Source organism: Neorhizobium sp. R1-B, assembly GCF_004368875.1.
In the GTDB taxonomy this organism is placed as follows: Bacteria; Pseudomonadota; Alphaproteobacteria; order Rhizobiales; family Rhizobiaceae; genus Neorhizobium; species Neorhizobium huautlense.
The window spans coordinates 1-53,432 of record NZ_SOEM01000002.1 but is presented as its reverse complement, the minus strand read 5'-3'; the positions used below and the strand labels follow the sequence as shown (position 1 = coordinate 53,432).

The window sequence follows — 53,432 nt, the reverse complement described above, 5'->3', positions numbered from 1 at the left end:
CGGCTGGCATTCGAGGGGCGCTACGAGCTTGCGGTGGCCATGGTGCTGCTTGCCGCCTTCCTTGATGGTATCGACGGGCGTATTGCGCGGCTCCTGAAGGCCACATCGAAATTCGGGGTGCAGATGGATTCGCTTGCCGACATCATCAATTTCGGCGTCGCGCCGGCGCTCGTTTCCTATGCCTTCCTGCTGCACAATGCCAAGTCGATCGGCTGGATCGCGGGACTGCTCTATGCGATCGCCGCCGGCCTGCGTCTTGCCCGTTTCAACGTTATGGCCGACCGTGATATCAAGGCGCCCTGGCAGTCGGAATTCTTCGTCGGCGTGCCGGCGCCGATGGGCGCCATGCTGGTGCTGCTGCCGGTCTATCTCGGTTTCCTGGGTTTGGGCTCCTCCCCCCTCTTCGTATATGGGAGCGTCGCCTATACGATCCTGATCGGCTATCTGCTCGTCTCCCGCCTGCCGGTCTGGTCCGGCAAATCGAGCCGCATCCGGCGGGACCTCATGCTGCCGATCCTGCTCGCCGTGGTGCTCTATGTGGCTCTGCTGATGAGCTATACCTGGGAGGTGCTGTCGATCACGGTTATCGCCTATCTCTGCGTCCTGCCCTTTAGCGCGCGAGCCTGGCACCGCCGCTACGGCACGATCACCATCGAGGACGACAGCGCCAACGTCTGACAGGCCCCGCACTTGGTAAGTTGCAGCTTTCACGCAACAGTTTCCCGCAAGATGCAGGTTTTATGAAAAGCTGGCGAGTGTGCCGGCTTATTCAGCCACGATTCTGCCCGCTTTAATGCGGAGAGGCGCGATCGCAAATGCAAAAACAAAAGATTCGCGTGTGAGAGGAGACAGCCATGAGCAGCGAAAAACCAGTCAAGAAGACCGACACCAAGCAGGATATCAACCCGCCTTACCGCCCGCTGGCGCTCAAGGCCGTGGTTGCCGCAGCCCTGATGCTGAAGCGCAAGCCGAAGCTCACACCGGCCGGCTGATCGCCTATTTGCCGCCGAGGAAGCTCAAAACGAGCCCCAGCGCGAGCAGGCCCATCACCACGCCGATGACGACATCCAGAACCCGCCAGGCGGCGGGTCTTGCAAAGAGCGGCGCCAGGAAGCGCGCGCCGTAACCCAGCCCGAAGAACCAGGCGAACGAGGCGACCGCCGCACCGGCGCCGTAGGCGATCCGTTCGAAGCCTTCGAAGGCTGCAGACAGGCTGCCGAGCAGCACGACCGTATCCAGATAGACATGCGGATTGAGGAAGGTGAAGGCAAGGCAGGTCATCACCGCCGCCTTCAGGCCGAGACTTTCGGGAGCGCCGGCGACCATGGCACCCGGCTTTGCCGCGCGCCTGAAGGCCATGAAGGAATAGGTGCCGAGGAAGGCCGCGCCGCCGAGCGTCACCACCGAAATCAAAACCGGCGATTGCGAAACAATGGTGCCGAGACCGGCGACGCCGGCGGCGATCAGCAATGCATCGGACAGCGCGCAGATCAGGCAGAGGATGAAGACGTGGCTGCGGATCAACCCCTGGCGCAGGATGAAGGCGTTCTGGGCACCGATCGCGACGATCAGCGAGCCCCCGAGGGCGAAACCGGAAAAGCCGGCAGAAAGCAGGTTCATGGGAATATCTCGCCTGGAAAAAGAGGAAGGGTCAGAAGAGCGACATTTGATCGGTGTCTGGCTTTTTGCCTTTCGGCGGCTTCTCTTCCGGGACGGCGACGGCCACCGGCTTCTGCAGGTCCGGCCCCATATTCGAGACCTTGTTGACGAGATCGGAGACCGGCAGCGCCTCGAAAAAGTCCTCCTGCGCCGGCCGCATCAGGTCTTCCACGTGGCGCGGCTCCTGCGTCTTGCAATCAAGCCAGCGTTCGAAATCTTCCGGCTGGATCACCACGGGCATGCGATCGTGGAGGTCGCGGATCGCCGCATTCGCCGTGGTGGTCATGATCGCGGCGGTATCCACTTCCGAACCGTCCGCCGAGGACCAGGTTTCCATCAAGCCGGCAAAAGCCACGACGCCGCCGTGCTTGGGACGGATCCAATAGGCCTGCGGCTTGACGCCGCTCTCCTTCGGCGGCCGGCGCCATTCGTAGAAGCCCGTCGCCGGTATGAGAACGCGCCGATGGCGCATGGCCGCACGGAAGGAGGCCTTGCCGATTGCCGTTTCCGCCCGCGCGTTGATCAGCAGCGGAAAATCCTTCGGGTCCTTCAGCCAGCCGGGAATCAATCCCCAGCGGGCGAGCAACGCACGTCGTGTCGGCAGATTGCTGCCTGGCTCGCGGCGTTCCGATTCGATCACCACGAGGATCGGCTGCGTCGGAGCAATGTTGTAGCGCGCCGGGAAATCCTCGAGATCCACCAGACTGAAAAATTCCGAGATATCCCTGGGGGTCGCCGTCAGGGCGTAGCGTCCGCACATGCGCCTGTCATGGCATCGGCCTCAAAATGCGTCAAGCGGCGCGGCCATCAAGCACTGCGCGGCCCGAAGAAGATGATGGCGCCGCCGGCAAGGCAGACGGCGACACCGAGCGCATCCCACCGATCCGGCACCCGGGCCTCCACCATCCACAGCCATAGGATCGAGGCGAGGATATAGATGCTGCCGTAGGCGGCATAGGCGCGTCCCGCTGCATCGCTCGGCACCAGCGCCAGCGCCCAGGCAAAAAGGACAAGCGAAAGCATGCGGGGCGCCAGCCACCAGACGGACTTCTCCAATCGCCACCAGGCCCAGAAGGCGAAGCAGCCGGCGATCTCGGCAAGGGCGGCGAAGGAGTAGAGCGCGTAGGTTTTCATGAGGATGGCAGGATTGAAGATTTGTAGCTTATACGCTACATTGCCACGTGATCGAAATCCGGGAAACCAAAATCTACTCGACTTGGTTTGCCCGGTTGCGGGACGAGCGCGCGAAAGCCCGTATCAATACCCGCATCTATCGTTTGTCGCTGGGGAACCCCGGCGATGTGAAGGCGGTCGGTTCTGGCATCAGCGAGATGCGAATCGACTACGGACCTGGTTACAGAATCTATTTCACGCGGCGCGGGCAGAAATTGGTCATCCTTCTGTGTGGCGGCGATAAATCCAGCCAGACTGACGATATCCTGTCGGCGAAGGCACTGGCGGCGGACCTGGAGGACTGACTATGGCAGTCGAGACCAAGAAGTGGGATATTGTCGAGCATCTGAACAGCGACGAACGGATAGCGCTTTTTCTGGAAGCCGTGTTCGAGGATGGCGACCCAGCCGTCATCGCGGCAGCAATCGGCGATGTGGCGCGTGCCCGGGGAATGAGCCAGGTCGCCAAGGATGCCGGTTTGTCACGCGAAAATCTCTATCGAGCGCTCAGCGAAGGCGGAAATCCTGAGTTCGCGACTATCGTAAAAGTTGTCCGTGCGATCGGATACGATCTGACGATCGTCCCCCATGACGCGGCCGCCCGCTAGAAGAAGATCCATGCCCTCCTCTCCGCAAGCCGCATCCTCCGCCATTCTCGAACGGGGTGGGCGGTTCCTGCTGATCCGCCGGATGAACCCGCCGTCGGCCGATCTCTTCGCCTTTCCGGGTGGACGCGCCGAGCCGGGGGAGACGCCGGATGAGACTGCGTTACGGGAGTTTTTCGAAGAGACGGGCGTCACGGCTCGCAATCCCGTCCTTTTCGCGACCTATGACCTGATGAGCGAAAAGGAAGGCGGCAGTCATTTCTTTCTCTCGGTCTTCCGTGTCGAGGCGGATGCCGATACGGAAGTCGTCGCAGCCGACGATGCCGCGGATCCAGGCTGGTATACCATCGAGGAAATCCGCTCCCTTCCTGTGCCGCCGAGCGTGCTCGAATGCGCCGAAAGGCTGGCGGTAGAGATCAAGGCCCGCTATTAGATTTTTAATATGCCGCGCCGGATCCCGTTCATGAGTTCTATTTCGCGACTTGTCCTGATCACGCTTGTGGCGGCCGCCGCGGCGACGCCGCTCGCTGCCCAGACGACGAAACAGCCAACGGCGAAACAGCCGCCTGCCGCAGCCGTGCCGCCGCCGGCCGCAGAAGAAAAGCCGGCGCCCTATGAGGTGCAGCTGACACGCCTTGCCGAAGTTCTCGGCTCCATCCAGTATCTGCGGACGCTGTGCGGCGTACCTGCCTCCGACTGGCGCGCATCCATGCAGCAGCTGTTGGATACCGACACGGCGAACGAACCCAAACGGCGCGAGAAACTGACAGCCGCCTTCAACCGCGGTTATCGGTCCTTTGCCGCGGTGCACACCTCCTGTACAGATGCGGCCAGGACGGCGGAGGAACGATACCGTAACGAAGGCGCAACACTTGCCACAGAAATTGCGACACGCTTCGGAAATTAGAGGATTATTTACCTCTTTTCGCAGGAGGCCGTGTCGTTTTGATAAAAGACTGATAAAGTTTTTAACGGGCTAGTAATCAAACGGGCACCGAGGACATCAGAATGCAGACAGGCCGCAACGACATCGACGACATGATTGTGCATGAGAAGATGCAGGCTGCCTTGGAATATCAGAGCGAGGCCTGGGCCGACGGCCGGGCGGATGGCATCGAACCGGAAATCATCGCCGACGCGGCCCTGGTGCTTGCCATGCGGGAGACCATCCGCATCCATGGCGAGCTGGGTGCCGAAGCCATGCTCGAATCGCTGAAGACCCGCATGCTCGCTGGCGAATTTTCTCCCGAGCGAATGGTTCAATAGATAGCCGAGGTTTCCATGCGTCCTGCAGAGGAAACGACCATTTCCCCTCTTCTCATCCGCCTTTGCGCGGCAACGGTGCTTGCGGGTGCGCTGAGCCTGGCTACCGGCGGCAGTGCATTGGCACTTTCCGTACTCTCCCCCGATCAGGACGAACGCGCGCCGACACGGCAAAGCGAAGAGAAGCAAATTCTCCAGGCCTTGGATGGCACGACATTGCCGCCGCCGGGTCCGGCCATCGACCGGCCACAGACGGGCGCCGAGGACGCGCCCGCGACAACACCCGACACGAAAGCGGCCGAAACGCCGGCCAACAACGGCGACCAGTCGGCCGAGATCATCATCGACATGTCGAAGCTGCCGCAGCCGGTCAAGCATATGCGCGAGCAGCTCGTCGAAGCCGCAGCCTCTGGCGATATCGCCAGGCTTCGCCCGCTGATCGGCACCGGCGACAAACAGACGCAGGTGATGAACGGCGAAAGCGACGATCCCATCGAGACGCTCAAGAGCTTTTCCGGCGATCCCGACGGGCAGGAAATCCTTGCCATCATTCTCGACATCCTGTCGACAGGGCCAGCCCGTTTCGATGCGGGCACGCCGGACGAGGCTTATGTCTGGCCCTATTTTACCGGCAAGGCGCTCGGCTCCTTGACGCCGCCCGAGCGCGTCGATCTCCTGCGCATCGTCACCGCCGGCGACCTCGCAGGCATGGAGGAAAACGGCAACTACAACTTCTTCCGTATCGGCATCAGTCCCGACGGCAAATGGAAGTTCTTCTCCGGAGGGGATTGAGAGAACGACAAGTCTTGTCGCCGCCTGCGGGAAGACTTAATTCTCCTTTTTCCTGACAACCGGATTGCCTGCCATGTCCGCCGCCTTTCTTCCGACGCGAAGCCTGATCCGCCTTTCCGGGCGCGACGCCCAGGAATTCCTGCAGGGGCTTATCACCACAGATATCGAGGGATTGCCGGCTGGCGAGGCGCGGCCCGGTGCGCTGCTGACACCGCAGGGCAAGATCCTGTTCGATTTCCTCGTATGGCGCGAAAGCCACGATTTACTCATCGAGACCGAAGCTTCGCAGCGTGAAGCCCTGATGCGGCGGCTGACCATGTACAAGCTGCGCGCTGCGGTCGATCTCACCGCCGAATCGACGGAGGGCGTAACGGTCTTCTGGGGCGACGAGGCGGAAAAAGGCGCGGTGAAGGATGCGGCCTTCGCCAAGGCAGGCATTGTGCTCTCCCGCGTCCCCGGCAGGCAGGCGGAGGGGCCGGAGGAGACCTATCACGCGCTGCGGGCCGACGTCGGCGTGGCGCTTTCCGGTCACGACTATCCGTTGCAGGACGCTTTTCCGCACGATGTCCTGCTCGACAAGACGGACGGGCTCTCCTTCCGCAAGGGCTGTTATGTCGGCCAGGAAGTGGTTTCCCGCATGCAGCACCGCGGTACCGCGAGGCGGCGGCTGGCGCTGGTTTCCGGTGATGCCGCCCTGCCGGCCTCCGGCATCGAGATCATCGCGGGCGGCAAGACCGTCGGCGCACTCGGCTCGGTCGCCGGCAACAAGGGGCTTGCCGTCGTGCGCATCGATCGTGTCGGCGATGCACTGGCGCGCGGCCTGCCTTTCATCGTCGGCGATGTGCCGGTGAAGCTCACACTGCCGGAATGGACTGGGCTTTCATTCCCCGTCGAGGCGCAAGAGGCCGAGCCGTGACCGCAGCCACGATTTCTGCCGGGACCGATGCGCCGGGCGCCCGCGCCTGGCAACGCATGCTCTCGGGACGGCGGCTCGATCTGCTCGACCCCTCGCCTCTCGATGTCGAGATCTCCGATATCGCCCACGGCCTTGCCCGCGTCGCCCGATGGAACGGCCAGACGCGTGGCGACCATGCCTTTTCGGTCGCCCAGCATTGTCTCGTTGTGGAGGAGATTTTTCGGCGTTGCAACACATCCTGTAGTGCCGATGCGCTGCAGATGACGCTGCTGCACGATGCGCCGGAATATGTCATCGGCGACATGATCTCGCCGTTCAAATCGGTCGTCGGCGGCGGCTACAAGGCTGTCGAACAGCGGCTGGAGGCGGCGATCCACCTGCGCTTCGGCCTGCCGCCGCATGCATCCCGTGACCTGAAGGCGCTGATCAAGAAGGCCGACACGATCGCCGCCTTCTTCGAGGCAACCGAACTCGCCGGCTTTTCCGTCGCCGAAGCGCGGAAATTCTTCGGCCAGCCGCGCGGCATCACCCGCGACATGCTGCCGATCGCCCCGATGCCTGCGCTCGAAGCACAGCGGCGCTTCCTCGACCGCTTTCATGACATCGAGGCCGCACGCGGCCACGGCAAGCAGGCGACCGAGACGACCAAGAGGGAACCATGACCTCAATCGTCGTCTGTCCGCTCGCAAACATTGCCGAGATGGCCGTCAGGCACCGGGCCGGGGCGATGGTGAGCCTCATCGCCGAACGCCAGGATTTCCACCGGCCGGGAGTGATCGCCGCCGAGCGCCACCTGAAGCTCGCCATGAACGACATCGGTTTTGCCGGTACCGGGGACCTCATCGCACCCAGCGAGACGCATGTCGAACGCCTGATTGCCTTCGTGCGGGACTGGGACCAATCGGCGCCGATCCTCATCCACTGTTGGATGGGCGTCTCCCGTTCCCCCGCGGCGGCCGTCATAACGGCATTGGCGCTCCATCCGGAAGAAGACGATTTCGAACTTGCCGGCCGGCTGCGAAAAGTGGCACCGCATGCCACGCCGAATTCGCGGCTGATCGAGATCGGCGACCACATGCTCGGCCGCAACGGGCGTCTGATCGCGGCGGTCAAAGGCATCGGCCGCGGGGCCGAAACGGATGGCCGGGCATCCTTCGTATTGCCTCTCCAGGTCACTTTAGACCTTAAAAACTAAGTTGTTTCAATCACCTATTGGTACAATTAAACGACCGTCTTTTTTGCCTTGACCTCCCGGCCTGCTGCGCCAATTACGGGCCATCCAGAGAAAGGAGCGGTCGACCGGATGGAACAGACATCGGATTTCGTTGTGGCGACAAGAGCGGCACTCGCTCAACTGAGCGCTCTGGCGGTGCAGTATTCCTTCGCCGTGATCGGCGCGGTCGTGCTTCTCATACTTGGCTGGATCGCCGCGCGGATGCTCAGCAACTGGGCTCACAGCGGGCTGTCACGCATACACGGCATCGACGCCACCCTTGCCCAGTTCTTTTCCAATATCGTCCGCTACGTGGTCCTGATCCTGGTCATTGTCATGGTGCTCGGGCAGTTCGGCGTCCAGACCGCCTCGATCCTCGCAGCGCTCGGTGCGATCGGCCTTGCGGTCGGGTTGGCGCTTCAGGGAACGCTTCAGAATATCGCCGCCGGCATCATGCTGCTTGTGCTTCGTCCCTTCCGCGTCGGCGAGACGATCGAGACCAGCAGCGTGACCGGCACGGTCGTTGAGGTCGGCCTCTTTGCGACCGAGCTGAAGACAGCGGACGGGATCTATCGTCTCGCACCAAATTCGACCCTCTGGAACGTGCCGATCACCAACTATAGCCGGCGCAGAACCCGCCGCAACGAGATTTCGGTGCATATCGGCGCAGACGAGGACATCGGCGCGGCACAGGCACGGCTTCTCCACATTGCCCGCGACGACAAGCGGGTGCTGGATGATCCCGCCCCGGCCGCCTTCGTTGCGGAATTCGACGCCGGCGGCACGAAAGTCACACTTCGATACTGGACAAAAAGCAGCGATTGGTGGAATGCCAGCCGCGACTTGTCGAAGGCGATCAAGCTCGCCTTCGACAAGCGACCGGAAAAGATTCCAGACCCTCAGGCAAATTCGCGCGGCACTGCCGGTGCGAGCGGACCTCCGGCTCCTTACGGTGCGGACGAACCGGCGACAGCGCGGTCCTGAAGGAAAGGATGCACCAGGTCTGGCCTTACGAGGAGGCCGGGCCTGGTGCGCAAAATCTTCGAAAGATAAATTTTCGAACCTTGGCTCCAGCCTCAAACGGCGTTGACGCTGTAATCCTCCGTGCCCTGCCAGACGATGTCCCAGGAGGCGCCGGGGCGGACGTTGCGGATCGCGGTCGGCTCGAATGCCACAAGGCAACGCCCGCCCTGATGGCGCACCGATGGATAGATCAGGCCGTCATAGCCCTCCCGCCGCAGTTTTTCAGCCAGCGCCTGCCCTTCCGGATAACCGAGAGCCGGATCGGGGTTAAGGGCCGGGTGTGACGCCTCGTCGGTGATGTCGGGAAATTCGCCGATGAAATCGGCCAGAAGTTCGACATAGCGCGCCGTCTCCTCAAATATCCCGATGAAACGCAATTCCCTTGTCTTATGGTAGGCAACTTCCGCAATCGAGGTCATCACGTCCCAGCTGCAATACCAGGCGCCGCGGCTTTCGGCGTTGAAACGGTTGCCGCCCTTGCGCGTATAGGTGAAGGCGGCATTGATGTGGCTGTTGCCATAGACCTGCAGGTCGTGCCTGCGGCGTTTCCAGGCGAGTTCGCGGCGATCAAGATGCAGGTTCAGACCCCGCTCGGCAATCAGGCGGGCGCTCGTCAGGCCCTCGATCTCGGCAAGGATTTCCAGCTCCTCGTCGCTATCGACGAGCCCGCGCAGGCTGGGCGGCTTGTGATAGGTTGCCGGGATCAGCCGAACCAGCCCCCGGTCCTTCAACGCCGTGATAATCACGCGCCGCCACGCAGCGCGTCGAGATAGTTGCGCACCCTCAGAAACTGCGGCAACCCCTCCTCGATCAGCGTATCGACCGGACGGGCGCCCTCAAACAGTGGGCCGTTGTTCGGCAGCGTCATCCACCGAGTGGCGACCGGCTCGCTGAAATAGAGCTTAAGGGCCTTATAGATGCCGATGACCGCGCTGAGCCGCAGCATCTGGTCCTTGGTCAGCCCGCCAGCATAACCGGGCTTCCTCGCGCGCTTCCAGGTGCTCTCCGACATATCGGCCAAACCCGCCGCTTCGCTGAGGGATACCCCCCACTCGCTCATCACATTGCCGAAAGCCTTCAGGGCCACGGCTGCCAGTTGCTCAGCGTCATGCTTTTTCGGCGCGACTTCCACGGGAGACTTATTCCTAATTGCCACCACACCAAAATAGTCCAAATGAACCAAATGTAAAGGTCACATGGACAAGAGCGGAAGCACGACAGAGGATCGAAGTTTTGGAAAGCCGCTTACTGGGCCATAGTGGAGCGATGCGCCCAACCGGTCATGCGCCGCTCGATCCATGCCATGAAGGCGTACATGGCGATGCCCTCCACGGCCAGCATCAGCAGGCCGGCGAAGACCAGCGGCACGTTGAACTGGCTCTGCGCGGAACTCATCATATTGCCGAGCCCGTAGTTGGAGGCCACCGTTTCCGAGACGACGGAGCCTACGAAGGCAAGCGTGATCGCAATCTTCAGCGAGCCGAAGAAATAGGGCATGGAGCGCGGGATGCCGACCTTCAGCATGATGTCCATCTTCTTCGCGCCGAGCGCGCGCAGCACGTCCTCGGTTTCCGGCTCGATGGTCGCAAGCCCGGTCGCAACGTTGACGACGATCGGAAAGAAGGAAATCAGGAAGGCCGTGAGGACCGCCGGGATAGTACCGATGCCGAACCAGATGACGAGGATCGGCACCAGAGCCACCTTGGGGATGGCGTTGAAGCCGATCATCAGCGGATAGAGCCCGGCATAGATCGTCTTCGACCAGCCGATGAAAAGGCCGATGCCAAGCCCCGCCACGACCGCGATCGCGAAACCCAGCGTCGTCGTGTAGAGGGTCTGCAGCGAGTTTTTCCAGATCGGCGACCAGTATTGCAGGATCGCCTGGAAGACACGGGAGGGGGCCGGCAGGATGGTCGGCGGCATTTCGAGCGCGATGACCAGCAGTTCCCAGAGGACGAACAAGCCGAGCGTATAAAGCCAGGGCGCCAATGTAACCCAGCTCATTCGGGCCGAAAGCGGCCTTGCCTGCGTTACCGGGGTGGTGTTGTCGGTCACGGCGCTCATCTCACGTCCCTCATGCCGCCACCCTCGCCTTGGCGATCTCGCCGTGCAGTTCATGCACCATGTCGTTGAAGCCCTTTTCATACATGACTTCGAGGTCGCGCGGACGGGCGAAGGGCACGACATGCTCCTTCAATATCCTGCCGGGACGCGCGCTCATGACGAAGATTCGGTCGGCCAGGAAGGTCGCTTCGCGCAGGTCATGCGTGACGAGGACGATGGTGACGCCCTGCGCTGCATGCAGATCGCGGATGACGCACCAGAGCTCCTCGCGGGTGAAGGCATCGAGCGCGCCGAAGGGCTCGTCGAGCATCAGGAGTTCCGGCTCGTGGATGAGGGCGCGGCAGAGATTCGCCCGCTGCTGCATGCCGCCGGAAAGCTGCCAGGGAAATTTCGAGCCGAAGCCCTTCAGGCCGACAGTTTCGAGCAGGTGTTCGGCCTTTTCCACATATTCCGCCTTATGCCTGCGCAGCCGGTGACGGTGCCTTTCGACGATCTCCAGCGGCAGGAGGATATTGTCGAGCGTCGTGCGCCAGGGCAGCATGGTCGGATTCTGGAAAGCCATGCCGACGATCGATACCGGCTCCGTGACCTGTTTGCCGGCAACGATCACGCCGCCGCCTTGCGGGATATGCAAGCCGGTGACGAGCTTCATCAGCGTCGACTTTCCGCAGCCGGACGGGCCAACGACCGCAGCAAACTCACCCTTGCCGACCTTCATGTTGAGCCCGGAGACGGCGAGCGTCCCGTTGGGGCCGCCATAACGCATGTCGACGTTTTCGATAGAAACCAAGGGGGAAACGAGGTGCGCCAATGGCGTGTCTCCGCGATCATTCATAATTCCAGACGAGAGAGAACCCGGGTTTGAGCCGGGTTCTCCATCGATGATCAAGGAAGCATTCGCTCTTCCTTGGGGGGCAGGAAGCTTGCGTCGAACACTTGGTCAGCCTTCACATTGCCCTTGAGGCCCATGGAGACCTTCAGCGTTTCGATCGAGGCGGTGAGCCTTGCCGGATCGATGCCGCCGAAACCGTTGGCGACAACATAAGGGGTCTTGATGTTCATGGAATTCGCCATGTTGAGGCGCTGCAGCTCAATATCCTTGTTCAGCGTCTCGTTGCGCTTCAGGACGGCTGCGACGCCCTCTTCGGGTTTGGCGACCGCGTCGGCAAAACCCTTGGCCAGAGCCTTCACGAAGCCTTTCACGGCCGCCGGGTTCTTCGCGGCGAAATCGGCATTGACCGTAATGCCGTTGCCGTAAAGGTTGAGACCGTTTTCCGCCATCAGGATGGTGGCGATATCCTCGTCCTTGATACCCTGCGCCTTCAGGTTCAGAATGACCGAGAAGGCGAAGCCGAAGACGGCATCGACCTTGCCCTGGGCGAGCATCGGCTCACGGACCGGAAAACCGATCGATTCGATGGTGATCTTGCTGTCGTCGATCTTGGCGACCTGCTTGAAAGCCTTCCACTGGGCAAAGGCGCCATCCGGCGGCGGAGCGCCGAGCTTCTTGCCTTCGAGCGACTTCGGATCGTTGGTGACCCCGAGCGACTTGCGGCCGACGACCGCAAAGGTCGGACGCTCGTAGACCATCATGACCATCTTGATCTTCTGCGACGGGTCCTCATCGAGGAATTTGATCAGCGAATTGATGTCGCCGAAACCGATCTGATAGGCGCCGGTGGCGACGCGCGGGATCGCCTCGACCGAACCGTTACCCGTGTCGATGGTGACATCGAGACCTTCGGCCTTGAAGTAGCCCTTGTCCTGGGCGAGCAGGAAGCCGGCAGCGGGACCCTCGAACTTCCAGTCCAGCGTAACTTTGATGGGCGTATCCGCCCGGGCCGGCGCCGCGGACGCGACAAAGCCTGCGGCAAAGGCCACAGCCGCGGCGGCCGAAAGTTTGGAAAGCAGTCTGCGCGAGATCATGAAAGGTCGTCCCCTCGAGGTTTCTTGTTTGATAACCGCATCCAAACCTTTCTTCTCCTGTCGCGCAAGCTGAAATTGCACATAAAGTTATCATATTTTAGTAGCGATTATATTTTGTGCAGACGATGATTTTGCCGGCAACATCCTGCCCCCGTTTTCGGCACAGGGGGCGAGGACCCGTGAAGCAAGGGACGACTGAAATCGGCGTAGAAGATCTGGAAAGGTTAATGCTTTCCGCGGCTTCGTCATTCGATTTGACGAAAACGGCGGCTCTTCCCTTTCCTCACCCGGCAATTGTATAAAGCCTGGAACAATTCCTCCGTCCGTGAGCCCCGCCGATGACCGAAATCCTGCTGCTGTTTCTCGTCATCCTGGTGTTTGGCCTGCATCGGCGAACATCCAACCGCATCGCCGGGCTCGAAAAGGAGCTGGAGGCGGTCAAGGCCGATCTCCTGGCGCGGCAGGCGCTTCCGCTCCGGGAGGCCGCGACTGCGGCTTCGGCCGAAGCCGCAACCGAGACGGTCGCTGAGGAGCCGGCATCGGCTGCCGAACTCGCGGCGCGCGAAACTGCCGAGGATGCAGCAACCGCCGAAGAGCTGGCGGCGGCATCCGTAAGCACCGAAGAAAGCGAGCCCGGCACCGGACAGGAAGAGCTTACACCCGGCCCCGCCCCTCAACCCACCGCCAAGCCGAAAACCAAAGAAAATCTCGAGAGTTATCTCGGCGCCCGCTGGCCGGTCTGGGTGGGCGGCGTGGCGCTCGCCTTCGGCGGCATTTTCCTGGTGCGCTACTCGATCGAGGCCGGCCTGCTCGGCCCTGCTGCGCGGCTCACCCTCGCCTGCCTGTTCGGCCTTTTCCTGATGGCGGCGGGCGAGGTTGTGCGCCGACGCGCCCTGCCGCAAGCTTCCGAGCGGTTCAGCAATGCGATGATCCCCGGGGCGCTGACGGCTGCCGGCGCGGTGACGCTGCTCGGTGCAATCTTCGCAGCCTATGCCGTCTATGAGTTCATCGGGCCGACCAGCGCCTTCATCCTACTGGCACTCGTCTCCTTCACGACGATCGCGCTGTCGCTGCTGCACGGACAGGCGCTCGCCGGACTCGGACTGCTCGCCTCGCTGATCACGCCGGCACTGGTGGCAAGCGAGGAACCGAGCGCCAATGCACTGTTCCTCTTCCTCGGCCTGACCTGGTTTGCGGTCAATGCCGCCTCGCGCTTCCGGCGCTGGACGATCGTGCCGACGCTTGCCAATATCGGCATCGGGCTCTGGGCCATCGCCTATGCGGTGGGGTCCGACGTATTCGACGCTATGCCGCCGGCATTGGCGCTGATCGTAATGATCGCCGGCACGGGCTTCTTCTGGCCCGGGCCGCGCTATGGGCTGGACCGGCCAGCGAAGTCCGGCTGGAGCGGGCTTCTTGGGCGCCCGCCCCTGCAGATCACGCTGTCCGTCTCGATCATGGCCGTCCTGCCGGCGCTTGCCATGCTACTTGCGGATTTTCCGACCGGCATCGACCCCCTGTTTGCCTCTGCCGCGGTGATCGCGGCGCTGGCGGCACTCGGCGCGAGCCGCACCTATGCGGTCTGGCCGGCCCTGATCTCCGCCGCGGGTGCGGTATTGGCCATAACACTGACCGCGCTCCTTTTGCTCGATTACATTCCGCCGCCGCCGACTGAAGGCCAGCCGGTGGCGGTTTTGACCTACACGCATGAGATCATCATCAGCCTCAGTCTCGGCGCCATCGTCACCTTTCTCGGTTTTGCCTTTCTCAGGCGTTTGCGTAGTGCCGAACCGGAATTCTCGATCCTCTGGAGCGTCCTGATGCCGGCCGTGCCGGTAACGCTTGCGACAATCAGCTTCCTCAACTTCGGCAATCTCGGACGCGACTGGACGCATGGGGTCTACGGGCTGGCGCTCGGCCTCGTGCTGCTTGCCGGCGCGGACTGGCTGTTCCGCAGGAGCGAAAAGACGACCGAGGAGCGCACCGATCTACCTATCGACTGGCCTGCAAATCTTCTCGTCGCGGGTTCCTTCGCAGGTTTTGCGCTTGCGCTGCATGCGGTGACCAACGGCATCGTCACCACGATCCTGCTTTCGGTCCTCGGCTTCGCCTATGTGCTGGCGATGCGGTTCCGCTCTTGGCCGGCACTGCCCTGGATGATGGCCGCCGCCACGCTGATCGTCTTCGGCCGCATTGCCTGGGAACCGACGCTGATCGGCGTCAACAGCCTCGGCAAGACGCCCTTCCTCAATGCGCTCCTTCCCGGCTACGGCATTCCGACGCTGCTTGCGATCGCGACTGCCTGGCTCCTGAGAGGTTCCGCGGATTTCCGCATCCGCAACGTCATGCAGGCGCTTGCCTCGCTCGCGGTTCTGATGACGGTCGCCGTTCTCGTACGTCATGCGATGAACGGCGGCGTGCTGGACGACCGGGTGCCGACGCTTGGCGAACAGTCGATCTACACGCTCGTCACCGTTGGTTTCTCCGGCGTGCTTCTGACCCTCGATCTCAGATCGCCGAGCCCGGTCTTCCGCTGGGGTTCCATGATTGCCGGGGTGATCGCGACGCTCAACGTGCTGTCGCTGCATCTCTTCGCGCTGAACCCCTTTTTCAGCGGCGAAAGCACCGGTGCCTGGCCCTTCTTCAACCTGCTGCTGATCGGCTATCTTCTGCCGGCGCTCGCCTATGGCCTGGTCGCCTGGTATGCGCGCGGGCGGCGACCGCAGCCCTATGTCGTCATGCTGGCGCTCGCCGGCGCGGTGCTCGGCTTCCTCTGGGCGACGCTTTCGGTGCGCCGTTTCTGGCAGGGAGAGAACATCGCCGACTGGAAGGGTTTTCTGCAGGGAGAGACCTATACCTATTCGGTGGTCTGGCTGCTGATCGGCGTGGCGCTGCTGGCGGTGGGATCTCGGCTGGACGCCAAGAGCCTGCGGCTTGCTTCCGCCGGCCTCGTGCTGGTCGCGGTCGTGAAAGTGTTCCTGATCGACATGTCGAATCTCGAAGGCATCTTGCGGGCCGTCTCGTTCATCGGGCTCGGTGCGGTGCTGATCGGCATCGGGCTTTTCTACCAGCGCATTCTGGTGAAAAAGAACGGTGAACCCGAGCTGACCGATTCGCAGGAACCCGCATCGTGACCGTTTCGCTTGCCGCAGCCTTCTCGCCCTACGAGGAGCTTGCCCAAACCCTGATCCCGCATGCGACCGAAGGCGACGACGGCAGCCACGACATCGCCCATATCCTGCGCGTCTTCCGCAATGCCTTGCGTATCCACGAGAAAGAAGGCGGCGACGGGCGAGTGCTCGCGGCCGCCGTGCTGCTCCACGATTGCGTGGCGGTCGAGAAGAATTCGCCCCTGAGATCGCAGGCTTCGCGGCTGGCGGCGGAGAAAGCCGCCGGCATTCTTGCCGGCCTTGGATGGGTGGAAGAGGATATCGCCGCCGTCGCGCATGCCATCACCACCCACAGCTTTTCGGCAAACATTGCGCCGGAAACGCTGGAGGCGAAGATATTGCAGGATGCCGACCGAATGGATGCGATCGGCATGGTGGGTGCAGCGCGCTGCTTCTATATCGCCGGCCGCATGGGATCCGGCCTCTACGATCCCGCCGATCCGCTCGGCAAGGAGCGGCCTCTGGACGACAAGGCCTTTGCCATCGACCATTTCGGAATAAAGCTGTTCAAGCTGGCGGATGGGTTCCAGACCGCGACCGGCCGGGTGCTCGCGAAGGAACGGCATGAGAGGCTGAAATCGGTACTCGACCTCTTCGTCGACGAAATCTGAGGATATCATCATGCGCGTCAGCCAACTCAACTACTATCCGCTGAAAAGCGGCTGCGGCATTGCGCTTACCGAAGCGGAGATCGCGGCGGAAGGCATTCCCGGCGACCGGCGGATGATGGTGACGGATCCTTCCGGCCATTTCATCACGCAGCGCGAACTGCAGGCGCTGGCGCAGCTTCAGGTGACGCCGCAAGACGGCGGCTTCCGCCTGGCGGTCGACGGCAAGGGCGAGATCGGTGTCAGCCACCCCCCGGCCGGCCGTCGCATGGACGTCGCCGTGTGGAAGTCGATCGTCAGTGCGGCGGTGGCTGACGATGCGGTCAACGAGACGATTTCGGGCTGGCTCGGCCGCGACATCCGGCTGGTCTTCTTCGACGATCACGCGAAGCGTACCGCAAGCGCCGAATGGGCGGGGCCGAATACGCCCGTCACTTTCGCGGACGGTTATCAGGTGCTCGTCACCACGGCCGGCTCGCTCGCGGCACTCAATGCCGACATGGAAAAACATGGCGAAGGCGCGGTCGGCATGGAGCGTTTCCGGCCGAATATCGTGCTCGACCATGACGAGGCCTTCGAGGAAGACAATTGGGAAGGCATCGAGATTTCCGGCATCCGCTTCGATTTCGTCAAACCCTGCGCCCGCTGCATCATGACCACGCAGGACCAGAAGACCGGCTCCCGCGAGGCGCCGAGCCCGATGGCCGCTATGGGCCGCATCCGCATGTCTGCCGATCGCCGTGTGCCCGGTCCGCTCTTCGGCTGGAATGCCGTGCCGCGCGGCATCGGGCGCATCAAGGTCGGCGACGTGGCGACGGTAACGGCGGAGCGGGACGCCTGGGCGATCAAGCGGCGGGCGTGACGCCGCCGGGTCCGCTACCTTTATGACTGAACGTTCGGTTGCGCCTGCATGGTCGCAAGATCAATCGGCATCGAGATATGCTCGTGGGCGATCAGCCATTGGCCCGCTATCTTGCGGAAACCGGATGTCACGCGGACCCAGTAATCCGCCTTGTCTCCGCCTGTCCGCATGCTCCTGACGTGGCTCAGGCTGTGGCAGAAGCCCACATCGCCATTCGCTGCGATGCGCAAGTCGTGGATGTCGTAATCGATCGATCCTTCAACCGAAGCGAACCAGGCCTCGAAGTTCTTTCGATAGGCATCTGCGCTCTGGACCTGCGCCGGTGGTCTGATGTCGAAGACAACGGTGTCTGCCGCGTAATACGCCATCAGGGCGCCAATGTCCTTGGCGCGCAACGCTCGCGCCAGACCGTCCACGCGCCGGCGAATTTCTTCTTCTTCAACGGTTGGGCTTGCAGCTGTCGACATGACACTCTCCTGCAGATGGGAGCCATTCGGCCTCCCGGCTTTTGCAAAAGTCCGCCCGCGGCAAATCTACCACGGGCGGACTCTGGCACCAACCGGCCAATCCGGGCCTGTTCAGAGGATGTATCGCAATTGTATAGCCGGCGTCCCGGAGGCAGCCTATTCCGCCGGGTTTAATGCGGCAGATGGCGGAGCCACCTGGCGCGCGGGGTTGCTGAGGCGGCCGTAACCGAGGAGCATGGTGGCGAGTGCGGTGAGGCCGCCGGCGACTGCTACCCAGAAGCCGTTCGAGGCACCATAGGCATCGACGGTCCAGCCGGCGAGCGAGGAGCCAATCGCAAAGCCGATGCCGACGCCGGTCATGGCATAGGTGATGCCTTCGGTGAGCTGTGACGAAGGCACGATGCGCTCGATCAGGCTCATGCCGGTGATGAAGGTCGGCGAGATCGCCGCACCGGCCAGGAAGATCACCAGCGTCAGCGTCCAGAGATTGCCGACAAAAGGCATGGGCAAGGTGGTGACGGCGGCGATCAGGCTGGCGAAGATCAGGCGGCGGGCGAGCGGCGTCTTGAATTTGATGGCGCCGATGATGAGGCCGACGACAAACGAACCGGCGGCATAGGCCGAGAGGATATAACTTGCGGCACCCTTATTGCCCATGGCTTCGGCGAAGGCGACGACCGCGACCTCGGCCGTACCGAAGATCGTGCCCATGCCGGCAAAGACCGTGACCACGAACCACATGGAGAGGAGCCGCATGACCGAGCCGCTGCCGGTGTCGCGTTGCGGATCGACCTTCGGCTCGGTCGATTTCTGTGCGACAAAGAGGGCCGTGCCAATGGCGAGGAAGGCGGCAGAGGCGAGAACGCCCGCTTCCGGAAAGAGGGAAACGCTGAGGCCGATACCGACCACCGGACCGAAGATATAGACCACCTCGTCGAGCACGGATTCGAACGCGAAGGCGGTATGGAGTTCGGGCTGGTCGCGGTAGATCTCGGTCCAGCGGGCTCTTACGATCGCCATCATGCTCGGCATCATGCCGGCCAACAGAGCGAAGGCGAACAACGTCCAGTTCGGCCAGCGTTGCCAGGCCGCAGCGGCAAGGCCGACAAGTGCAAGAAAGGTGATGGCCGTCGTCGGCACGAGCACGGCGGACTGACCTTTGGCATCTATCCAGCGGGAGACCTGGGGAGAGATGAAAGCATTGGCGAGCGCGAACGTCGCCGACACCGCCCCCGCGATCCAATATTCGCCATGGGTCTGCGACAGCATCGCGACGGCGCCGATCGTCGTCATCGGCAGCGGCAGGCGGGCGATGAAACCGGCGGCGGAGAAAGCTTTCGTCCCCGGCCTCCGGAATATTTCACCATAGGGATTGGGCATGACGGGCTCCTTGAGTTATCGTGGGATGACCTTTACATACGCCGCGTATGAGAGTTAGATAGACACATACGTCACGCATGTCAATTAACATACGTGACGTATGCGAATAATTTCTGGAGTTCCGATGGCCCACAAGCCGCGCAAGGAAATGATCGCCGAAACACGGGCCAAGCTGATCGCCGCAGCGCGCCATGCCTTTGCCACGCAAGGTTATGCGGAAGCGTCGATGGACGATTTCACAGGCCAAGCGGGCCTGACACGCGGCGCACTCTACCACCATTTCGGCGACAAGAAGGGCCTGCTGCAGGCGGTCATCGCCGAAATCGACGCGGAAATGTCCGACCGGCTCTGCGCGATTTCCAGCAGAGCAAAGACCGCCTGGCAGGGGTTCGTCGATGAAAACATCGCCTATATCGAGATGGCGCTGGAGCCCGAGATCCGCCGCATCATGCTGCTCGACGGGCCGGCGGTGCTGGGCGACCCCTCGAACTGGCCGAACCAGAACGCCTGTCTCCGCTCCATGACGGCAAGCGTCCAGAAACTCATCGACGAAGGCACGATCAGGGACGTGGATGCGGAGGCGACCGCACGGCTCGTCAATGGCGCGACGCTCAGCGCCGCACTCTGGATTGCCGGAGCGGAGGATCCCGAGGCCGCCTCGAAGAGGGCCACGGAGGCGTTTCTCGTGATGGTATCCGGGCTGCTGAAGGAAACGGTTCCGGCTTAGGTACGGCCGTCTGGAGCTTGGGCTTGCATAAGGGCATGGCCCACCACTTCGAAGACGCGCGGGTCGAGCATCTGCGAAACGTTGAAGCGCATGAAGCCGGTCGCTGCCTGTGACAGGCTGAAAGCGTTTCCGGGCGCCAGGACCACGTTCCTTTCCAGGGCTGCCCGCGCAACGCGTGCGGCATCCAGATCGTCCGGCAGCCGGCACCAGAGAAACATGCCGGCCTGCGGCTCGATCCAGGGCGTGATGCCGAGCCCCTTCAGTCTTGCCGAAACCTCGGCCATCGCCTGCGACAGACGCGTCCGCAGAGCTTCGACGTGTTTGCGGTAATTGCCGTCGCTCAATACGTTGAGGACCAGTTCCGCCGTCAGCCTCCCGCCGCCGAAGGTGGTGGCGATCTTGAGGTCCGTCAGGCCCTCGATCCATTCAGGCTTTGCGGCGACAAAACCGCAGCGCGCCGAGGCGGACAGGGTTTTCGAAAAACTGCCGATATGAATGACCCGGTCAAGCCCGTCGAAGGCGGCCAGACGCGGCGCCGCGGCATGCTCGAAATCGGCAAAGATGTCGTCCTCGATGACGGTAAGATCGAACTGATCCGCAAGCTTCAGGACGCGATGGGCCGCCACCGGCGAAAGCACGGCGCCGGTCGGATTGTGAACGGCGGAATTGGTGATGTAGAGACGCGGCCGATGCTCGGCGCAGATTTCGGCGAACACCTGGAGATCGGGGCCGGAGGCCGTGTAAGGGACGCCGACGATCTTCGCGCGGTGGGCCCGCAGCAAGGCATGAAAGTTGAAATAGCAGGGATCGTCGACCAGCACGGTATCGCCGGGCTCGATAAGAAAACGGCACAGGAGATCGATCGCCTGGGTTCCCGATTCGGTCAGCATGATTTGATCAGGAGACGCTTCGATCCCCCGTTCGGCCATGCGACGCGAGATCAACTGGCGAAGCGGCGGCAAGCCCAGCGGCGAGCCGTAGTCGGCCAGCGAGGGACCTTCGCTGCGGGACAGTGCTCGCAAGGCCCGGCGGATGCTTTCCTCCGGAAGCCAGGAAGGCGGCAACCAGCCGCAGCCCGGCTTCAACCCACCCTCGCCTGCGTCAAGGGATTGCCGGGAGACCCAGAACGGATCGACGGCGCGGTCGAGCCTGGGACCAACCTCCGAGAGCGAGAATGGCGCAGCCTGATTTGCGACATAGAAGCCCGACCCCGGCCTCGACAGGATCGCCCCTTCGGCGACGAGGCGTTCATAAGCGTCGACCACCGTCGAGGTGGAAACCCTGAGTGTGCCCGCCAGCCCGCGAACTGAGGGCAGCTTGGCGCCCGGCGTCAGGCTGCGGCCGGCGATGCGCTGCCTGATCGTCGTCATGACCATCGACACCCGGGTGCCATCCGCTGCCTCGCCGTTCATCCGTACTGGATCCTTTACCATAACAGTTTTTCCAAACCGTATCAGACTGTGGCTGGTGAAGCCATTCGCCTTCATCGATAAGGACTGCGAAAATGATGGAGTGCTTCATGGACCGTACAGCAGCCGGATGGATCAACGGGTTTATCGGTGTGGTCATCTTCAGCGGCTCGCTGCCCGCCACCCGCGTTGCAGTGATGCAGTTCGATCCGGTCTTCCTGACGGTCGCGCGGGCCGCAATCGCCGGAATATTGGCGGTCGGGCTGCTCATGCTGTTTCGGGAGAAGCGGCCTGTACGGAGCGACGTGGTACCCCTGGCGGTCGTTGCCCTCGGCGTCGTGGTCGGGTTTCCGCTGCTGACGGCTCTTGCGCTGCAGCACGTGACCTCGGCGCATTCGATCGTCTTCGTCGGCCTGCTGCCGCTCGCAACGGCCATCTTCGGTGTCATCCGGGGCGGCGAGAGACCTAAGCCCGCCTTCTGGCTGTTTTCGATTCTCGGAAGCGGGCTGGTGGCCGGGTTCGCGCTGGCGCAGGGGCTGACGGCGTCGCCCGTCGGCGACGCATTGATGCTTGCCGCCATCATTGCCTGCGGCCTCGGTTATGCCGAAGGGGCGAGACTTTCCCGCAGGCTCGGCGGGTGGCAGGTGATTTCCTGGGCGCTCGTCCTGTCGCTGCCGCCGATGATCGTTGCAGCGGTCGCCACCATGCCTGACACCTTTTCCGGCATCGAAGCGCCCGCATTGGCGGGCCTTGCCTATGTTTCGCTGTTCAGCATGCTGATCGGCTTCGTTTTCTGGTATCGCGGCCTCGCGCTCGGCGGCATCGCCTCAGTCGGCCAGTTGCAGCTCCTGCAGCCGTTCCTCGGGCTGGCACTCGCGGCGACCCTTCTGCACGAATCCGTCAGTTGGATGATGTTCGCTGTGACGCTCGCCGTGATCCTCTGCGTCGCCGGTGCGCGCAAGTTCGCCCGGTAGGCACGACAGCTGCGGCCTTGGCTGGCTAGCCTGGCTTCCATCCCGCCCAGCGCATGGCAGGTATTCGCAAAAGCAGGTTGCCTGACATCTTGGCGAACGGCGAAAACGGACTAGCTATTCCCTTTCCCTGCCCTGCCCGGCTCATCCTGCCGGTGCGACCGCCCGATTAGAAGTAGACCTCCCGCATGACACCTCGGTCCATCGGCCTTCTCTGCGCTCTTTCGGCCGTGACCATCTTTTCCATGCAGGACGGCATTTCGAAACATCTCGGCACCGCCTATCCGCCGATTTTCGTGACAATGATCCGCTATTGGGCCTTTGCAGGCTTCGCGCTGTTCCTCGCGGGCCGCTCGCCCGTGGGATTGAAAGGCGTCGTCACCGCCAACCGGCCCTGGCTGCAGATCGCCCGCGGCGTGCTGCTTGTCACGCAGATCGTGGTGTCGATCTTCTCCTTTGCGCGGGTCGGGCTTGCGCCTACCCATACGATTTTCGCAGCCACGCCGCTGGTCGTCGCCTGCCTTTCGGTGCCGTTTCTCGGAGAACGGGTCGGCTGGCGGCGCTGGGCGGCGATCGGCATCGGCTTCATCGGCATCCTGTTGATCATCAACCCGCTGCAGGCGACATTCGACACCAAGATCATCATCCCGATCGTCGGCACGCTGATGTTTGCGGTCTATTCGATCATGACACGGCTCGCGAGCCGCACGGACACGCCAGACACTGCCTTCTTCTACACCGGCGTGGCCGGTGCGCTGGCGATTACGTTCGTAGGCCCGTTCTACTGGACGCAAATCACGCTTGCCGACTGGTTCTGGATGATCGCCCTCTGTATCACCGGCATGAGCGGGCATTATCTCCTGATCCGCGCCTATGACCTGCTCGATGCCGTCGTCGTACAGCCGATGTCCTATATCCAGACCGTAATCGTCTGCCTGATGGGCGTCTTCCTTTTCGGCGAGGTGATGACGGTCAACATGATCGCCGGCTGCACGATCGTGATTGCCGCCGGCATCTTCACCATCTGGCGGGAAGCCCGGCTTGCGCGTGCGGCACCCGCAGCAATCGATCCGCCCGGAACACCGTGACCCTCATCAAATGCGGTGATGGATCGATTTAGCAAAAGTTGTTTTTCGAATGCCGCCGGCAGGGGTATGATTTGCCCCTCATTGCAGGAGGACCCTATGAGCCAATCCGCGACCCAAACCGTGCGCTCGCCGATGCCCTGGCTGATCATCACCGCCGGCGCGCTGATCGCGATGCTGACCTTCGGGCCACGCTCGGCCATGGGTTTCTTCCAGCTTCCGATGCTGCAGGATACCGGTTGGGACCGCTCCACCTTTGGTCTGGCGATGGCGATCCAGAACCTCTTCTGGGGTCTCAGCCAGCCCTTTTTTGGGGCGCTTGCCGACAAATACGGCACGGGGCGCGTGCTTGCCATGTCCGGCGTACTCTATGCCGCCGGCCTCATTCTCATGGCCAATGCGAGCGCGCCGATCTGGCTGCATATCGGCGGCGGTGTGCTGGTCGGCATGGCGATCGGCGCCGGTTCCTTCAGCGTCATCCTGTCGGCCTTTGCCCGCAACGTGACCCCCGAGCAGCGATCGATGGCGTTCGGCATCGGCACGGCAGCCGGATCGGCCGGCATGTTCCTGTTTGCGCCGCTAAGCCAGGCGCTGATCAGCAATTTCGGCTGGTCCGATAGCCTGGTCTATATGTCGGTCATGATGCTGATCGTGCCGCTGCTCGCCTTCCCGCTGCGGGGCAATGCAAGCTCGGGAAGCCAGTCCCACAGTCAGTTCCAGCAGTCGGTGAGCGCGGCCCTGAAGGAAGCCTTCGGCCATCAGAGCTACCTGCTGCTTACCGCCGGCTTTTTCGTCTGCGGCTTCCAGGTTGCCTTCATCACCGCGCATTTTCCGGCCTATCTCGGGGATATTGGCATCGACGCGCGTTATGCGGTGATCGCCATGGCGCTGATCGGCTTTTTCAACATCATCGGCTCGCTCGGCGCCGGCTTCATCGGCCAGCGTTATTCGAAGCCCTATTTCCTCGCTTACATCTATATCGGCCGCTCGATCGCAGTGACCGCGTTCCTGCTTCTGCCGCAGACGCCGACGACCGTCATCGTCTTTGCAATCGTCATGGGACTGCTGTGGCTTTCCACCGTGCCGCCCACCAACGGGCTTGTCGCCATCATGTTCGGCACACGCCATCTCGGGCTTCTCGGCGGCATCGTTTTCCTGTCGCACCAGGTGGGCTCGTTCCTCGGCGTGTGGATGGGCGGTTATCTCTACGACCGCTTCGGCTCCTATGACCCCGTCTGGTGGCTGGGCGTCGGGCTCGGCATCTTCGCTGCGGTCGTCCACTGGCCGATCCAGGAAAAGGCGGTCGACCGATCGATGCCGGCTGCCCAGCCGGCCGAATAACACAGCTCAGCCGGCCTGCCGTTCCGCTGCCTGAGACAAGGCTTTCAACGCCGCCTGCACAAAACCGTCGCGGGCGGCGTTTTCCGTCAGACCTCGGGGCTCGTAGACATGCCGGTGCAGGAAAAAGGCGGTAAGGCGGAAGGCCGCCGCCATGCTTTCCCGGTCGGCTGCATTCGCTGCGCCCTCGCCCAGAAAGCCGGGCAGAGCCAACATGCGGTCGGCATAGGGAGCGCCTGCTGCGCGGGAGACGGCACGGCCGGTTTTCGGCGAGACATAGACGAGATCCTCGGTAATCCCGGTCGCGGCGCATTCGGTGAGGTCGAGGCCGAAGCCGAGATCGTTCAGGACTGCCAGTTCAAAGCGCACGAAGAGTTCGCCGGCGTCGGCCGGGTCGTCCAGCGCGTCGAGAATGACGTCCAGCGCCTCGAAGAGATGAGGGTGCGGATCACGCTCGGGCAACAGCCGGAGCAACGCGCCCATGGCCTGCACGCCATAAACGGCGGTCGCCGTCTCCATCAGTTTCGCGGCCCTCAGCCGCACCGGCTCCAGCTTGAATTCGCCGAGATGTTCATCGAGACGCGCCCGCCAGACGGCCTCTACCCGATTTCCCGGCTGCAGGACTGGCTGCATGGCGCGCGAGCGGCCGGAACGGACGAGCCCCATATGCCGCCCGCGCTCGCGCGTCATCAATTCGGCGATGACGCTCGTCTCGCCGTGGCGCTTGACGCCAATGATGATGCCTTCGTCCTGCCACTGCATGTGCTGCTTTAACATCCTTCCAATGTGATTCAGTTCTACCCGATAAGTGCTTCAGACTGAATCGGTTTCTGGAATTTACGCTCTTCCGGGAAGTTGTAGCCTGTCCCGTCTTGCCTGGAACAAATCGGGCTCCATTTGGATTCCTGTGCGAAATTTCCACTTCAGATCACAAAGCCCGGGAGCCCTTATGAAAAACGTTCTTCTTGTCGCACTGGCCGCCCTGCCGGCTGCCGCTCTCCTTGCCTCCCCCGCCGCCGCCCAATCGCCGCAGCTGGAACAGGCTTGCGTGATGGTCGCCAAGAATTTCCTTCTGGTGCCGAACGTCAAGACCGGCATCGTGCAATCCTACCCGGAACTCGATCCACCGGGCGCAAGGCTTACCTATTCCACACGGGAAGATGCCAAGCCGACCGATTTCAACAACGAGATCGAGTGTGAATTCGACAAGCCGCAGCCGCCGTTCAATCTCCTGCGCTTTTGCATTTCAGACACATGTTATGGCCCGAACGAGCAGGAGCAGGAGAACCGCCGACGTTACCAGGAGGTCAAAGTGCTGATGGATCGGCAGCAGAAGAAGTGAGCGCCCTCAGAACTCTTTTTTGCCGCCGATCACATTCAGCGCGGATGAGAGATAGCGCGCTGCGAGCGTATGGCGGCGTCTCGTGGCGATGCCAAGGGCGGCCCGGCAATGGCTTTCCAACGGGTCACCCACCGTTGGATCGAGGGACGACTGGACGGTGACCGTGCCGCTGTAGATCGACGGAACACCCTCCACATCCCGCAGGCAGCGGCCGTTCGCCGCCACCGAGATCTTGCGACCGTCGGGGTGAGTGAGGCCATACTTCGCCTGGTAAGGCAGGCCGGTGATGATTGCATCGTGGATCGCCTTGGCGACCCGCTGCTTGTCACCCTCGTCGATATACCGGATGACCAGCTCGATCGGCGCGCCTTCCACGAGGTCGCTGTAGGGAACACCGAATATATCAGCGATGATTTCATCGCCGTACACTCTGTTCTCCGGGACGCTCCAACTATAAAAACCGATGGGACAGGTAGCGTCCATCTCGGCATTGCCGTTGAAGAATCCAATGTCAGCCATTCACGGACCTCTCGTTGTTTACGACAGGGTGACGCGCGGTCCGGGCTTTAGCAATAACTTTTTATAATCGTTCCAGGAATGCGGCGGAAAATCCGCTCAATTTTTGGGGAAATCCAGCCCCATCTCGCGGAAACGCTCCGGATCGTCGCCCCAGTTTTCCCTGACCTTGACGAACAGGAAGAGGTGGACGGGCTGCTCGAGGATCTCCGAAATCTCCTTGCGGGAGGCGGTGGAGATCGCCTTGATAGCCTCGCCGTTCTTGCCGAGAGCGATCTTCTTCTGGCTGTCGCGCTCCACATAGATGACCTGTTCGATACGGACCGAACCGTCCTTTCGCTCCTCCCATTTCTCGGTCTCGACGTGGGACGCATAGGGAAGCTCCTGATGCAGGCGCAGGAACAGTTTTTCGCGGGTGATTTCGGCGGCGAGCTGGCGCATCGGCAGATCAGAGATCTGGTCTTCCGGATAATACCAGGGACCTTCCGGCAACGTTTCGGCGAGATAATCCATAAGGTCGTCGCAACCGGAACCGGTGGTGGCAGACACCATGAACGTGCGCTCGAAAGCGACCGCCTCGTTGGCGGTAGCAGCGAGTTTCAAAAGATCCTCGTGGCGGACCCGGTCGATCTTATTCAAAACCAGGATCTTCGGCTGATGGACCTCCTTCAAGCCTTCCAGGATCGCCTCGGCATCACCGCGGATGCCGCGCTCGCTGTCGATCAGCAGGAGGATGAGGTCGGCGTCCTTCGCCCCGCCCCAGGCGGACGTCACCATGGCGCGGTCGAGCCGGCGGCGCGGCTTGAAGATGCCGGGCGTATCCATGAAAACGATCTGGGCATTGTTGTGGATGGCGATGCCGCGCACGATGGCGCGCGTCGTCTGCACCTTGTGGCTGACGATCGACACCTTGGCGCCGACGAGCCGGTTCAGCAGCGTCGATTTGCCGGCATTGGTCGCGCCGATCAGCGCTACGAAGCCTGAATGGGTCGCGCCGACTTCTTCTTCGTCAGCGGGGATGTTGTCGTTTTCGGTCATCTTGTCCAATCATTCTCCGGCGGGCTTCTGCCACACGCCTTCACGTTCGAGCATCCTGGTCGCAGCGACCTGTTCGGCAGCGCGTTTTGAGCGGTCTACGCCCGTTTCCGGCGCCACTCCCGGCACCTCCACCGTGACGGTGAAGCGCGGATCGTGGTCCGGGCCGGATCGGTCGTCGATGCGATAGGAAGGCGTCAGGCCGAATTTGGCATGCGCCCATTCCTGCAACTCGGTCTTGGCGTCGCGCCGCGCACCGTCGGCGCGGGCGGCGCGGCTTTCCCAATACCGGAGGATGAAGCCGCGCGCGGCTTCCAGCCCCCCATCGAGATAGAGCGCGGCAATCAGGCTTTCCACCACATCGGCGCGAACATTCATCATTCGCTTGCCGGTGAGCTTCTTCACATCGGCGCCGGTGCGGATGAAACGGTGCAGTTCCAGTTCATCGGCAACATGCGCGCAGCTTTCGGCGCTGACAAGCTGATTGAGCCGCACCGAAAGCTCGCCTTCGGTCGCCGACCGGAAGGTCTTGAACAGGAGGTCTGCGACGCAGAGGCCAAGCACCCGATCGCCCAGGAACTCCAGCCGCTCGTAATTCGCGCCCTTGGCCGAACCAGTGCTCGCATGGGTGAACGCCCGGTCCAGCCATTGCTTGTCGGCGAATTCGTGGCCAATCAGTTTTTCCAGCTGGCCGCGATCCTCCGCCGAAAGCGCCTTGGCCTTCATCAGTGGACGACCTTAAAGAGGCGATCCCAGCGCATGTTCGTCGGCCATTTCCAGACTTCCCGGAACGAGGTGTCGTTACCGAGCGAGAAGAAGATGATGCTAGCGCGGCCGACCAGATTTTCGGCAGGCACCATGCCGACATCGAAGCGGCTGTCGAGGGAATTGTCACGGTTGTCGCCCATGAAGAAATAGTGCCCTTCGGGAACTGTGAATTCCTGGGTGTTATCGCCGCGCGAGACCGGCGAATGATCAAGCGTGTCGTAGGTGACGCCGGTATCGAGGGTTTCGCGGAAGACCGGCACATCGGTGCCCGGATCGAGGCTGTAGTCGGAGGTGAAGGTACCGTCACCCTGTTTAGGCACCGGCTTGCCGTTGATCAGAAGCACGCCGTCGGTAACCTGCACCTTGTCGCCCGGCAAGCCGATCAGACGCTTGATGTAATCCACATCCGGATGGCTCGGGAGGCGGAAGACGATAACATCGCCACGCTCAGGCTCGCTGAACTCGAAAATGCGGCCCGAAAACAGGTTCGGCGAGAACGGCAGCGAGTATTTCGAATAGCCGTAGGCGAATTTGTTGACAAAGATATAGTCGCCCACGAGCAAGGTCGGCATCATCGAGCCGGAGGGAATGGTGAAGGGCTGAAAGAGGACGGTGCGGATCACCATCGCCAGCAGCAACGCCTGGATAATGACCTTGATATTTTCCCAAAGGCTGTTCTGCGGCTTGGTCTGGGCTTTTTCGGACACGTTCAAAGTTCTTTCTCTTTCCAGCAAAGTGCCGCTTTCTAACCCCTTCACGGAGCGGCGGCAATGGCTGATGGGCAACGGGGCGGACGATCAGCGGGCGAGAGGCCTCGCCTCGATGACCACGAAGGCCTGGGCATAAGGGTATTCGTCGGTGATGGTGATGTGGATGAGGGGTTCATGGTCCGCCGGCATCATCTCGGCGAGGCGCTCCGATGCGCCGCCGGTGAGCACCATGGTCGGCTTGCCCCCCGGAAGATTGACGACGCCCATGTCTCTCCAGAACACACCCTGGGCCATGCCGGTGCCGAGCGCCTTGGAGCAGGCCTCCTTGGCGGCGAAACGCTTGGCATAGGATGCAGCCCGGTTCTGACGGCGATCGGATTTCGCCCGCTCGATTTCGGTAAAACAGCGGTGGGTGAAACGCTCGCCGAACCGCTCGATCGATTTTTCGACGCGGCGGATGTCAATCAGGTCGCTGCCCATGCCGATGATCATGAAATTCTTCCTTCGTGCGCTCGGTCGCGTTTACAATGACTTGAGCGTTCCGGCCCGCGCCGTCAAGCGTTGCCTACGCCGGTCGCGGAAGCTGCGCACAGCCCAATAGGTCACGACATAGAAGAAAAGCCCCGAAAGCACCCCCGGCGGCAGCGATCCTATCAACATCGGCTCCAGGATCGGGCGCCAGAGCTGCGACAGGTCGAGGCGGTGGAAAAGCGCGCCGAGATCGAGGTGGTCATGGCCGGCAGCTTCGTTGCCGAGCATGACTTCCCCAATCTTCCAGGTGAGCGGCCAGATGATGGGACAGGTAATCGGATTGGCGAATGTCGTACCAAGCGCCGCGGCGATGACGCTTCCACCGAGCAGATAGGCGATCGGGATCGCAAGGAGCATGTGAAGGCCGAGAAACGGCGTCCATGCGCTCACCACGCCGATCGCAAGGCCGGCGGCGACCGCGTGCGGCGACCCCCCGATCCGCATCACCTTCAGGCGATAATAATCGAGGCTGCGGCGAAAACCCCTCGGCGGCAGAACGGCGCGGAGCAGTCTGTCACGAAATCCGAGCGGGGTGCGGCGGCGGAATGGCATCGGGCATTATCATCGTTCGGCGGCACGGGGCTAAAGCCTTCATGCCGCGGCAATCTTCGGAACAATCAACGGCCATAGCCGAAGCCGAAGATGATGGCGAAAGTTGGCCGCCCGTGATCGGGCATTGCTGCCGGAGCGATCTGAACGCCGGGCGCATCGTCTGCGGATGCGCCAATCTGCAAACCGCGCGGCAGTTCCGCGCGGAGGACGGGCAGGCTCTTAGAAGCCGGACTTGCGGAACATGCCGCGGTCGACCTGGCGCATCCGGTATTCGAGATCGATCCGGTCGCGGGCTTCGTTCAGATAGGCGACTTCGCGGTCCTGGGTGGTGGGGACGCGGAAGGCGCGGGCGAATTTGCGTACTGAGTCAAACATGATTGTTTCTTCTTTCTCTCTCATATTGCACTGCAACAATATAAGATGCGCGCTCACGTATTACCAACGCGACGAACGCCGGCCAGCCTTGCGCTGGGAGCATGGCGAAATGCTAGATCGGGTTGAAAAATGGGCAACAGAAATGAGGCCGTGCATTGGATATTCGACATCTCCCCTAAAAGTAGCGCCCACTCCCAATATAAGCGTCGTTGCGCTATACTGATCGGGCGGGGTCCAAAAGGAGGTGGGACTCAGGTGTTGACAATCGTTCTTGGATCAATCCTGTTCGTTGCCGGGCTGCTGTATCTGTTTCGCGGTGCCCTGGATCGCCGCCGGCTCAGCGAGCCGCACCGTTCCGGTCAGGCCGACGCGAAGCCGACCCTGGAACCCCGGCGCCAAGGCATCGGCTTCCTGAGCCTCAGCAGAAACTGGCCGGGCGTGGCCATGATGGCAGTCGGAGCCATTCTGCTGATTTCCGGAGCCTATGCCTGATTGTCGGCCTTAGCCGCGAATTTTAGTCATACACCCGCTTCAAGTTTGCGACGCAGTCGAGTTCCTTCAGCTGCAAGAGAAGCTGGTTGAGCTGACGCAGGTCCCAGACTTCGACCTCCATGCTGATCTCGGAAAAATCGGCGGCGCGGTTGCTACCCATTGCCAGCGTACGGATATTGACATCGAGACGGGCGATCGTCTGGGTGACCGTCGCGAGTGTACCGGGTTCGTTCAGCGTGTTGACCTCGATCTTGGCGGAAAACCGCGATTTGTTCGCCTCGTCCAGGTCCCAGCGGACATCGATCCAGCGCTCCGGCTGGTCATCGAATCGCTGCAGGGCCGAAGCCTGGATCGGGTAGATGGTGATCGCCTTGTCCGTTTCCATGATGCCGACGATGCGGTCGCCAGGCACCGCGCCGCTCGGCGCAAAGCGGACTTCCATATTGCCGGACAGACCGCGGATCGGCAGCGGATCCAGTCCGGCCTCGATCTCCTCCGGCGCCACGGCCCTCTGGTTCGGCAATTTGAAAATCATGCCGGAGGCGCTGCGCATGTTGAACCAGCCGTCATCGGCAGGCTTCACGGTAACGCGCTCATCCTTGTAGTCTGGGAAGACCGCGCGCAGCACGTCGAGCGAGGAGAGTTCGCCGCGTCCGACGGCGGCGATCGCATCCTCCACATCCTTATGCGCCAGCCGGTGGAGCGCCGGCTTCAATGCCTCGCGGGAAAAGACCTTGCCGGTGCGCTCGAAGGTGCGCTCCAGGATACGGTGCCCAAGACCCGCATATTGCTTGCGGATGGCCATACGGGTGGCGCGGCGGATGGCCGAGCGTGCCTTGCCGGTGACGACGATCTCTTCCCAGGCGGCCGGCGGCACCTGCACGCCCGAGCGAATGATCTCCACCTCGTCGCCGTTGTTGAGGCGGGTCACGAGCGGCATGATCCGGCCGTTGATCTTTGCGCCGACCGTGGTGTCGCCGATATTGGTATGCACCGCATAGGCAAAATCGATCGGGGTGGCACCGCGCGGCAGGGCGATCAGTTTTCCCTTGGGGGTAAAACAGAAGACCTGGTCCTGGAAAAGTTCGAGCTTGGTATGCTCCAGGAATTCCTCGGGACTGTCGCCTTCGGCAAGCGATTCGATCGTGTGGCGCAGCCAGGAATAGGCGTTGGATTCTCGCGGAAGGAGTTCTCCGCCCTTTCCATCCTTATAGAGGGCGTGGGCAGCAATGCCGTATTCGGCAATTTCCTGCATGAGCTGCGTGCGGATCTGCAGCTCGATGCGCTGGCGGGAGGGACCGACGATCGTGGTGTGGATGGAGCGGTAGTCGTTCTGCTTCGGATTGGAGATGTAATCCTTGAAGCGGCCCGGCACGACGCGCCACCGGGTGTGGACGATGCCGAGCGCGCGGTAACAGGACGGGATATTGTCGACGATGATGCGGAAGCCGTAGACGTCGGAAAGCTGCTCGAAGGAGAGCGACTTCGACTGCATCTTGCGGAACACCGAATAGGGCTTCTTCTGCCGCCCTTTGACATAGGTGTTGGTGAGCCCGTTGGCGATCAGCAGCTCGCGCAGCTCATCCTCGATCTTCTTGATCAGGCCTTCATTGCGCGCCTCAAGATCCGAGAGCCGCTTGGTGACCGTCTCGTAGGCCTCGGGATTCATATATCGGAAGGACAGATCCTCCAGCTCGTCGCGCATGTCCTGCATACCCATGCGGCCGGCAAGCGGCGCATAGATATCCATCGTCTCTTCGGAGATGCGCGCCTTCTGCTCCGCCTTCATATGGTCCAGCGTGCGCATGTTGTGCAGCCGGTCGGCGAGCTTGACCAGAAGGACGCGCACGTCGTCGGAGATGGCGAGCAGCAGCTTGCGGAGATTTTCCGCCTGTTTCGCCTTCTTCGATACCAGGTCGAGCCGCTTCAGCTTGGTGAGCCCTTCGACCAGCCGCCCGATGTCCTCGCCGAACAATTCGTCGATCTCGGCGCGGGTGGCGGTGGTATCCTCGATGGTATCGTGCAGGAGCGCGACGGCGATGGTCGACTCGTCGAGATGCATGTCGGTCAGGATGGCGGCGACTTCAAGCGGATGGGAGATATAAGGATCGCCGCTGGCGCGTTTCTGCTGGCCATGCTTCTGCATGGCATAAACATAGGCCTTGTTAAGGAGAGCTTCGTTGGCGTCGGGTTTATACTTCTGAACCCGCTCCACGAGCTCGTATTGCCGCATCATCCTGAAAAGAGTCCCTGATCCTCAAGTGGCCGACCGGCCCTGCCGAAAAGAAAATGGCGCGCCAACCGTCCGGTCAGCGCAGCCATCTTAAAACATTCAGACAGATTAGGGCGAGAGAATGAACGAAAACTTGCTAAGCGAGTGTTTCGCTTAGTAATCGTCGCTCTTTTCCGGCGGCACCAGGCCTTCGATGCCGGCAAGGAGCTCCTCTTCCGACATCTGGTCGAAAGTAACGGTTTCCGGAGCGTCCTCGTCCTCGTCGCGGTCGGATGCGACTGCAACCCCGCCGGCGGCGATCAGCGAAGCCGGATCGGGCTCCGGCTCGTCCACTTCGACGTGCTTCTGCAACGAATGGATGAGGTCTTCCTTGAGGTCGTCGGGGGAAAGCGTCTCGTCGGCGATTTCCCGAAGGGCGACAACCGGATTCTTGTCATTGTCGCGGTCGATCGTGATCGCAGCGCCCTGGGAAATCTGGCGGGCGCGGTGGCTCGCGAGCAGAACCAGCTCGAAACGGTTATCGACTTTGTCAATGCAATCTTCTACTGTGACACGGGCCATTGCCTGTCCTTTGGGTCATGGATTTTCGGAATTGATACGCCCGATACAGCCATTGCACGGCAAATTCAAGTTTTTCCTGACCACGCACTAGTTTCCTTCACCGATGACTCCTGGGGGCGACGGCCTGATTCAACCGCAAGCTGCTTGGATTATTGCGAATCGTGCCATAAATGACAGTTATATGAATAGTTCTTAATGTAGTGGATTATTCGGGAGGTTTGGTACACAAATATTGACCAAAGCTCTGCCTGCCAAGCAGGTTTATAAAAAAAGGGGATGGAGACAATATGTTTGACCCAAGGGAGAAGATTGCTCTCTTTATCGACGGCGCCAATCTCTACGCTGCCTCGAAAAGCCTCGGCTTCGATATAGACTATCGGAAACTTTTGAAGGCTTTCCAGAAGCGCGGCTATCTCCTCCGGGCCTATTATTACACCGCCCTCATCGAAGACCAGGAATATTCCTCGATCCGACCGCTGATCGACTGGCTCGACTACAACGGCTACAAGGTTATCACCAAGCCTGCGAAGGAATTTACCGATTCCATGGGGCGCCGGAAGGTCAAGGGCAATATGGACATCGAGCTGGCGATCGACGCCATGGAACAGTCCGAAACCGTCGACCACCTGGTGCTCTTTTCCGGCGACGGCGATTTCACCACGCTTGTGGAAGCCCTGCAGCGCAGGGGCCGCAAGGTCTCGGTCGTCTCGACCATGCAGACGCAGCCGCCGATGATCGCCGACGACCTGCGCCGCCAGGCCGACCATTTCATCGACCTGATGACGCTCAAGGCCGAAGTCGGCCGCGACCCCTCCGAACGCCCGGCCCGCCCGACGGAGCCGGCTGAACACGCCGATCTCTGAGCGAGCCGAAAAAAAGAATAGGCGCCCGTTTTTCGGCGGCGCCTTTTTCTGTTCCAGGTTAGAAAAGTGCCATGCTTTTCGAACGCCCAAACGACGACATTCTCTATGATGCGCTGGTTGCACGCGACGCAGCCTATGAAGGTTTTGCCTGGGCGGCAGTGAGGACAACCGGCATCTTCTGCCGCCTCACCTGCCCGGCCCGCAAGCCGAAGCGAGAGAATACCGCCTTCTACGATACGATCGCCCAATGCCTCGAGGCAGGTTTCCGCCCCTGCAGCCGCTGCCGCCCGATGCTCAAGCTCGGCGAGGCCGATACGATGGTGCTGCGGCTCATCCAGGCGCTCGATGCCGATCCGGAGCGGCGCTGGGGCGAGGACGACGTCGCTGCGCTTGGCATCGACCCTTCCACCGCACGGCGCGCCTTCAAGCGAAAGTTCGGCATGAGTTTTCTGGAGATCGCCCGACTGAGGCGAATGGGGAAGGCCGCCGAGACATTGACATCCGGTGCCAGCGTCATCGACGCGCAGCTGGACGCCGGTTACGAGTCCGGCAGCGGTTTCCGCAGCGCCGTGACCAAGCTCTTCGGAGCCGCTCCCGCTAACCTGCGCGACAAGACACTGCTCAGGGCCGACTGGATCGAGACGCCGATCGGTCCGATGATGGCGATCGCCGACCAGCATGCCCTCCACCTTCTCGAATTTTCCGAACGCAAAGCGTTGCCGGCGGAGATCCGGAAGCTTCAAACCTTCACTGGCAGCGGCATCGTGATGGGGCGGCATCCGCCGATCGATGAGATCGAGGCGGAACTCGGGGCGTATTTCGCAGGTGACGACCGTGGTTTCAGGACACGGCTTGCCGGCCATGGCTCCCCGTTCCAGCGGCAGGTCTGGACAGCACTCCGCGACATTCCGGTCGGCGTGTCACGCACCTATGGTGCGATTGCCGCCGAACTCGGCCTACCCTCCTCCACTCGGGCCGTTGCGGGCGCCAACGGAGCAAACCAGCTCGCCATCGTCATTCCGTGTCATCGGGTTCTGAGCGCCAACGGCAGCCTCACAGGTTATGGCGGTGGACTGTGGCGGAAGCGCTGGCTTCTCGAACACGAGCGGCGGATGATGGCCAAGAGTAGCCGGGCGTGACACTCTCAAGATATCGTCGAGAGCATCCGCTCTTCAACAGAACGATCAGTCGATGATCGTGTTGGCACCCTCTTCCGTCAGGCGGGCGAGCCCCTCCTTCATCTGCTCGATCTGTTCAGGCGAGTGCCCTTGCCACCCGGTCACCTCGCCGATAATCCGCAAGCGGTCGCGGGATCGATAGGACAATGTCGGATTGCCGGGAAATCTCTTGTCCGTCAGATTGGGGTCATCGACAATCGGGCCGATTGGCTCCACGACGTAGATACGTTGCCGCTCGCCGCCGGCCGCAAGTTCAGCTCCCCAGATCGCGGCATCCAAAGTTCCGGAGAAATAGACCCAGGACAGCGGGTCGGCGATGAAGTTTGACCGGTGTCCGACAACGATCAGCTCGCCAGGCTTCAAATCCGCCCGTGTTCCATGGAAGAAAGATCGAACAAACATCGTGGCGCTGGCTGCCATCTATGCAGGTTCCTTTTTCTGGTTGTAAGGGCGCTTCTGCCTTGCGGCTTCGGATTTGGCCTGATGTGATGATGTTAGAGATATCGGATACTGCAGTTCGCCGAAGCGATCAAACCGACGCCGGCCTGCTCGTCTGAAGCCCTTCCGCCGAAGCCCGCCTCGCCTTCCTGGCGCGGAATACCGCTTCGACGATCAAGGACAATGGCACCCCGATGAAGAACGGGATGAAGAAGTAGATCACCCGGAAGGCGACGAGCGAGCCGATGGACGCTTGGTCGCCCATCACATGCCTTACCGTCGCCTCCAGCACACCAAGCCCGCCCGGGGCATGGGTAATGATGATCGCCAGATTGGCGAGCACGAAGGCAGTGGCGGCCTTGAGGTAGCTTACATCCGCGCTGGCGGCCATCACTTCGCGAAGACAGGCCGAAACCAGCGCGAAATTGATGGTGCCGATCACCACCTGGGCGACCGCGATCTGCCAGGTCGGCATCTGGAATGTCCAGGACCGGATTTTTAACGGCGTGCGTACGAAAGCGGCAAGAGCGAGATAACCGGCGGTCGCGGCAAAGCAGGCGGTACCGATCCCGATCACGGCACTTTCGCCAATGCGCAGCACGGCCGCCGCGTCTTTCGGATTCACGACCATGACGATGCCGGAGAGGACCATCATGCCAATGCCGACCGTAACGCCGGAGAGCAGCACGATCTTGGCGACATCCTCGGTATCCATGCCCCAATGGGCGTAATAACGGTAACGCAAGGCGCCGCTGCTCAAGCCGGAAAGGCCGACGCTCTGGCCGATCGACAGGCTGATGAAGGAGGCGAGCGCGATCTTCGGATAAGCGAGATCGTTCTTCACATAGCGCACGCCGATCCAGTCGAAGCCGGTCAGACAGAGATAGGAGCCGAAGGCAAAACCGAGAGCGGTCAGCAGGTTGAATGTGGGGATCGCCGCTATGGATTCGGTGATGTCGGAAAAGGAATATTCGCGGAAGGTGTGATAGAGCAGATATCCAGCCAGGCCGAAGCCGATCACCAGGGTCATATAGGTCAGGATTTTTTTTCGTGTCATCGCCCGCTCGCTCACAGATGAAATCCAACGGGCCGGACCAGATTTTGTTCCTATCGCGCCGTCTCAGATCCGGTCGATGATCTGCGAGAACAAAGGGTCGTCGCGGTTATATCCACGGGCGGTGCTGCGAAAGACCTGCTCCGTCGCGGCAAGCTCTTCGATGTCGTTCACGTGAAAAAGCCGCCAGCCCGAACCGGTACCGGAGATCTGCCAGCCGCTTAGTGCCAGCTCGTCGTGACCCACATAGCCCAGAATATGCGGCCGCACCCGGCGCGTCACATCCTTGTAACGCAGTTCGATGACTCTCCGCCGGTCGATGACATCTCGAAAACGCATGATCCCCCTCGCATATCTCCCCCAACGGATGGGAAACGGCAAGGTTCACGGGATTGGCATGCCTTGGGACGGATCAGTTGGCCTTCAAAAGCCGCGACTTCTGCCGGTTCCAGTCGCGTTCCTTCTCCGTCTCGCGCTTGTCGTGCAGCTTCTTGCCCTTGGCGAGCGCGAGTTCGAGCTTGGCCCTGCCCTTCTCGTTGAAATAGATCTTCAGCGGCACAAGCGTCATGCCTTCGCGATTGATCGCTGCGCGCAGACGGTTGATTTCGCGCTTGGACAGCAGAAGCTTGCGGCGGCGACGCGGCTCGTGATTGAAGCGGTTCGCCTGGAGATATTCCGGCAGGTGCGAATTGATCAGCCAGATTTCCTCACCCTCGTCGGAAGCATAGGATTCCGCGATGTTGGCCTTGCCGTCGCGCAGGGACTTGACTTCGGTCCCCGTCAAAACCAGACCAGCCTCATAGGTATCGATGATTTCATAGTTGAAGCGGGCCTTGCGGTTTTCCGCGACAATCTTGTTTACCGTTCGCTGGCTGCCTTTGGGTGCCATGGGAGAACTTCCGATCCGCCCTTTATCTGAAAACAAATCCCCGCCCATGGGCGATGAGCGGGGTTCGGCCTCTATTTAATGCGCGGAAGGCAAAATGTGAAGCGGCGGAGACCGCTTTGCCTCAGTTCAGCAGGCCCGCATGGCGCAAGGCCGCGTCGATCGCCGCCTCCGTTGCCGGCTCCAATGTCGAAACGAGCGGCGAGCGGACCGAGCGGTTCATGCCGCGGGTCTTATGCAGACCGTATTTCGCGCCGCAGAGGCCGGGTTCCATGAAGATCGCCTTGTGCAGCGGCATCAGCCGGTCCTGGTATTCGAGCGCCTTGGCATAATCGCCGGCAAGCGTCGCGGCCTGGAATTCCGCACAGAGGCGCGGCGCGACGTTGGCCGTCACCGAAATGCAGCCGACGCCGCCATGGGCGTTAAAGCCGAGCGCCGTCGCGTCCTCACCGGAAAGCTGGACGAAATCCCTGCCGCAGGTAATGCGCTGCTCGGAGACCCGTTCGATCTTGCCGGTCGCATCCTTGACGCCGACAATGTTCCCGTGTGCCTTGGCGAGCGCGCCCATGGTTTCCGGCGACATATCGATCACCGAGCGCGGTGGGATGTTGTAGATGATGATCGGCAGCTTGGTCGCTTCGGCAATCGCAGAGAAATGCGCGATCAGCCCCTTCTGGGTCGGCTTGTTGTAGTAAGGCGTCACGACGAGGATCGCGTCGGCGCCAGCCTTTTCCGCGTGCACGGCAAGCTCTATCGCTTCCCGGGTATTGTTGGAGCCTGCGCCGGCGATAACGGGAACCCGCTTTTTCGCCACCTCGACGCAGAGCTCAACGACGCGCTTGTGTTCGTCATGCGACAAAGTGGGCGATTCACCGGTGGTGCCGACCGGCACCAGACCGCTGCTGCCTTCACCGATCTGCCATTCCACATGGGCGGCAAAGGCTGCCTCATCCACCGCACCTTCTGTGGTGAAGGGGGTGACGAGGGCGGGCATTGATCCCTTGAACATGCAAAAGCTCCCAATCGGCAGCCTTCCATTCTGCTGCCGTAATCCGTGACTATAAGGTCGCGCACCATAAAGCGGCGGGAAAGCGGCGACAAGCGCGAGCAGGCGGGATTTCACGCGGAATCTCATATAAGAAATCGCGCATTTTCATGGATATGGTAAGGTTTCGTTAATCTGCTCGGCGGCTAATAGGGGTTCGACATCTTTATCGCGAGTTACCGGATGAACAAGTCCGTTCTGACCGTTGCCACCCTGGGCGCCGTTCTGGGGCTTGGTGGCGCGGGCATGCCCAGCTTTGCCGCATCGCTTCCCGAAAACGTCGCGCCGCTTTCATTCGTGAAGCCCGAGAACCCGGCAGCCGTTCCGGTTCCGGCTGCCATGCCGACGCCCGACATTACCGGTGCCATTCCCCGCAGCGATCTGCGCACCGGGCGCCTGCAGCCGGCCACCGTGCTCAAACAGGGCCTGGACGCGCTGGCGGAGAACGATATCGCAACGGCACTCGCCGTTCGGAACGGCCTCTCCGAAGGCGCACTCGACCGGCATATCCTGACCTGGGCAATCGCCACCTCGGGCGCGCCTGGGGTTCCCTCGCAAGAAATTGCCGCAGCACAGCGGGAACTCAAGAGCTGGCCGGGCCTCAAAGGCCTCCGCGCCCACTCCGAACGCGCCCTCTACCGGGAAAACCCGCCGGCAAGCGCCGTGCTCGCCGCATTCGGCCCGACCCGGCCGGAGACCACGGAAGGCGCGATCATCCTGGCCCGCGCGCTCGCGGCCACCGGCAGGACCAGCGAGGCGGCACGTGCCATTCGCCAGATCTGGGTCACGGAGCTGCTCGACAAGCCGATCGAAGACAAGATCATTGCCGAATTTCCGACGCTGCTTTCATCCGCCGACCACAAGGCGCGGATGGATCATCTGATGTACAAAGGGCGGACCGCGCAGGCGAAACGCTTCAGCGAGCTTTCCAAGGCGCAATCGCTTTACACCGCCTGGTCCGCCGTCGTCAGCAACGCCAGGAACGCCGGCACGCTGCTTGCCGCTGTCGACGGATCCTGGAAGGACGATGCCGGATATCTCTTCGCCCGCGTCGAATATCTGCGGCGCCAGGACAAATACCACGAGGCGGCCGAGCTTCTTGACAAAGCACCGCGCGATGCGGCGAAACTCGTCGATACCACGGAATGGTGGAACGAGCGGCGCATCGTTGCCCGCGGACTTGCCGACCAGGGCGATTTCAAGCTCGCCTACAAGATCGCCGCTGACTATGTCGCCACCTCCCCCACCGATGTTGTCGACGCGGAGTTTCACGCCGGCTGGTATGCCCTGAGAGCGCTTGGCGACCCCAAAGCCGCCGAGACCCATTTCCGCAAGATCCTCAACGCCTCGAACCGGCCGCTCTCCGCCTCGCGTGCCTGGTACTGGCTGGGACGCGCTGCGGAACAGGGCGGCGCCGGCAGCGCCCAGGAATTCCTCACAAAGGCTGCCCATTATTCGGGGACATTCTACGGACAGCTTGCAGCGGCCCGGCTCGACGTCAAGACACTCAATGTTGCCTATCCTCAGCCGACTGCAGCCAATCGCGAGAGTTTCGAGAACCGCGAGGCGGTGAAAGCTATCGCGCGGCTCGAAGCCGCCGGCCACGAGAAACGCGCCGTGGCGCTTTATCGGGCGCTTGCCGAGGAGCTGACGAGCCCTGGCGAACTTGCCATGCTTTCGGCCCGGGCGGAAGCAAAGGACAACCACGCCCTCTCCCTGCAGATCGGCAAGACCGCTTTCGGCCGCGGCATCGACGTGGCGGCACTCGCCTATCCGATCGGCGTCATCCCTCAGGGGGCCAATATCGAGGGTTCGGGCAAGGCACTCGCCTATTCCATCGCGCGTCAGGAAAGCGCTTTCAACCCGGCTGCCATTTCGCCCGCCAATGCCCGCGGCCTGCTACAGATCCTTCCGGGCACGGCCCAGGGTGTCGCTAAGCGCCACGGGCTGACCTATGCCGCCCAGAAGCTCACCACCGATCCCGGCTACAACGCAACGCTCGGAGCCCACTATCTCGGCGAACAGATCGACGCCTTCGGCGGCTCCTATATCCTGACCTTCATCGCCTATAATGCCGGCCCGAAGCGGGTGCCGGAATGGATCGCCCGCTATGGCGATCCGCGCGGCAAATCGATCGATGAGGTGGTGGACTGGATCGAGCGCATCCCCTTCCCCGAAACGCGTAACTACGTGCAGCGGGTGATGGAGAACTACCAGGTCTACAAAACGCGGCTCGGCCAGAAGGCCGATATCGAGGCGGACCTGAGGCTTGGCAGACAAGGGTAAGCCTTCAAACCACTCGAAAAACCTGCTGCAGACGGCTAACGCCGCTCAAAACCCCGCTTGGTCCCGCGGCGCAATAGTGCCTGCGCTTCCGTTTGGAGCCGGTTCGTCGCCTACCGCCCAAAACGACGCGCGTGCTGTATGCCGATGCGGAAGGTAATCCGCTACGCTGCTTGAGAAGGCGCTTTCAGGTGAAGCGAATGGATCCAGCCCTTCTCGCAATCGTTACAGCCCAAAAACAGAAAGCCCGGCGCAATGGCCGGGCTTCCGAATGTCATCCGAAAGGTCGGATTAGAAGTCGCGCTGCAGGCGAACGATACCCTGAACGCTGTCGTCGTCGCCAACTTCCTGATAGTTGACAGCAACCTTGGCGTTGAAGTTTTCAACGATCTCGTAGTTGACGGTTACGCCGGCACCCCAAGCGTCGTCACCAAAGAATTCGCCATCGCCGGCAACCTGCGTGTTCCAGATGTACTGGGCTTCAGGAATGATTTCCAGCTTGTCGGTGGCCTTGAAGGCGTATGCGACAGCGACAGTTGCTTCGCCGCCGCCGTTTTCCGAACCGTAGTAGGCGTTGTCACCGGTGGAATAAACACCGGAGAGATAGAAGGTGCCCGGTCCGACGGCTACGGAACCGATCGCACGGACGGCGCCTTCTTCAGCACCGAAATCCCAAGAACCGAGAACTTCGAGCTTGGCCGGGCCGAGAGCAGCCTGAACCACAGCTTCTACGCCGACTTCCTGACCGGTAACCAGAGACAGTTCGTCGACCTGAACGCCGGCGGTAAAGGCTTCGCCGGTGTAGATGTAAGCGATCGAGTTCAGACGGTTCGAACCGAGGTTATCGAGTTCGCCCGGCAGGTCGTTTGCATCCCACCAGTTGAAGTAACGGCCGACCTTGAAGCCACCAAGCTGGATGTAGGCTTCGTTGATGTAGACATCGTTGGCGTTGCTCGTCCAAACCGTGTCATCACCGTAGTCAAAGCGGACAGACGCGACCGAAGTCAGCGTACCGAGTTCGGTGTCGCTCTTGGCGGTGAAGTCGAGCTGAGCGCGAGCGTAGGAATCCCAGTCATCGGTACCAGCGCCGCCGTCGTATACGTCTTCGCCGAAGCCGACTTCAAAACGGACGTAACCGCCGATCTTGAGGCAGGTTTCCGTGCCGGGGATGTAGAAATAACCGGTGCCGAAAGCATCGCAAACGCGCACATATTCCATGGGTTCTGGTTCTGCTGCAACAATCGCGTCTGCGGCCTGGGCGCCGGATACAGCCGCCAAAGCCGCTGCCGAACCGAGTAGAAGGCTCTTAATGTTCATTCTTTGACCTCCAGTCAAACTTCCAAATGTAATCCAGTCTGGCCGCAGGCGACCAAACAACTTAAGGCCGAAAAACGGCCTCTTTCCCCGGCTTAGCTCCCCAGATGGAGGCCTGAAGGCCGCCACTATTATAAAAAAAGACTCCCCCGAAGAGATCGGGGGAGTCCTTTCGTTATTAGAACGTACGGTCGAGACGTACGAAACCGCGCCAGTATTCGGTGACTGCGTTTTCGTTGTAGTCTACAGAGGTCTTGGCCGAGAAGCCTTCGACGATCTTGTAGTCAACCGTCAGACCAGCGCGCCATGCGTCGTCGCCCGTCCAGTCGCCATCTGCGTCGGTTTCGGTATTCCAGACGTAGGTTGCACCAGGAGTAAGGGTCAGCTTGTCATTGACCTTGAAGGCGTAAGATGCGGCCAGAGCCCATTCGCCTTCGTCGTAGTATGCATTGTAAAGCGTCGAGGAAGCGGCCCGGGGTACACCGAGACCAGACGACCATACAACAGCAGCCTGGAGCGTACCCGGACCAACCGCAGCCGAAGCGAGGGCGCGGATTGCACCTTCTTCAGCACCGAAGTCATATGCACCGAGGAGGTCGAAGGCTACAGCGCCGAACTTGGCGGAAACGATGGCTTCAACACCGACTTCCTGGCCCGCAGCGCGAGACAGTTCGTCAACCTGAACACCAGCAGAGAAGGTGTCGCCGGTGTAGAAGTAACCGATCGAGTTCATGCGGGTGGTGTTGCCGGAAGCGATAGCGTCCTGCTCGCCGTTCAGACCCTTATCCCAAGGGTTGTAGAAACGACCAACCTTGAAGCCGCCGAGCTGGATGTAGGCTTCGTTGATGTAAACAGCGTTGTCGTTGTTCGTCCAAACGTTGTTGTTGCCGTAGTCCCAACGGAGCGAAGCAACAGACGTCAGCGTGCCGAGCTCGGTGTCGGACTTTGCAGTGATGTCGAGCTGAGCGCGGCCGGTTGCATCCCAGTAGTCGTCATCGCCCAGAGCGAAGTCAACCGGATAAACGCCGGCGCCAGAAGCAGTCTGGCCGAGCTGCATTTCAAAACGGACATAACCGCCAATCTTGAGGCAGGTTTCGGTGCCCGGGATGTAGAAGTAGCCGGTGCCGAATGCGTCGCAAACGCGGACGTATTCCATGGGCTCCGGTTCTGCAGCTACGATGGCGTCGGCAGCCTGAGCGCCGGAGACTGCTGCGAGGGCAGCAGCGGAGCCGAGAAGAAGGCTCTTGATGTTCATGTTTGACCTCCAGTCAAAAGTTTCGTGTGGGTCTGGGTTCTTATTGCTGAAGGACAGCGTTCCCTGCCCCATCCCCGTCGATTACCAGAAGAAGGACGATCCACCGCCTCGCTTCCGAATGTGAAAATACAAGAGGAAGATGACCATGCAATCTGGAACTGCTGCCGGACGGGGTTCCGGGACCTGCTTCCGTAAAGTCTGTTGCTGAAAGGACACAAAGCCGCCGCCGGGCTGCCTCAAATTTTACGCTTCGTTAAGAAAGAGCTTATCCGGCAGGCACTTAGCGCACCTCAAAACCTGGAGAACAAGAACCGCGCACCACACCGCGGACAAGCCTCGATAACGAGTCGCAGCGGTCATCGAATACGGGGAATGGAGGGATGATTCCGGAGCGCCGGGCCTGGAATGGCGGAGAAGATGGGATTCGAACCCACGATACGCTTTTGACGTATACTCCCTTAGCAGGGGAGCGCCTTCGACCACTCGGCCACCTCTCCGTCGCCGGTCTAACTATGTCGAAGCCCCCGTGAATGCAAGGCTTTTGTGATACTGGGCCAAAGTTTTACATGGAGCAGCCACATTGCCGCTGCGGCGGCGATATCGACGAGCGGGCTGCCTTAAAGGGGATGGCGGGAGAATCGCGCGGTCATCCGCTACCCCGGGCTCCTCAGTAGCCGGAACGCTGTTTTGCCGCGCCGGCACCGCGCCCATAACGACCGGCGAGCGCTCCGAGCGCCGCTGAAAACTCCGTCACATCGGCGCCAACCGCCACGAATGTGGCGCCGAGATCGAGATAGCGGCGATTGAGTGATTCGCTGAAGGTGAGAATGCCGGCTGCCTTGCCGGCCTTCACGATCGCCCGAATCGCGCTCTCGATGACGTCCTGCACCTGCGGCGCCTCCATGCGACCCAGATATCCCATGTCGGCGGAGAGATCGGCAGGGCCTATGAAAACGCCGTCGACACCGTCGACCGCCAGAATGTTTTCGAGATCGCTGATCGCCGCCATGGTTTCGGCCTGCACGATGAGGCAGATTTCGTCGGCCGCCGTCTCTGCATAGTCGGGAATCGTATTGAACCCGGAGGCGCGGCCCACGGCGGCGCCCACACCGCGAATGCCGTGTGGCGGATATCGAACCGCACGCACCAGCTGCCTCGCCTGCTCCGCCGATTCGACCATCGGAACCAGGAGCGTGCGCGCACCGATGTCCAAGAGCTGCTTGATCATCCAGGTTTCGCCGACCGGCGGACGCACGACCACCTCCGACCGGGACGAGGAAAGGGCCTGCAGCTGCGCCATGACACTGCGCAGGTCGTTCGGCCCATGCTCGCCGTCGATCACCAGCCAGTCGAAGCCGGCCTTGCCGGCGATTTCCGCCATCAGCGGCTCGCCGGTATTGAGCCACAACCCGATTTGCTGGCTCCCAGCCTTCAGAGCCGCCTTGAATCGATTCGTCGGAGCGGGCATGGGCAGGTCCTTCAGGCGAGCATCTGCTTGAGATCGGCGGCAGGGTCGACCAGAACCGCTTTTGCGGGCTCGATCCCGGCTTCCAGCAGCTTCTTGCCGGTTACATAGGCCTTGGCGTCATTGATCGCGTCGACGGCGATGAAGCGTCCCTCGCGGAAATACCAGACGGAGAGGCTTCCCTCGCGCGAACCCGGCCGCACCAGCGTCTCGTCATATCCCATGTTGAAGCCCGCGATCTGCAGCTTCACGTCATACTGGTCGGACCAGAACCACGGCTTTGCATCATAGGGCGTGCTGCCGCCGGCCATGACGGCCGCCGCGGCCTCCGCCTGATCGACCGCGTTCTGTACCGATTCGAGACGGATCCGCTTGCCCTTCCAGGGCAGCATGGCGCAGTCGCCCATCGCAAAGACTGACGGATCGGAGGTGCGGGCGAACTCGTCGACGATAATGCCGTTGCCGACGTCGAGGCCGCAATCCTGCGCCAGCTGGTCGTTCGGCGTGACGCCAATGCCGACGATGACGAAATCCACCTCGATCGTACTGCCGTCGGAGAGCTCGGCCGCGCGCACCTTGCCGTTCTCGCCGACGAGACGATGGAGCCCGGTGTTTTCCCGGATAACAGCCCCGTGGGCCTGATGGATGGCACGCATCACGTCCGCCGTTTCCTTTGCTGCGACGCGCTGGAGGATTCGGTCGGCCATTTCGATCAGGGTTACTTCGAGGCCGAGATGACGGGCGACCGCCGCTGCCTCGAGGCCGATATAGCCGCCGCCTATAATAAGGAGCCGGCGACCGGGCCGCATCTCGCCCGCCAGGAGATCGGCATCGCGTTTGTCGCGCACCGTGTAGACCCCATCGAGATCGCCGCCGACGCTGGCGGGCAGCGTGCGCGGCGTCGAGCCGGTCGCAAGGGCGAGCGTATCGTAATCGAGCAACGCACCGTCCTGCATGCGTATGCGCTTTGCCTTGCGGTCGATCTCCTCGACATAGGTGGACAACAGAAGCTCGACATTGTTTTCCGGATACCAGGTGTGGGGCCGGAAGGTGAGCCTTTCGAAATCCATTTCGCCCAGGAGGTATTTCTTCGAGAGCGGCGGGCGCTGGTAGGGAATCACGTTCTCCAGGCCCACAATCGTGATCGGCCGTTCATCCTTCAGGGCGCGAAGCTTCGCCGCAAGCGCGAAACCCGCCTGCCCTGCGCCGACAATTACCAACCTGCCCGTCACGCTTTGCTCCCCACGCCGCTCATGCTTCGTGCTGCAATAGCAGCATCGATCCGAGCGCAAGGGGTATCGCCGCGACACCGAACCGTCAACAACGCGACATCGGCAATTACCCGCTTTCGCTTATCGAGTGCTCACTCCACCGGGAAAAGGCGTCGTCCAGAGGCGTCTGCGTCCGATTCCGGCGCTATTTCAGATGAATCGCTCGAATTTAATCTTTCTGTTTCAGAATGTGTCAGCGAAGGAGGAATATTGTGATGCCAGGAGTGAAGAAGGAGGGTTTCATGCCCTTTGTGATGGACCAGGACAAAAAACTAAAAGGCTCTCGCGAACAGGCTTTCGAAAAGTTCACGATCGACCGGCCCGGCAAGATCATCCTCGTCGGCCGTCACCTGAGCACCAAGAAGAGCATCCGTTGCCTGATCCGCACCATCTCACTTTACGGAGCCGAGTTGGAAATCAGCCCGCATCTGCAGGTACCGAACAATTTCTTCCTGGAAATCATCGGCATTCACGACGATATCGGCTGCACCGTGATCCGCCGGGAGGAAGAAAAGGTAACCGTCGGCTTCAATATGCTGATCGATGCCGAATTCCTCCACCATGTCGTGCGGCTGAGCTTCGAGATAAGCCACTGACCCTTGCGCCATTGCGGACGCCATCGTCCCGTTTCCGTCCGGCGCCGGACGTCAGCCGCGAAAGAGCGGGTATGGCCCAGAGGAGCCCTTGCCATTCGGCGCCTTCTAGCGGATCGGCCAGTGAATGCGGCCGGCGCCTGTCATTTTCGTGCTTCACTCTATTCCAAAGCGTTACCCAGTTGAGAAGCATAGGGACATCTCCATCTATAATGTGATGACGCGGAGCTAATGCTTTGCCGTCCCTCGTTGTAGACGCGTCGACGAAAACCATCTTTCATCCGTGAACGATGGGAGGATCGCTGGTGACGCCATAGGGTGCCTTGCATGACGGAAGCGGACTGGGACGATCTGAAGCTCTTTCTCCATGTGGCGAACGAAGGCGGGCTCAGCGGTGCCGCGACCCGAACCGGGATCAGCGCGCCGACGATCGGGCGGCGGATGCTGGCGCTCGAGCGTACCACCGGCCGGACGCTCTTCGTGCGCAGCCAGCAGGGCTACCGGCTGGCGCCGGATGGAGAGACCTTGCTCGAACACGTTCGCACGATGCAAAAAACCGCAGACAGCATCGCCGATTGGAAGGGTCAGGCTTTCGCCATGCCGATCGTTTCGATCGGCGCGGATGCCTGGCTTGCCGGCTTTGTGGCGGACCATTCACCGGAGATCAGATCCAGGGAGGACCGTTTCCGGCTCTGCTGCAAGTCGCTCCACAAGCGCATGGACTTCACCTATCGCGAGGCGGATGTGGGAATCGTCGGGTATCGCCCCGAATCCGGCAATATCGCGATCCGCCGCTCCGTCGCCGTCAGCCATGCGGTCTATCGAGCACGCACGCTTGCCGGAGAACCCGACCTTCCTTGGGTATCGCTCGGCACCGAAAGCTCGCATGCGCCGGCCGACAAATGGGTCTTCCAGCACCATGAGGCCGAGATCCGCACCTGGACCAGCTCGCCGGAGCTGCTGCTACGCCTCATTGCAAGCGGCAATGGCCAGGGCGTTCTCCCATGTTTCGTCGCCGATTCGGTTGCCGGGTTGGAACGGGAGGGCGATATCATTGCCGAACTCACCCATACGATATGGATCGTAGCCCATGACGACGACCGGCACCGGCCAGAAGTTCGCCAGGTGATCGAGAGGCTCGGCACGCTTTTCAAACGGGAGGAGAAAACTTTTGGCGGCGAGAGGTGACAATTAGGTCACAGCAGGCTTGCGCCTTACCGATTCGCTCCTATTGTGTGCCGGCTTTAGAAAACCGGAACTTAGTTCATGCCCGCATTCTCACGTTTTACGCCGCTGATCAGCGCACTGCCCGCCACCGTTCCCTTCGTCGGGCCGGAAGCCATCGAGCGCAATCGCGGCCTTGTCGTGAAAGCCCGCATCGGCGCCAATGAAAACGGCTTTGGCCCGGCGCCTTCGGTTATCGAGGCGATATGCGCCACGGCCGGCGAAACATGGAAATACGCAGACCCGGAAAATTTCGCACTGAAACAGGCGCTGGCGGCCCATCTCGGCTGCAAGGCGGAAAATCTGGCGATCGGCGAAGGAATAGACGGCCTTCTCGGACTTATCGTCCGCATGGTAATCGAACCCGGCATGCCCGTGGTCACCTCATTCGGGGCCTATCCCACCTTCAACTTCCACGTGGCCGGCCATGGCGGCCGGCTGATGACAGTTCCCTACGTCAACGACCGCGAAAATCTCGACGGGTTGCTGGAGGCGGTCCGCCGCGAAAATGCGCCGCTCGTCTATTTCGCCAATCCCGACAATCCGATGGGGAGCTGGTGGGACGCGGGCAATATCGTGGAGTTTGCAAAGGCGCTGCCTGAAACCTGCCTGATGATTCTCGACGAGGCCTATTGCGAAACCGGGCCGGCCGACGCAATGCCAGCGATCACCGATCTGATCGACCAGCCCAATATCATTCGCACGCGAACCTTCTCGAAAGCCTACGGCATGGCCGGCGCCCGGGTGGGCTACGCGATCTCCACGCCCGGCACCGCGCAGGCTTTCGACAAGATCCGTAACCATTTCGGGATGAACCGCGTCGCCGTCAGCGGCGCGATCGCGGCGCTCAAGGACCAGAATTACCTGCTCGACGTGATCGGTAGGATAAAGGCATCCCGAGAGCGCATAGCCCGCATCGCCGAGGCGAACGGACTGATGCCCCTGGCATCCGCGACGAATTTCGTGGCGATCGACTGCGGGCGCGACGGTGCCCATGCGCGCGCTATTGTCGACGGGCTGATGGAACATGGGGTCTTCATCCGCATGCCGGGCGTCGCGCCGCTCAATCGCTGCATCCGCATCAGCACCGGCCCGGAATCGGACATGCTGCTTCTTGAAGAGGCGCTGCCGAAGGTGCTGCAGAACCTCTGAGGCCCTGCCCAACGACGCTCGATACGCGCCTGGAAAAATGGAACAAGGCCGCGCCGGCCTTGTTTCTGCCGGTCGCGGTCTCGATTTTCGAGCTTCGGCTCCCTGTTCAGGGCCGAATCCCCCATCCCTCATTGTTCTTCCGCCGGCCATCTTGCGTGGCCCATCCGGTCCTCATTTCATCTTCGTCCGGTATTCACCCGGCCGGTCAACCGGCGTTCAGTGCATCGTCATCCATTCGCGGGCAGCGCGAAGGGCTTCGGCAAGCTGCATTTTGCTCATCGTCCGAGCAAGATCGGCACGCAGCTCGGCGGCGCGCTCCGACCCCTTGATCGCAGCGATGTTGAGCCATTTATGAGCGGAGACAAGATCGACCTCGCAACCACGGCCGGTCGCATACATGAGGCCCATATCGCAAAAAGTATCGGCGCGGGTTTCGCCACCCATGGTGGCCATTCCGGAATTGTGCATTTCAAAGCGTGCCATCGGTTTGATCCCTGTTAAAGCCTGTCATCTTCTTCTGCCCTGTTTCCATCGGGATCACCGTCTTCAAGCGGCTCTTTTCGATCCTTTCGGCCGGCGGTTTGCCCCGCTCGTTTTGTTGGACCCACTATCCCGCAAACCTTCCAAGAGACGCCTAAAAAGCATGCTTAACTTGCGGAAAACAAAGTTCAAATAGTTGGTAAACTTGGCTTTTTGTTAAGCATCAGATGGCTTGCATTTTAAGGATTCCGCGAGGATTTTTACGAAATGTTGAGAAATTGATTTAAACCCCGCGCTAACCACGAATGCCATTCACGTGTGGGCCGGCATCTAAAATTCATGCCGCAAGTCCTCAAAAATGGCCCGCGAACGAGGCTATTTACCTTTACGTGAGCGTAAGCTAAGTTTTTGCAGCTTGCGCAGAGGAGCGCGGCGTCGAGGAGCGTTGCCGCGGGATCGAGAAGCCCGACCGGCCGAGGAGGAGGAGAATTCATGACATTGGGAAAACTGGTGCTCGCCACTGCGTTTGCACTTGCTGCCACAGCGGCTCTCGCCGCCGAACCGATCGAAGGCAACTGGAAGACGGCAAGCGGCGAGACGGCGGTGATCGGCAAATGCGGGAGCGCCTTCTGCGTAACCTTGAAAACCGGGAAGCACGCCGGCAAGCAAATCGGCCGGCTTGCCGGTCAGGATGGCGAGTACAGCGGTCAGATCACCGACCCTGCCGAAGACAAGACCTATAGCGGCTCCGGATCGGTCTCTGGCAATTCACTCAAGATGAAGGGCTGCGTCCTCAAGATCCTCTGCAAGTCGCAGACCTGGACGCGTCTCTGAACAAGAGGCGGTGTGGTGTATTTCGAATGGCCGCCGCGACAATCGTGGCGGCCATTCGTTTTAGGGTACAAGAGTTGGCGATATTTTTTGCTGCGACGCATCATCAAAAGGCAGGGTGATCACGAAAACGGCGTCGCATTTTCGGGCCGGGAGCGGCAACAAGCCGAGGTCACAGTTTTGTGAAACGCTTAATTAGGCACAAAATGCGGGATTGAGCCGCTGAAAAGTCAAAACTAAAAACTTTCTACAGCCATGAGATGTGGTTCGTTAAATTTCATTTATGCATCTGATTTTGCTATTTAAAATCATTAACATTCTGTAATTAAAACGATTAATCATCCAGGGCAGAGCAAATTCTCTGTCTGGATACCCTCTATGCGAGCATTTCGCAGGTGCGAAATTCCATCGTCAACATTTCATTGACAGTAGTATCCCAAATAAGGGTCTTCCGGATCGAACCGATCGGTCCGATATGAACATCGCAAACAGAAATTCGCTCGGTCCCAGCCAAGGCCGGACTGAGAATAGATCTAAAGGACAAGACAATGAAGACCATCACTTCCACTTTCGCCGCAGCCCTTATCGCTTCGGCTTCCTTCACAAGCGTCGCTCTCGCTGAGGGCGATTATTATGAAGGCGCAACCAAAGCCGCTTCCGTCGATCATATCCAGACCGGCAGCGTTGCCCGGGACGGCCAGCAGACCGGCAAGGAAATTCAGCCTGCCTTCGAAGCCGGCGATTACTACGACGGCGCAAACCGCCCGAACTAAGCGCAGCTCATTCAAGATACCGAAATCAAGCCCGCGGCCAGGTCGCAAACTTTCGCCAAGGGCAACTCTGAAGGGACCACCACAATGACCAAGATCACTTCCGCTTTCGCCGCAGCCCTCATCGCTTCGGCTTCCTTCGCAAGCGCCGCTCTCGCTGAAGGCGATTACTACGAAGGCGCAACCAAGGCCGCTTCCGTCGATCATATCCAGACCGGCAGCGTTGCCCGGGACGGCCAGCAGACCGGCAAGGAAATTCAGCCTGCCTTCGAAGCCGGCGATTACTACGACGGCGCGAACCGCCCGAACTAAACAACTATTCAAGATACCGAAACCAAGCCCGCGGCCAGGTCGCAAACTTTACGTCACGGGCACTCTGAAAGGACCAAGACAATGACCAAGATCACTTCCGCTCTCGCCGCAGCCCTTATCGCTTCGGCTTCCTTCGCAAGCGTCGCTCTCGCTGAAGGCGATTATTACGAAGGCGTCCAGAATCCCGCAGCCGTCCAGCACAGCCAGTCCGGCAGCTACGGCTACACCGGCTCGATCTCCCGCGCCCAGGGCGCCCAGGCCGACGCCGCACAGGTCGTCGACAGCGGCGACTACTACGCCGGCGCGAACCGCCCGAACTAAATCAACTCATTCAAGATACCGAAACCAAACCCGCGGCCGGGTCGCAAACTTTTCGCCACGGGTACTCTGAAAGGACCAATACAATGACCAGGATCACTTCCGCTTTCGCCGCAGCCCTCATCGCTTCGGCTTCTTTTGCAAGCGCCGCTCTCGCTGAGGGCAATTATTATGAAGGCGTCTTGCCGCCGTCCGCCGGCGAACAGCATCCGGCCGCTCACGGCGCGCAGAATTCCGCCCACTACGGCTATACCGGCTCGATCTCCCGCGCCCAGAGCGCCCAGACCGACGCCGCGCAGGCCATCGACAGCGGCGACTACTACACGGGCGCAAACCGCCCGAACTAACCGCAACGCATTCAAGATACCGAAACCACGCCCGCGGCCTGGTCGCAAACTCTACGTCACGGGCACTCTGAAAGGACCAATACAATGACCAAGATCACTTCCGCTCTCGCCGCAGCCCTCGTCGCTTCGATTTCCTTCGCAGGTGCGGCTCTTGCCGACGGCGATTACTACCAGGGCACGCAGAAGAACGTTCCGGCTGCTTCGGCTTCGGTCGACGCCACCCGGACCGGCAGCATCCGGGCCAACCGCAATGAAGGCCAGCTGCTGTTCAGCAACGGCGGCAGCCGCGACAATCGCGCCAGCGATCTCGACAGCGGTGACTACTACGACGGCGTGAACCGCCCGAACTGAGCTTTGGATGCAAGCCAAGAACGATCGCCGCACAGACTACAGGCCCAAGATCACAGGGCGTGCGGGATCAAAAAAAGAATGGCATGAAATCGGGATAGGGGGGAGCCTATTGGCTCCGCCCCTCCCACACCACCCGGCATGCGGGTCCGCACCGGGCGGTTGGAGCAGTTGAGGTCGTCAGGCCCGTAGTTCTCCCGGCCTGGCGCCTGGGTTTGCTTATTCTGGTTCGGCGGATTT

The 53,432-nt window shown here is 61.2% G+C and carries 64 protein-coding genes and 1 tRNA gene (1 of these 65 running past the window's edge); 33 read left to right on the top strand and 32 right to left on the bottom strand.

Annotated elements, in window-relative coordinates; all coding sequences use genetic code 11:
- Nucleotides 1–678 carry the 3' portion of a CDP-diacylglycerol--serine O-phosphatidyltransferase gene (pssA, locus tag EDE05_RS03020; RefSeq protein ID WP_105373717.1) on the top strand. 159 nt of this gene lie to the left of the window's left edge, so the window shows 678 of its 837 coding nt (coding positions 160–837); the start codon falls outside the window, past its left edge; its stop codon occupies nt 676–678.
- 176 nt (nt 679–854) lie between these two features.
- Nucleotides 855–992, top strand: coding sequence for a hypothetical protein (locus EDE05_RS26695; RefSeq protein ID WP_165924147.1), 138 nt, complete (start codon nt 855–857; stop codon nt 990–992).
- A gap of 4 nt (nt 993–996) precedes the next feature.
- On the opposite strand, the gene EDE05_RS03015 is transcribed toward EDE05_RS26695, so the two are convergent.
- From EDE05_RS03015 to EDE05_RS03005, 3 genes are read right to left on the bottom strand one after another with little or no spacing between them, the layout of a single operon-like run.
- Complete coding sequence (locus EDE05_RS03015; RefSeq protein ID WP_112802309.1) at nt 997–1,620, bottom strand: LysE/ArgO family amino acid transporter; 624 nt, start codon at nt 1,618–1,620, stop codon at nt 997–999.
- A gap of 31 nt (nt 1,621–1,651) precedes the next feature.
- Entirely contained in the window at nt 1,652–2,419 is a 768-nt protein-coding gene (locus EDE05_RS03010) for an SOS response-associated peptidase (protein ID WP_134099943.1), read from the bottom strand.
- Nucleotides 2,420–2,466: 47 nt separating this feature from the next.
- The gene (locus EDE05_RS03005) at nt 2,467–2,793 is read right to left on the bottom strand and encodes a YnfA family protein (RefSeq protein ID WP_134099940.1); all 327 of its coding nucleotides are present in this window, start codon (nt 2,791–2,793) and stop codon (nt 2,467–2,469) included.
- Nucleotides 2,794–2,840: 47 nt separating this feature from the next.
- Here EDE05_RS03005 and EDE05_RS03000 point away from each other — a divergent pair, with 47 nt between their 5' ends.
- The 10 genes from EDE05_RS03000 (at nt 2,841) to EDE05_RS02955 (ending at nt 8,604) form a co-directional block, all read left to right on the top strand.
- A complete protein-coding gene (locus EDE05_RS03000) occupies nt 2,841–3,137 on the top strand; it encodes a type II toxin-antitoxin system RelE/ParE family toxin (RefSeq protein WP_132410015.1) in 297 nt (98 codons plus the stop codon).
- Nucleotides 3,138–3,139: 2 nt separating this feature from the next.
- Nucleotides 3,140–3,439, top strand: coding sequence for an addiction module antidote protein (locus tag EDE05_RS02995; protein ID WP_132410017.1), 300 nt, complete (start codon nt 3,140–3,142; stop codon nt 3,437–3,439).
- A 10-nt stretch (nt 3,440–3,449) separates the two neighbouring features.
- The gene (locus EDE05_RS02990) at nt 3,450–3,869 is read left to right on the top strand and encodes an NUDIX hydrolase (protein WP_132410019.1); all 420 of its coding nucleotides are present in this window, start codon (nt 3,450–3,452) and stop codon (nt 3,867–3,869) included.
- Between the two features lie 30 nt (nt 3,870–3,899).
- Nucleotides 3,900–4,343 carry a TIGR02301 family protein gene (locus EDE05_RS02985; protein WP_105373763.1) on the top strand — a complete coding sequence of 148 codons (444 nt, stop codon included), beginning with the start codon at nt 3,900–3,902 and terminating at the stop codon, nt 4,341–4,343.
- Nucleotides 4,344–4,444: 101 nt separating this feature from the next.
- Entirely contained in the window at nt 4,445–4,702 is a 258-nt protein-coding gene (locus tag EDE05_RS02980) for a hypothetical protein (RefSeq protein WP_134099937.1), read from the top strand.
- 15 nt (nt 4,703–4,717) lie between these two features.
- Complete coding sequence (locus EDE05_RS02975) at nt 4,718–5,491, top strand: hypothetical protein (RefSeq protein WP_134099934.1); 774 nt, start codon at nt 4,718–4,720, stop codon at nt 5,489–5,491.
- A gap of 73 nt (nt 5,492–5,564) precedes the next feature.
- Nucleotides 5,565–6,407: a folate-binding protein YgfZ gene (locus EDE05_RS02970; RefSeq protein ID WP_134099931.1), complete on the top strand. Its 843-nt coding sequence runs from the start codon at nt 5,565–5,567 to the stop codon at nt 6,405–6,407.
- A 56-nt stretch (nt 6,408–6,463) separates the two neighbouring features.
- Nucleotides 6,464–7,069, top strand: coding sequence for an HD family hydrolase (locus EDE05_RS02965; RefSeq protein ID WP_245422974.1), 606 nt, complete (start codon nt 6,464–6,466; stop codon nt 7,067–7,069).
- A complete protein-coding gene (locus EDE05_RS02960; RefSeq protein ID WP_134099926.1) occupies nt 7,066–7,602 on the top strand; it encodes a tyrosine phosphatase family protein in 537 nt (178 codons plus the stop codon). The genes EDE05_RS02965 and EDE05_RS02960 overlap by 4 nt, the downstream gene beginning before the upstream one ends.
- Nucleotides 7,603–7,710: 108 nt before the next feature.
- On the top strand, nt 7,711–8,604 hold the full coding sequence (locus EDE05_RS02955) for a mechanosensitive ion channel domain-containing protein (RefSeq protein WP_132410029.1): 894 nt from the start codon (nt 7,711–7,713) through the stop codon (nt 8,602–8,604).
- Nucleotides 8,605–8,696: 92 nt separating this feature from the next.
- On the opposite strand, the gene EDE05_RS02950 is transcribed toward EDE05_RS02955, so the two are convergent.
- The 5 genes from EDE05_RS02950 to EDE05_RS02930 all read right to left on the bottom strand — a co-directional run bounded on the left by EDE05_RS02950 (nt 8,697) and on the right by EDE05_RS02930 (nt 12,633).
- Nucleotides 8,697–9,389, bottom strand: coding sequence for an RES family NAD+ phosphorylase (locus tag EDE05_RS02950; protein ID WP_134099923.1), 693 nt, complete (start codon nt 9,387–9,389; stop codon nt 8,697–8,699).
- Entirely contained in the window at nt 9,386–9,775 is a 390-nt protein-coding gene (locus EDE05_RS02945; RefSeq protein WP_207914827.1) for an MbcA/ParS/Xre antitoxin family protein, read from the bottom strand. Before EDE05_RS02945 ends, EDE05_RS02950 begins: the two co-directional genes overlap by 4 nt.
- 113 nt (nt 9,776–9,888) lie before the next feature.
- Nucleotides 9,889–10,707 (bottom strand): ABC transporter permease, encoded by an 819-nt coding sequence (locus EDE05_RS02940; RefSeq protein WP_105373730.1) that lies wholly within the window; start codon nt 10,705–10,707, stop codon nt 9,889–9,891.
- Between the two features lie 10 nt (nt 10,708–10,717).
- The gene (locus tag EDE05_RS02935) at nt 10,718–11,473 is read right to left on the bottom strand and encodes an ABC transporter ATP-binding protein (protein WP_105373766.1); all 756 of its coding nucleotides are present in this window, start codon (nt 11,471–11,473) and stop codon (nt 10,718–10,720) included.
- Nucleotides 11,474–11,592: 119 nt separating this feature from the next.
- The gene (locus EDE05_RS02930; protein WP_105373767.1) at nt 11,593–12,633 is read right to left on the bottom strand and encodes an ABC transporter substrate-binding protein; all 1,041 of its coding nucleotides are present in this window, start codon (nt 12,631–12,633) and stop codon (nt 11,593–11,595) included.
- Between the two features lie 338 nt (nt 12,634–12,971).
- Here EDE05_RS02930 and EDE05_RS02925 point away from each other — a divergent pair, with 338 nt between their 5' ends.
- The 3 genes from EDE05_RS02925 to EDE05_RS02915 are packed head-to-tail and all read left to right on the top strand — an operon-like array spanning nt 12,972 to nt 17,273.
- A complete protein-coding gene (locus tag EDE05_RS02925) occupies nt 12,972–15,767 on the top strand; it encodes a DUF2339 domain-containing protein (RefSeq protein WP_134099920.1) in 2,796 nt (931 codons plus the stop codon).
- On the top strand, nt 15,761–16,414 hold the full coding sequence (locus EDE05_RS02920; RefSeq protein ID WP_166675434.1) for an HD domain-containing protein: 654 nt from the start codon (nt 15,761–15,763) through the stop codon (nt 16,412–16,414). Before EDE05_RS02925 ends, EDE05_RS02920 begins: the two co-directional genes overlap by 7 nt.
- 10 nt (nt 16,415–16,424) lie before the next feature.
- On the top strand, nt 16,425–17,273 hold the full coding sequence (locus tag EDE05_RS02915) for an MOSC domain-containing protein (RefSeq protein WP_134099915.1): 849 nt from the start codon (nt 16,425–16,427) through the stop codon (nt 17,271–17,273).
- A gap of 20 nt (nt 17,274–17,293) precedes the next feature.
- Here EDE05_RS02915 and EDE05_RS02910 read toward each other — a convergent pair whose 3' ends face one another.
- Nucleotides 17,294–17,740: a nuclear transport factor 2 family protein gene (locus EDE05_RS02910; protein ID WP_132410039.1), complete on the bottom strand. Its 447-nt coding sequence runs from the start codon at nt 17,738–17,740 to the stop codon at nt 17,294–17,296.
- Between the two features lie 156 nt (nt 17,741–17,896).
- Nucleotides 17,897–19,120: an MFS transporter gene (locus tag EDE05_RS02905; RefSeq protein WP_134099913.1), complete on the bottom strand. Its 1,224-nt coding sequence runs from the start codon at nt 19,118–19,120 to the stop codon at nt 17,897–17,899.
- Nucleotides 19,121–19,244: 124 nt separating this feature from the next.
- On the opposite strand from EDE05_RS02905, the gene EDE05_RS02900 reads away from it, so the two are divergent.
- Nucleotides 19,245–19,847: a TetR/AcrR family transcriptional regulator gene (locus tag EDE05_RS02900; RefSeq protein WP_134099910.1), complete on the top strand. Its 603-nt coding sequence runs from the start codon at nt 19,245–19,247 to the stop codon at nt 19,845–19,847.
- Here EDE05_RS02900 and EDE05_RS02895 read toward each other — a convergent pair.
- Complete coding sequence (locus EDE05_RS02895) at nt 19,844–21,280, bottom strand: PLP-dependent aminotransferase family protein (RefSeq protein WP_208325200.1); 1,437 nt, start codon at nt 21,278–21,280, stop codon at nt 19,844–19,846. The two genes, EDE05_RS02900 and EDE05_RS02895, sit on opposite strands and share 4 nt — an antisense overlap.
- Nucleotides 21,281–21,366: 86 nt before the next feature.
- Here EDE05_RS02895 and EDE05_RS02890 point away from each other — a divergent pair, with 86 nt between their 5' ends.
- The 3 genes from EDE05_RS02890 (at nt 21,367) to EDE05_RS02880 (ending at nt 24,653) form a co-directional block, all read left to right on the top strand.
- A complete protein-coding gene (locus tag EDE05_RS02890) occupies nt 21,367–22,230 on the top strand; it encodes a DMT family transporter (RefSeq protein ID WP_105373738.1) in 864 nt (287 codons plus the stop codon).
- Between the two features lie 185 nt (nt 22,231–22,415).
- Complete coding sequence (locus EDE05_RS02885; RefSeq protein WP_134099908.1) at nt 22,416–23,315, top strand: DMT family transporter; 900 nt, start codon at nt 22,416–22,418, stop codon at nt 23,313–23,315.
- Nucleotides 23,316–23,411: 96 nt separating this feature from the next.
- On the top strand, nt 23,412–24,653 hold the full coding sequence (locus EDE05_RS02880) for an MFS transporter (RefSeq protein WP_132410051.1): 1,242 nt from the start codon (nt 23,412–23,414) through the stop codon (nt 24,651–24,653).
- Nucleotides 24,654–24,659: 6 nt separating this feature from the next.
- On the opposite strand, the gene recO is transcribed toward EDE05_RS02880, so the two are convergent.
- Nucleotides 24,660–25,412, bottom strand: a complete 753-nt coding sequence (gene recO / locus EDE05_RS02875; protein WP_132410053.1) for a DNA repair protein RecO — start codon at nt 25,410–25,412, stop codon at nt 24,660–24,662.
- A 187-nt stretch (nt 25,413–25,599) separates the two neighbouring features.
- Between recO and EDE05_RS02870 the strand changes: the two genes are divergently transcribed.
- A complete protein-coding gene (locus EDE05_RS02870; protein WP_105373742.1) occupies nt 25,600–25,992 on the top strand; it encodes a hypothetical protein in 393 nt (130 codons plus the stop codon).
- Nucleotides 25,993–25,998: 6 nt separating this feature from the next.
- Here EDE05_RS02870 and EDE05_RS02865 read toward each other — a convergent pair whose 3' ends face one another.
- The 7 genes from EDE05_RS02865 to EDE05_RS02835 all read right to left on the bottom strand — a co-directional run bounded on the left by EDE05_RS02865 (nt 25,999) and on the right by EDE05_RS02835 (nt 30,479).
- Nucleotides 25,999–26,511 (bottom strand): PAS domain-containing protein, encoded by a 513-nt coding sequence (locus tag EDE05_RS02865; RefSeq protein ID WP_105373743.1) that lies wholly within the window; start codon nt 26,509–26,511, stop codon nt 25,999–26,001.
- Nucleotides 26,512–26,607: 96 nt separating this feature from the next.
- Nucleotides 26,608–27,546 (bottom strand): GTPase Era, encoded by a 939-nt coding sequence (gene era, locus EDE05_RS02860; RefSeq protein ID WP_134100515.1) that lies wholly within the window; start codon nt 27,544–27,546, stop codon nt 26,608–26,610.
- 9 nt (nt 27,547–27,555) lie between these two features.
- A complete protein-coding gene (gene rnc / locus EDE05_RS02855; RefSeq protein ID WP_207914828.1) occupies nt 27,556–28,269 on the bottom strand; it encodes a ribonuclease III in 714 nt (237 codons plus the stop codon).
- Nucleotides 28,269–29,018 (bottom strand): signal peptidase I, encoded by a 750-nt coding sequence (gene lepB, locus EDE05_RS02850; protein ID WP_105373769.1) that lies wholly within the window; start codon nt 29,016–29,018, stop codon nt 28,269–28,271. The genes rnc and lepB overlap by 1 nt, the downstream gene beginning before the upstream one ends.
- A 90-nt stretch (nt 29,019–29,108) precedes the next feature.
- Entirely contained in the window at nt 29,109–29,513 is a 405-nt protein-coding gene (gene acpS / locus EDE05_RS02845; RefSeq protein ID WP_105373745.1) for a holo-ACP synthase, read from the bottom strand.
- Between the two features lie 30 nt (nt 29,514–29,543).
- Nucleotides 29,544–30,104 (bottom strand): DUF2062 domain-containing protein, encoded by a 561-nt coding sequence (locus EDE05_RS02840; protein ID WP_132410059.1) that lies wholly within the window; start codon nt 30,102–30,104, stop codon nt 29,544–29,546.
- Between the two features lie 219 nt (nt 30,105–30,323).
- On the bottom strand, nt 30,324–30,479 hold the full coding sequence (locus EDE05_RS02835; protein WP_105373747.1) for a DUF3563 family protein: 156 nt from the start codon (nt 30,477–30,479) through the stop codon (nt 30,324–30,326).
- 255 nt (nt 30,480–30,734) lie between these two features.
- Between EDE05_RS02835 and EDE05_RS02830 the strand changes: the two genes are divergently transcribed.
- Nucleotides 30,735–30,971 (top strand): hypothetical protein, encoded by a 237-nt coding sequence (locus EDE05_RS02830; protein ID WP_132410061.1) that lies wholly within the window; start codon nt 30,735–30,737, stop codon nt 30,969–30,971.
- Nucleotides 30,972–30,993: 22 nt separating this feature from the next.
- Here the strand turns inward: EDE05_RS02830 and EDE05_RS02825 are convergent, their stop codons facing one another.
- A complete protein-coding gene (locus EDE05_RS02825; RefSeq protein ID WP_105373749.1) occupies nt 30,994–33,207 on the bottom strand; it encodes a bifunctional (p)ppGpp synthetase/guanosine-3',5'-bis(diphosphate) 3'-pyrophosphohydrolase in 2,214 nt (737 codons plus the stop codon).
- A 150-nt stretch (nt 33,208–33,357) separates the two neighbouring features.
- Nucleotides 33,358–33,765, bottom strand: a complete 408-nt coding sequence (gene rpoZ / locus EDE05_RS02820) for a DNA-directed RNA polymerase subunit omega (protein WP_105373750.1) — start codon at nt 33,763–33,765, stop codon at nt 33,358–33,360.
- A gap of 287 nt (nt 33,766–34,052) precedes the next feature.
- On the opposite strand from rpoZ, the gene EDE05_RS02815 reads away from it, so the two are divergent.
- Complete coding sequence (locus EDE05_RS02815; protein WP_105373751.1) at nt 34,053–34,628, top strand: NYN domain-containing protein; 576 nt, start codon at nt 34,053–34,055, stop codon at nt 34,626–34,628.
- A gap of 71 nt (nt 34,629–34,699) precedes the next feature.
- On the top strand, nt 34,700–35,767 hold the full coding sequence (locus EDE05_RS02810) for a trifunctional transcriptional activator/DNA repair protein Ada/methylated-DNA--[protein]-cysteine S-methyltransferase (protein ID WP_132410063.1): 1,068 nt from the start codon (nt 34,700–34,702) through the stop codon (nt 35,765–35,767).
- Nucleotides 35,768–35,812: 45 nt separating this feature from the next.
- Here the strand turns inward: EDE05_RS02810 and arr are convergent, their stop codons facing one another.
- The 5 genes from arr to dapA all read right to left on the bottom strand — a co-directional run bounded on the left by arr (nt 35,813) and on the right by dapA (nt 39,193).
- The gene (arr, locus tag EDE05_RS02805; RefSeq protein WP_132410065.1) at nt 35,813–36,226 is read right to left on the bottom strand and encodes an NAD(+)--rifampin ADP-ribosyltransferase; all 414 of its coding nucleotides are present in this window, start codon (nt 36,224–36,226) and stop codon (nt 35,813–35,815) included.
- A gap of 109 nt (nt 36,227–36,335) precedes the next feature.
- Complete coding sequence (locus tag EDE05_RS02800) at nt 36,336–37,301, bottom strand: YbhN family protein (protein WP_132410067.1); 966 nt, start codon at nt 37,299–37,301, stop codon at nt 36,336–36,338.
- A gap of 63 nt (nt 37,302–37,364) precedes the next feature.
- Complete coding sequence (locus tag EDE05_RS02795) at nt 37,365–37,637, bottom strand: hypothetical protein (protein ID WP_132410069.1); 273 nt, start codon at nt 37,635–37,637, stop codon at nt 37,365–37,367.
- 73 nt (nt 37,638–37,710) lie between these two features.
- Nucleotides 37,711–38,187 carry an SsrA-binding protein SmpB gene (smpB, locus tag EDE05_RS02790; RefSeq protein WP_105373755.1) on the bottom strand — a complete coding sequence of 159 codons (477 nt, stop codon included), beginning with the start codon at nt 38,185–38,187 and terminating at the stop codon, nt 37,711–37,713.
- 121 nt (nt 38,188–38,308) lie between these two features.
- Nucleotides 38,309–39,193 carry a 4-hydroxy-tetrahydrodipicolinate synthase gene (dapA, locus tag EDE05_RS02785; protein ID WP_132410071.1) on the bottom strand — a complete coding sequence of 295 codons (885 nt, stop codon included), beginning with the start codon at nt 39,191–39,193 and terminating at the stop codon, nt 38,309–38,311.
- Nucleotides 39,194–39,475: 282 nt separating this feature from the next.
- Between dapA and EDE05_RS02780 the strand changes: the two genes are divergently transcribed.
- Complete coding sequence (locus EDE05_RS02780) at nt 39,476–41,515, top strand: lytic transglycosylase domain-containing protein (protein WP_245505107.1); 2,040 nt, start codon at nt 39,476–39,478, stop codon at nt 41,513–41,515.
- A gap of 288 nt (nt 41,516–41,803) precedes the next feature.
- Here the strand turns inward: EDE05_RS02780 and EDE05_RS02775 are convergent, their stop codons facing one another.
- The 5 genes from EDE05_RS02775 to EDE05_RS02755 all read right to left on the bottom strand — a co-directional run bounded on the left by EDE05_RS02775 (nt 41,804) and on the right by EDE05_RS02755 (nt 46,778).
- Nucleotides 41,804–42,829 carry a porin gene (locus tag EDE05_RS02775; RefSeq protein WP_132410075.1) on the bottom strand — a complete coding sequence of 342 codons (1,026 nt, stop codon included), beginning with the start codon at nt 42,827–42,829 and terminating at the stop codon, nt 41,804–41,806.
- 175 nt (nt 42,830–43,004) lie between these two features.
- A complete protein-coding gene (locus tag EDE05_RS02770; protein ID WP_132410077.1) occupies nt 43,005–44,081 on the bottom strand; it encodes a porin in 1,077 nt (358 codons plus the stop codon).
- Nucleotides 44,082–44,487: 406 nt separating this feature from the next.
- Nucleotides 44,488–44,578: transfer RNA gene (locus tag EDE05_RS02765), tRNA-Ser, on the bottom strand.
- Between the two features lie 170 nt (nt 44,579–44,748).
- A complete protein-coding gene (locus EDE05_RS02760) occupies nt 44,749–45,549 on the bottom strand; it encodes an HpcH/HpaI aldolase/citrate lyase family protein (protein WP_132410079.1) in 801 nt (266 codons plus the stop codon).
- An 11-nt stretch (nt 45,550–45,560) separates the two neighbouring features.
- A complete protein-coding gene (locus EDE05_RS02755) occupies nt 45,561–46,778 on the bottom strand; it encodes an FAD-dependent oxidoreductase (RefSeq protein WP_132410081.1) in 1,218 nt (405 codons plus the stop codon).
- Between the two features lie 281 nt (nt 46,779–47,059).
- On the opposite strand from EDE05_RS02755, the gene EDE05_RS02750 reads away from it, so the two are divergent.
- The 3 genes from EDE05_RS02750 (at nt 47,060) to EDE05_RS02735 (ending at nt 49,786) form a co-directional block, all read left to right on the top strand.
- Complete coding sequence (locus tag EDE05_RS02750; protein ID WP_105371839.1) at nt 47,060–47,413, top strand: hypothetical protein; 354 nt, start codon at nt 47,060–47,062, stop codon at nt 47,411–47,413.
- A gap of 324 nt (nt 47,414–47,737) precedes the next feature.
- Complete coding sequence (locus tag EDE05_RS02740) at nt 47,738–48,598, top strand: LysR family transcriptional regulator (RefSeq protein ID WP_132410085.1); 861 nt, start codon at nt 47,738–47,740, stop codon at nt 48,596–48,598.
- 78 nt (nt 48,599–48,676) lie between these two features.
- Nucleotides 48,677–49,786, top strand: a complete 1,110-nt coding sequence (locus tag EDE05_RS02735) for a pyridoxal phosphate-dependent aminotransferase (protein ID WP_132410087.1) — start codon at nt 48,677–48,679, stop codon at nt 49,784–49,786.
- 216 nt (nt 49,787–50,002) lie between these two features.
- On the opposite strand, the gene EDE05_RS02730 is transcribed toward EDE05_RS02735, so the two are convergent.
- Nucleotides 50,003–50,269, bottom strand: a complete 267-nt coding sequence (locus EDE05_RS02730; protein WP_112803583.1) for a sel1 repeat family protein — start codon at nt 50,267–50,269, stop codon at nt 50,003–50,005.
- A 489-nt stretch (nt 50,270–50,758) separates the two neighbouring features.
- Here EDE05_RS02730 and EDE05_RS02725 point away from each other — a divergent pair, with 489 nt between their 5' ends.
- The 6 genes from EDE05_RS02725 (at nt 50,759) to EDE05_RS02700 (ending at nt 53,195) form a co-directional block, all read left to right on the top strand.
- On the top strand, nt 50,759–51,100 hold the full coding sequence (locus EDE05_RS02725) for a DUF2147 domain-containing protein (RefSeq protein ID WP_105371608.1): 342 nt from the start codon (nt 50,759–50,761) through the stop codon (nt 51,098–51,100).
- A gap of 545 nt (nt 51,101–51,645) precedes the next feature.
- Entirely contained in the window at nt 51,646–51,870 is a 225-nt protein-coding gene (locus tag EDE05_RS02720) for a hypothetical protein (protein ID WP_132410089.1), read from the top strand.
- Between the two features lie 84 nt (nt 51,871–51,954).
- A complete protein-coding gene (locus tag EDE05_RS02715) occupies nt 51,955–52,179 on the top strand; it encodes a hypothetical protein (protein WP_105371610.1) in 225 nt (74 codons plus the stop codon).
- Between the two features lie 81 nt (nt 52,180–52,260).
- On the top strand, nt 52,261–52,500 hold the full coding sequence (locus EDE05_RS02710) for a hypothetical protein (RefSeq protein ID WP_134099905.1): 240 nt from the start codon (nt 52,261–52,263) through the stop codon (nt 52,498–52,500).
- Nucleotides 52,501–52,583: 83 nt separating this feature from the next.
- Nucleotides 52,584–52,844 carry a hypothetical protein gene (locus EDE05_RS02705; protein ID WP_105371612.1) on the top strand — a complete coding sequence of 87 codons (261 nt, stop codon included), beginning with the start codon at nt 52,584–52,586 and terminating at the stop codon, nt 52,842–52,844.
- Between the two features lie 84 nt (nt 52,845–52,928).
- Complete coding sequence (locus tag EDE05_RS02700) at nt 52,929–53,195, top strand: DUF680 domain-containing protein (RefSeq protein WP_105371613.1); 267 nt, start codon at nt 52,929–52,931, stop codon at nt 53,193–53,195.
- Nucleotides 53,196–53,432: the final 237 nt, after the last annotated feature.

What these genes read in the sequence shown, in the direction of transcription:
- EDE05_RS02735 (WP_132410087.1), top strand. Translation starts at nt 48,677, where the DNA reads ATGCCCGCATTCTCACGTTTTACGCCGCTGATCAGCGCACTGCCCGCC.
- EDE05_RS03015 (WP_112802309.1), bottom strand. Translation starts at nt 1,620, where the DNA reads ATGAACCTGCTTTCTGCCGGCTTTTCCGGTTTCGCCCTCGGGGGCTCG.
- EDE05_RS02935 (WP_105373766.1), bottom strand. Translation starts at nt 11,473, where the DNA reads ATGCGTTATGGCGGCCCCAACGGGACGCTCGCCGTCTCCGGGCTCAAC.
- EDE05_RS02900 (WP_134099910.1), top strand. Translation starts at nt 19,245, where the DNA reads ATGGCCCACAAGCCGCGCAAGGAAATGATCGCCGAAACACGGGCCAAG.
- EDE05_RS02815 (WP_105373751.1), top strand. Translation starts at nt 34,053, where the DNA reads ATGTTTGACCCAAGGGAGAAGATTGCTCTCTTTATCGACGGCGCCAAT.
- EDE05_RS02710 (WP_134099905.1), top strand. Translation starts at nt 52,261, where the DNA reads ATGACCAAGATCACTTCCGCTCTCGCCGCAGCCCTTATCGCTTCGGCT.
- EDE05_RS02810 (WP_132410063.1), top strand. Translation starts at nt 34,700, where the DNA reads ATGCTTTTCGAACGCCCAAACGACGACATTCTCTATGATGCGCTGGTT.
- EDE05_RS02995 (WP_132410017.1), top strand. Translation starts at nt 3,140, where the DNA reads ATGGCAGTCGAGACCAAGAAGTGGGATATTGTCGAGCATCTGAACAGC.
- EDE05_RS02760 (WP_132410079.1), bottom strand. Translation starts at nt 45,549, where the DNA reads ATGCCCGCTCCGACGAATCGATTCAAGGCGGCTCTGAAGGCTGGGAGC.
- EDE05_RS02885 (WP_134099908.1), top strand. Translation starts at nt 22,416, where the DNA reads ATGACACCTCGGTCCATCGGCCTTCTCTGCGCTCTTTCGGCCGTGACC.
- EDE05_RS02955 (WP_132410029.1), top strand. Translation starts at nt 7,711, where the DNA reads ATGGAACAGACATCGGATTTCGTTGTGGCGACAAGAGCGGCACTCGCT.
- EDE05_RS02700 (WP_105371613.1), top strand. Translation starts at nt 52,929, where the DNA reads ATGACCAAGATCACTTCCGCTCTCGCCGCAGCCCTCGTCGCTTCGATT.
- EDE05_RS02775 (WP_132410075.1), bottom strand. Translation starts at nt 42,829, where the DNA reads ATGAACATTAAGAGCCTTCTACTCGGTTCGGCAGCGGCTTTGGCGGCT.
- EDE05_RS02840 (WP_132410059.1), bottom strand. Translation starts at nt 30,104, where the DNA reads ATGCCATTCCGCCGCCGCACCCCGCTCGGATTTCGTGACAGACTGCTC.
- EDE05_RS02835 (WP_105373747.1), bottom strand. Translation starts at nt 30,479, where the DNA reads ATGTTTGACTCAGTACGCAAATTCGCCCGCGCCTTCCGCGTCCCCACC.
- smpB (WP_105373755.1), bottom strand. Translation starts at nt 38,187, where the DNA reads ATGGCACCCAAAGGCAGCCAGCGAACGGTAAACAAGATTGTCGCGGAA.
- EDE05_RS02740 (WP_132410085.1), top strand. Translation starts at nt 47,738, where the DNA reads ATGACGGAAGCGGACTGGGACGATCTGAAGCTCTTTCTCCATGTGGCG.
- EDE05_RS02940 (WP_105373730.1), bottom strand. Translation starts at nt 10,707, where the DNA reads ATGAGCGCCGTGACCGACAACACCACCCCGGTAACGCAGGCAAGGCCG.
- EDE05_RS02925 (WP_134099920.1), top strand. Translation starts at nt 12,972, where the DNA reads ATGACCGAAATCCTGCTGCTGTTTCTCGTCATCCTGGTGTTTGGCCTG.
- dapA (WP_132410071.1), bottom strand. Translation starts at nt 39,193, where the DNA reads ATGTTCAAGGGATCAATGCCCGCCCTCGTCACCCCCTTCACCACAGAA.
- EDE05_RS02890 (WP_105373738.1), top strand. Translation starts at nt 21,367, where the DNA reads ATGGACCGTACAGCAGCCGGATGGATCAACGGGTTTATCGGTGTGGTC.
- EDE05_RS02960 (WP_134099926.1), top strand. Translation starts at nt 7,066, where the DNA reads ATGACCTCAATCGTCGTCTGTCCGCTCGCAAACATTGCCGAGATGGCC.
- EDE05_RS02795 (WP_132410069.1), bottom strand. Translation starts at nt 37,637, where the DNA reads ATGCGTTTTCGAGATGTCATCGACCGGCGGAGAGTCATCGAACTGCGT.
- EDE05_RS03005 (WP_134099940.1), bottom strand. Translation starts at nt 2,793, where the DNA reads ATGAAAACCTACGCGCTCTACTCCTTCGCCGCCCTTGCCGAGATCGCC.
- EDE05_RS02915 (WP_134099915.1), top strand. Translation starts at nt 16,425, where the DNA reads ATGCGCGTCAGCCAACTCAACTACTATCCGCTGAAAAGCGGCTGCGGC.
- EDE05_RS02725 (WP_105371608.1), top strand. Translation starts at nt 50,759, where the DNA reads ATGACATTGGGAAAACTGGTGCTCGCCACTGCGTTTGCACTTGCTGCC.
- EDE05_RS26695 (WP_165924147.1), top strand. Translation starts at nt 855, where the DNA reads ATGAGCAGCGAAAAACCAGTCAAGAAGACCGACACCAAGCAGGATATC.
- EDE05_RS02970 (WP_134099931.1), top strand. Translation starts at nt 5,565, where the DNA reads ATGTCCGCCGCCTTTCTTCCGACGCGAAGCCTGATCCGCCTTTCCGGG.
- era (WP_134100515.1), bottom strand. Translation starts at nt 27,546, where the DNA reads ATGACCGAAAACGACAACATCCCCGCTGACGAAGAAGAAGTCGGCGCG.
- EDE05_RS02895 (WP_208325200.1), bottom strand. Translation starts at nt 21,280, where the DNA reads ATGGTAAAGGATCCAGTACGGATGAACGGCGAGGCAGCGGATGGCACC.
- EDE05_RS03010 (WP_134099943.1), bottom strand. Translation starts at nt 2,419, where the DNA reads ATGTGCGGACGCTACGCCCTGACGGCGACCCCCAGGGATATCTCGGAA.
- recO (WP_132410053.1), bottom strand. Translation starts at nt 25,412, where the DNA reads ATGCAGTGGCAGGACGAAGGCATCATCATTGGCGTCAAGCGCCACGGC.
- EDE05_RS02880 (WP_132410051.1), top strand. Translation starts at nt 23,412, where the DNA reads ATGAGCCAATCCGCGACCCAAACCGTGCGCTCGCCGATGCCCTGGCTG.
- EDE05_RS02910 (WP_132410039.1), bottom strand. Translation starts at nt 17,740, where the DNA reads ATGTCGACAGCTGCAAGCCCAACCGTTGAAGAAGAAGAAATTCGCCGG.
- arr (WP_132410065.1), bottom strand. Translation starts at nt 36,226, where the DNA reads ATGGCAGCCAGCGCCACGATGTTTGTTCGATCTTTCTTCCATGGAACA.
- EDE05_RS02930 (WP_105373767.1), bottom strand. Translation starts at nt 12,633, where the DNA reads ATGATCTCGCGCAGACTGCTTTCCAAACTTTCGGCCGCCGCGGCTGTG.
- EDE05_RS02730 (WP_112803583.1), bottom strand. Translation starts at nt 50,269, where the DNA reads ATGGCACGCTTTGAAATGCACAATTCCGGAATGGCCACCATGGGTGGC.
- rnc (WP_207914828.1), bottom strand. Translation starts at nt 28,269, where the DNA reads ATGAAGGCCAAGGCGCTTTCGGCGGAGGATCGCGGCCAGCTGGAAAAA.
- EDE05_RS02985 (WP_105373763.1), top strand. Translation starts at nt 3,900, where the DNA reads ATGAGTTCTATTTCGCGACTTGTCCTGATCACGCTTGTGGCGGCCGCC.
- rpoZ (WP_105373750.1), bottom strand. Translation starts at nt 33,765, where the DNA reads ATGGCCCGTGTCACAGTAGAAGATTGCATTGACAAAGTCGATAACCGT.
- EDE05_RS02780 (WP_245505107.1), top strand. Translation starts at nt 39,476, where the DNA reads ATGCCCAGCTTTGCCGCATCGCTTCCCGAAAACGTCGCGCCGCTTTCA.
- acpS (WP_105373745.1), bottom strand. Translation starts at nt 29,513, where the DNA reads ATGATCATCGGCATGGGCAGCGACCTGATTGACATCCGCCGCGTCGAA.
- EDE05_RS02975 (WP_134099934.1), top strand. Translation starts at nt 4,718, where the DNA reads ATGCGTCCTGCAGAGGAAACGACCATTTCCCCTCTTCTCATCCGCCTT.
- EDE05_RS02750 (WP_105371839.1), top strand. Translation starts at nt 47,060, where the DNA reads ATGCCCTTTGTGATGGACCAGGACAAAAAACTAAAAGGCTCTCGCGAA.
- EDE05_RS02770 (WP_132410077.1), bottom strand. Translation starts at nt 44,081, where the DNA reads ATGAACATCAAGAGCCTTCTTCTCGGCTCCGCTGCTGCCCTCGCAGCA.
- EDE05_RS02800 (WP_132410067.1), bottom strand. Translation starts at nt 37,301, where the DNA reads ATGACACGAAAAAAAATCCTGACCTATATGACCCTGGTGATCGGCTTC.
- EDE05_RS02720 (WP_132410089.1), top strand. Translation starts at nt 51,646, where the DNA reads ATGAAGACCATCACTTCCACTTTCGCCGCAGCCCTTATCGCTTCGGCT.
- EDE05_RS02965 (WP_245422974.1), top strand. Translation starts at nt 6,464, where the DNA reads ATGCTCTCGGGACGGCGGCTCGATCTGCTCGACCCCTCGCCTCTCGAT.
- EDE05_RS02980 (WP_134099937.1), top strand. Translation starts at nt 4,445, where the DNA reads ATGCAGACAGGCCGCAACGACATCGACGACATGATTGTGCATGAGAAG.
- EDE05_RS02705 (WP_105371612.1), top strand. Translation starts at nt 52,584, where the DNA reads ATGACCAGGATCACTTCCGCTTTCGCCGCAGCCCTCATCGCTTCGGCT.
- EDE05_RS02870 (WP_105373742.1), top strand. Translation starts at nt 25,600, where the DNA reads ATGAAAAACGTTCTTCTTGTCGCACTGGCCGCCCTGCCGGCTGCCGCT.
- EDE05_RS02905 (WP_134099913.1), bottom strand. Translation starts at nt 19,120, where the DNA reads ATGCCCAATCCCTATGGTGAAATATTCCGGAGGCCGGGGACGAAAGCT.
- EDE05_RS02865 (WP_105373743.1), bottom strand. Translation starts at nt 26,511, where the DNA reads ATGGCTGACATTGGATTCTTCAACGGCAATGCCGAGATGGACGCTACC.
- EDE05_RS02715 (WP_105371610.1), top strand. Translation starts at nt 51,955, where the DNA reads ATGACCAAGATCACTTCCGCTTTCGCCGCAGCCCTCATCGCTTCGGCT.
- EDE05_RS02990 (WP_132410019.1), top strand. Translation starts at nt 3,450, where the DNA reads ATGCCCTCCTCTCCGCAAGCCGCATCCTCCGCCATTCTCGAACGGGGT.
- EDE05_RS02825 (WP_105373749.1), bottom strand. Translation starts at nt 33,207, where the DNA reads ATGATGCGGCAATACGAGCTCGTGGAGCGGGTTCAGAAGTATAAACCC.